The sequence below is a fragment of the Sphingomonas phyllosphaerae 5.2 genome (assembly GCF_000419605.1).
GTDB classification, from domain to species: domain Bacteria; phylum Pseudomonadota; class Alphaproteobacteria; order Sphingomonadales; family Sphingomonadaceae; genus Sphingomonas; species Sphingomonas phyllosphaerae_B.
On the sequence record NZ_ATTI01000001.1, the window covers coordinates 303,426 to 360,938 of the forward strand.

Sequence of the window (57,513 nt, forward strand, 5' to 3'; positions counted from 1 at the left end):
TTGGCGTGCGTGGACGAGCGGGTGACGATCGCTGCGGGCGGCGACCCGCCGGGCCCGGTCGACGACGCATATGGCGAGGGCGTGCTGCGGTGGTTCGGTGGCGGGAACACCGGGTTGACGAGCGCGATCGAGCGGTCGGTGGGGGCGGTGCTGACGCTACGCGCGCCGCCGGTGTTCGCCGTCGCTGCGGGAACGTTGGTCGAGGTGAGCGAGGGATGCGACCGGCGGCTGGCGACGTGCGCGACGCGATTCGGCAACGTCGCGAACTTTCGTGGCGAGCCGTTCCTGCCCGGCATCGACCTGCTGACGCGCTACCCCGGCGGATGACCGCGGGTGAGCGGGTGCTCGCCGCGGCACGCGCGCTCGTCGGGGTGCGGTTCCGCCCGCAGGGGCGCGACCCGGCGTTCGGGCTCGATTGCGTCGGGCTGGCCGCGGTCGCGCTGGCGCGGGCGGGCGCGGTCGTGACGATGCCGCGCGACTATGGGCTGACGCGCGGGGTGCTGCCGACCGACGCGGTGCCGGCGGCGATGGTGCGCTGTGGCGGCGAGGCGGCGGGCGACGTGCTGGTGTGCCGCGTGTCGGCGACGCAGCTGCACCTGGCGATCCGCGCGGCGGACGGGATCGTCCACGCGGACATGGCCGCACGACGAGTGGTGGAGCGCGGCGGGCCGGTGCCGTGGCCGATCGAGGCGGCATGGCGCTGGACGCCGGAAGGAGACTGACATGGCGACATTGGTGCTGACGGCGGTCGGCAGCGCGATCGGCGGGCCGATCGGGGGCGCGATCGGCGGGGTGTTGGGGCAGGCGCTCGACCGCAACGTGCTGCTGGCGCCACGAGCGCGACAGGGGCCGCGGCTGAGCGACCTGAAGGTGCAGACCTCCTCGTACGGCACGCAAATTCCGAAGGTGTTCGGGACGATGCGTGTCGCGGGCTGCGTGATCTGGGCGACCGAGTTGATCGAGACGCGCAGCACGACCCGCGGCGGCAAGGGGCGGCCAGGCGTGTCGGGGTACAATTACGCCGCGTCGTTCGCGGTGGCGCTGTCGGCCCGGCCGATCGCATCGGTCGGGCGGATCTGGGCGGAGGGCAAGCTGCTGCGCGGTGCGGCAGGCGACTGGAAGACGCCGACCGGGTTCCGGTTGTATCCGGGCAGCGAGGAGCAGCAGGCCGATCCGCTGATCGCGTCGCTGACGCCCGATACGCCGGCCTATCGCGGCATCGCCTATGCGGTGTTCGAGGCCCTGCCGCTTGGCGACTTCGGTAACCGTATCCCGTCGCTCAGCTTCGAAGTGGTCGCGGACGCGGCGGCGCCGTCGATCGGCAGCGTGGCGCGCGAACTGGGCGGCGGTGCGATCGTCGGAGCGGGTCCGGCGTTGCCGTTGCCGGGCTATGCGGCGAGCGGGGAGAGCGTCGCCGGCGCGCTGGACGCGCTCGCGACGATCGCGGGCGCGTGGTGGACGCCGGCCGGCGCGGGGCTGCGGCTGGCGGACGGCGTCGATGCTGTGGTGGCGATCGACCCGGATGCGTCGGTCAGCGAGGTGCGTCGCTCGATCGAAACCGTACCGGCGCGGGTGAGCGTGTCCTGCTACGACCCGGCACGCGACTATCAGATCGGCGTGCAGCAGGCGCAACGCCCCGGTGGCGGGTGGCGCGACGCGACCAACGACGTGCCGGCGGCACTGGACGCCGCGACCGCACGCGGGCTGGCGCAGGCGCTGGTGAAGCGGGCGGAGCGCGCGCGTGTGACGCGGCGCGTGACGCTGGATGCGACAGCGATCGGCATCGCGCCGGGTGATGCCGTCCGCTTGCCCGATGCGGGCGAGCCGTGGCGCGTGACTCGCACGGAGGTGGCAGGGCGGGGGGTGACGCTGGACCTCACGCCATCGGGATCGGCGACGATCGTGCTGGCCGCCGATCCGGGCCGGGTGGTGGCGGCACCGGACCGGCGCGTCGCGGCGACGATACTGGTCGCCGCCGAACTGCCGCCGTTGGACGATGCGCGCGTAGATACGCTGCGGATTGCCGTACTGGCGGGCGGCGATGCTTCGGGTTGGCGAAGCGCCGCGCTGCTGGTGAGCGGCGACGGTGGGGCGAACTGGGAAGCTGCGGGCGCGACTGCCGCGCCCGCGCTGGTCGGGCGACTGGCTCAGCCGGCCCCCGCCGGTTCGGCGTGGCTGGTCGATCGTGCAACGGCGATCGAGGTTGACCTGACGCACGAGGCGCTGACGCTGATGTCGGTGGACGATGCGGCACTCGATCGCGGCGGGAACCTGGCGGTGTTGGGCGAGGAGCTCTTCCAGTTCCGCGACGCGGTGCAAGTCGCACCGCAGCGGTGGCGGCTGTCTACGCTGTTGCGGGCGCGACGCGGCAGCGTCGTGCGGGCGTGGCCGAAGGGGACGGCCTTCGCGCTGATCGAGGAGGCGTGTGTTGCAACGGTCGCGGTGCCGCACTCGCGGGCAGGCGAGACGATCCGGCTGATGGCGAGCGGCCACGGCGATCCGACCCCGGTGGCCGTGGCGGTGACGCTGAGCGGGATGTCCGTCGCGCCGCCCTCGCCGGTGCGGTTGCGCGCGTCCCGGCGCGGCGATGGCAGTGGCGAAGTGCGCTGGGTGCGGCGCAGCCGGCTCGGCTGGCGCTGGAGCGACGGCATGGAAGTGCCGCTCGGAGAGGAACGCGAGCTTTATGCCGTCACGGTCGGCGCGCGGCAGTTGACCAGCGAGGCGCCGCAACTGGCGCTGCCCGCGGGTTCGCTGCCGCCAGGCGTGGTGCCGGTAACGGTGCGCCAGCAGGGGACGCTGGCGCCGTCCGCAGCGATCGAGGGCGTAATGGAGGGAGACGGACGATGACCGACGAGGATAGCGCGCGGCTGGTACTGCCGCTGCTGGCGCCGGGGCAGGCGCAGAAGGAGTTGTGGCACAACGAGGCGCTCGCGTTGCTCGACATCGCGGTGCAGGCGACGGTGGAGGAGATCGGGCGCGATGTACCGCCTGCCGCGCCGGAGCCGGGGCGTTGCTGGATCGTCGGGGCGGCGCCGACCGGCGCCTGGATCGGGCATGCAGGGTCGATCGCCGGGTGGACGGCGGGCGGCTGGCGCTTCGTCGCGCCGCGTGTGGGTCTGGCGGCGCGGCACGTGCCGAGCGGGCACGAAGCGGTGCACGACGGCACGCGGTGGCGGACCGGCGATCTGCGCGGTGTACGGCTGCTGATCGACGGCCAGCAGGTGATCGGCCCGCGCACGCCCGCGATCACCGTGCCGATCGGCGGTTCCACGATTGATGCCGAACTTCGCACTTGCGTGGGAACCATCCTTAATAGCCTGCGAAACCATGGACTTATCGAAGCATAGCGACCCGCAGCACCTGAATTTTTGTGTGACAATCGTGTCACAGTCGCAGGTATTTGTCAGCTTGTTCGGCAACCAACGTTTCGGTAGTGAGTTTGCGCTGTCCGTAGTGACACCATGGAAAGGGGATTATGATGCGTAAGCTTGCCATAGTCATGGCGCTTGCCTCCACCGCCCTCGCAACGCCGGCGCTTGCGCGCGACAAGGCGTGGTATGTAGGCGTTGAAGGCGGTGCGATGATCGTCGAGGACATCGACTGGAGCGTGACCGGCGCCGGCACCGGAGCGGCTAGCCGCAACGGCACGGCAACTGTCGATCACGACTACGGTTGGGATGTCGACGGTATCGTTGGGTATGACTTCGGTGCGTTCCGCCTGGAGACCGAGGTCGGCTATCGCCGTGCTTCGATCGACAGCCTTCGCACCACTGCCGGGCTTCCGATCAGCGCCACGGCGCAGGCGAACCCGGGGACTTTTGATGCAGTCGGTGGCCGTACGTCGGCGCTGAGCTTCATGGTCAACGGCTTGCTCGACTTCGGTGAAGACGACGGCCTGCAGGGCTTCGTCGGCGGCGGTGCGGGCGTCGCCCGCGTCCAGGCGCGGATCGACTCGAGCTCGAACTATCGCCTGCTCGACGACTCGGACACCGTCTTCGCCTGGCAGGCGCTGGCCGGTATCCGTGCACCGCTGAGCGAGAACGTCGACGTTTCGCTGAAGTACCGCTTCTTCAACGCCGACAACGTCAACCTGTTCGACGCACGCGGCAGCGCGTACGATGGCCGGTTCCGCTCGCACAGCCTGCTGGGTGGCGTGACGTACAACTTCGGCGCTCCGGAGGAGGCTGCTCCGCCGCCGCCGCCGCCGCCGCCGCCGCCTCCCCCCCCGCCCCCGCCGCCGCCGCCGCCGCCGGAAGTGGTCTGCTCGCCGGGTCCGTTCATCGTGTTCTTCGAGTGGAACAAGTCGGACGTCACCCCGGAAGCAGGGTCGATCCTCGACAACGCGGTTACCCAGTATCAGAGCTGCAACAATGCGCAGGTCATGCTGGCGGGCTACACCGACACCTCGGGTGCGGCGAAGTACAACGTGGGCCTCTCGCAGCGTCGTGCAGACGCGGTGAAGGCGTACATGGCGTCGAAGGGTATCCCGGACGGCGTGATGACGACCGAAGCGTTCGGCGAGACCCGCCTGCGCGTCGAAACCGCCGACGGTGTGCGCGAAGTGCAGAACCGTCGCGTGGAGATCACCTACGGTCCGGGTTCGGGCCAGTAAGGTCGATCACTTCGGTGACGAAAAGAGGGGAGGTCGGCGCAAGCCGGCCTCCCTTTTTCTTGTGCGGTACGTAGGTTTCGAGGCGCGAGCACGTGGTGCCGCTTCCCTCATGCTGGTGGAAGCCTGCAGCGGCTCCGCACGGGTCTGACCTGGGGCCTGCCACGTCGGTGGTGGCGGGCACCGGCGCTGCCAGCCGCCGTCAGGGCGCGTCGGCCTCGCGTACGTTCGTTGCGACACCGCCCCGGCAATGTCGGAGTAATCGGCGGCGTCAAGAAAGATACGCGATGGCGGATCAGGCGGACGTCGTCTCCGCGCCACTGCCGAGCGCCGTCGCCAGCCAGGCGGGCACGCGTGCCTCACCAAGAGCATCGACACGCCGAAGGGTGACCATGATGCCTAGCTCGGGGTAGATCGCCCGTCGGCGCGTGTCCCCCTCGTCGATCGGCGCGACCACCAAACGGCGGCGGACCTTGTCGCGATGGTGCATCCGGGCGGTGTTCTCCTGTCCGACGTAGCAACCCTTGACGAAGCTGACGCCGGCCAACTCGCGTGCATTCGCCTCCAGCCACAGCGTTTCGCCTGCACCCAGTTCCACGACACCTTCCGTGACGCCGAGCGACAGGCGATGCGCGTGCCAGCCGTCGGCCGGGGAACCCGGAGCGGCCAGCCAGCGCGCGCCCAGCGCCGGGAGCCGCGGGTCCGGCGCACGATCCGGCGTCTCGTGCGCCCAGTGCACAGCGAGCGCGTCGTCCGGCGCGATCGTAATCGCGCGTCGCAGCCGGTACATCGCGAGCCGCCGCGCGATCGCGTCGATCTGCGAGCGCTCGACATCGAGCAGCACGTCCGCGCCGTCCCCCCACACGATCATGTCGAACAAGGCCTTGCCCTGCGGCGTCAACAACCCGGCCCAGACCGGCAGCTCATCGGCGACGTCATTGGTCAGCAATCCTTGCAGGAAGCCGCGTACATCGTCGCCGGACAGCCGCAGCAACGCTCGGTCGGCGAGCATCGTCGCCGGGGTGGTATCGTTCATGGCGCCAAGGTAGGGAGAGCGACGACCCCGCGAAAGAGCCAGAAAGGGCTGACGATGGCGACCTACGACCTCCTGCTGACCGGCGGCACCGTGCACACGCCGGGTGGCCCCGTCGCCGCCGACGTCGGGGTGCGCGACGGTCGGATCGTCGCGGTCGGCGCGCGCGGCGACGCCGGGCGGACAATCGACTGCACCGGCCTCGACGTGCTGCCGGGAGTGATCGACACCCAGGTGCATTTCCGCGAGCCCGGGCTGATCCACAAGGAAGACCTGGCGACGGGTAGCGAAGCGGCGGTGATGGGCGGCGTGGTTGCCGTGTTCGAGATGCCGAACACCAAGCCGAACACCGACTCCGCAGAATCGATCGCCGACAAGCTGGCACGTGCCGACGGGCGGATGTGGTGCGACCACGCCTTCTATGTCGGCGCCACGAACCACAATGCGCGCGACCTCGCGGAGCTGGAGCGGTTGCCGGGGACGGCCGGCGTCAAGATCTTCATGGGCGCCTCGACGGGCGACCTGCTGGTCAGCGAGGACGCGCGGCTTGCCGAGGTGTTGGCAAGCGGGCAGCGACGGGTGGCGATCCATGCCGAGGACGAGGATCGCATGAACGCGCGCGGTGGCGAGCGCATCGACGGCGATCCCTCGTCGCATCCGGTGTGGCGCGACGATGAGAGCGCATTGCTGGCGACGACGCGCATCCTGCGCCTCGCGCGCGCGGCGCGGCGGCGGATCCACGTTCTGCACGTCACCACCCCGGCCGAGCTGGAACTGCTCGGCCAGAACAAGGACATCGCGACGTGCGAAGTGACGCCGCAGCACCTGACGCTGGCGGGCGAGGAGGCATATCCGCGGCTCGGCACGCTGGCGCAGATGAACCCGCCGATCCGCTCGGGCGCGCACCGTGACGGGCTGTGGTACTGGCTCAATCAGGGCGTGCCCGACGTGATCGGTTCCGACCACGCGCCGCACACGCTGGAGGAGAAGGCCAAGCCCTATCCCGCGAGCCCGAGCGGGATGCCGGGCGTGCAGACGTTGTTGCCGCTGCTGCTGGATCACGTGGCGCACGGCAGGCTGACGCTCCAGCGCGTGATCGAGTTGACCAGCGCGGGTGCGCAGCGGATCTTCGGGCTGAACGGCAAGGGGCGGATCGTGGCGGGCTATGACGCCGATTTCACGATCGTCGACCTGAAGAAGCGCTGGACGATCGAGGAGCGCTGGTTGCGCTCGCGCGCGGGCTGGTCGCCGTTCACCGGCATGGAACTTACCGGCAAGCCGATCGGGACGATCGTGCGCGGGCAGGTCGCCATGTGGGAGGATACGCTGGGTGATGCGGCGCGCGGTGCGCCGATCCGCTTCGAGTCCGCGGATTTTCCCGGCAGCCGGTGAGACGACCGCCGGGTGGACGTCGGGCGTCCCCGGTTCGGCCGGGAACGCCCGCCGATCAGGTCAGAACGGCAGCCACTTCGAGGTTTCAGTGAACTTCATGTAGCCGACGTTGACGCCGGCACGCCAACCGACGCCGAGCCGCACGGGAATCAGCACGACATTGCCCTTGCGCAGATAGGTCGCCGCGAAGCCGCCAACGAAATACAAGCGCCCCTCTGCCCCCGGGAAGCGCGCGAACAGGTCATGCGTGTCGTAGAGGTTATAGACGAGCACGAACACCTTGTTCGCGTCGCCGCCGACGTCGAAGCCCACCGACGGCCCGGTCCAGTAAACCGGTCGCTGGCCCTCCACCTTGTGGGTCATCACGCCGGAGCCGTAACGCACGCCGACGATGAAGGCGCCCGACGCCTCGCGTCCGGCGATATAGGCGTTGGGCTCGCCCTGGTCCTTCAGGATCTTCTCGATGATCTGCCCGAAGCCTTCGGCGCCCTTGCCGAACACGCCCTCGCCTGCGGCGATCAGGTCGTCGCGCTTGTAGGTGGAGGCTGCCGACGTCGTCGCGTCCGCGCGCACCTCCGGCCCGGTCGGGGGAGGGACCGTCTGCGACGGCGGGGCCGGAGTAGGATCCTGAACCGGTGCCGGGTCGCGGGCTGGCGCTGGCGCACGTGGCGTGCGAACCGGCGGCGGATCATTCGCGACGTCGCCATCGATCGCCGCGTTGGGATCGATCGTCCGCACCTGCGCGACCGCGCCAGGCGACGCGGCGATCATCACCGCGGCCAGCATCGCCGACCAAGTGCTGCGCTGTGCCGTCCGCATCGTTTATACCCCCTCGATCATGGCTGCGGTATAGGCCGGACCGTGCTGTCGCGGCAATGAACGGCACGATAACCGGAGTCCGCCACGCGATGTGCGGAAATCGCGCACTTGCCATTGATCGCCGCCGCAGCCCTCGCTATAGCCGCGCCTCACGCCGGACCCGGAGACGTGGGTGAGTGGCTGAAACCAACGCTTTGCTAAAGCGTCGTACGGGAAACCGTACCGAGGGTTCGAATCCCTCCGTCTCCGCCACTGTGCCGCAGAAATCCTAGGGATTTCCGGCCATAAGGGTTTCTGCCCTACAATCTGCCCTAACAAGCCAGCGATCATACGCAGCGCTGGATTCTCTTAAGTAGCCACTCGGCGTCGGCGCCTTCACGCGGGCTGGCTCTGTTCTAGCCGGCGCTGGATGCTCGCCTATCGGTCAAATTGTTCCGGCGATAAGGGCGCTGCTGGATCGGCGACGACATCCTCTGGATGTTGACGCGGTTCGAACGCGACAACCCATTGCGGATAACCGTTCGGCGACATGACGATGTCGGCATGCCCGACCGGGTCATTGCCAGTTTCGACCCACCCAGCCCCGTGGCAATAATCGCAGCTGGCGCGTTTGCACCGAAAGCTCACCAGATCGATCTCGGTGTTCCACTGGCCGTGCCCCTTACAGATCGAGCATTCCGCATCGAGGGTGCCGTTCCGCGGCTGAAGCGGGATGATGTCGAAGGCGTGAGGGCTGTTCGGCCCATCACATTGAACGACGTTGCTAGCGTGGGCGATCGGTCTTCTCCTTGGCGCCGTACGAACGACCGGACGATCGATGCGGTTGCCGCGTTAGGCAACATCTGCGTCATCGTTTGGGCTTCACGTCACCGTCGTCCTTGCGGATAAAGCTGATTTTGCCCTGCGTCTCCAGGATCGCCCAAGTGACCTGGTGCATATGGGCGATCCCCGCCAGCCGCATCTCCGCTTCGACCTCTAAGCGTGTGATACGATCGCGGCGAAGGTTCGCTTCGATTAGAGCACCGTCCCGAATGATGACCTGTGGCCGGTCGTTGAGCAGCACCTCCAGCCTAAGTGACAGGTACGTGGCCCAGCTGAAGGTGGCGATCTCGAGGATCGAACCCGTCAGACCGAAGTTGTCGACCCATCCAAATCGGTGCTCCCTGCCGCAGGAGCCAAGCTGATCACGCTGGACGCTTATGTTGGAAGGAAGAAAGATACGCCGAAACCGAAAGAAAGATGCGAGATGAAGTCAGACATAAAAGATAACATTTCCAGCAGCTTTAACGAGCGCTTAACCATTTGACTCAGCTTCATGACTAAACCACGCAGTCGGGCGAACCAAGCGTAGAAGCGGGCGGGGGGATGCTTGCGGTTCGTGAACAGTGGGAGACTTAGGATGAAATAGGCGCTAATCGCGGCTGGTCTGATGGCCGGTGCTGCATCCATCGTACCTATCCAAGCTTCGGCCGCAACAATCTTCGGCGTCGACGAGAATAATCGGCTGGTAACGTTCGACAGCGCTTCGCCTTCCACCATGCTATCCAGCATCCAGATCACCGGCTCCTCGAGCAGCTTTCAAGCGCTCGACTTCCGTCCGGTCAACAACGCGTTGTATGGGCTGAGCACCAACCGCCAGGTCTTCACGATCAACACTGCTACCGGCGTCGCAACGGCTGTTGGCAGCACATTGGCACTCGGTGGAAACTCGTTCGGGTTCGACTTCAATCCGACGATCGATCGCGTTCGCATCGTCAGCAACACCGATCGAAACTACGTTTTCAATCCGGAAAATGGCTCGGTTGTTGGCGCGCCGACCGCTGCGCCACTGGCCTTCGCTGCGGGTGATCCTAACCAAGGCGCTAACCCAGGCGTCACCGCCGCTGCGTACACGTCATCGACGTTCGGCGCGGCAGCCGGCACTACCCAGCTCTACGTGCTGGATACCGACCTCGATGTGCTTGCACGTCAGAACAACAACGGCGGGGTGCTGACCACCGTGGGTGGCTTCGGCGCCGATCTAGGTTCGCGCACCAGCTTCGACATCTCCGGTACTGACGCTTTCGCCTTCAACGGCTCGACGCTGTACCGCGTCGATCTGAACAGCGGCGCGCTCACGTCGCTTGGCAACACCGATCGTGGCTTGTTCGGCATCGCAATCGCCGCACCGGCGGTTCCGGAGCCGGCGACCTGGGCGATGATGATGCTCGGTTTCGGCGCGGTCGGCTACGCAATGCGGCGCCGCCCGAAGATGCGCTACCAACAAGCGATCTGACGCTCAAGGCGGGCGGCGATCGGCCGCCGCCCGCTAGCGAGTGCTTCAGAGTAAAAGCGAGCTCATGCCTCGAACCTCTGGTTGCGACCTCACCGCTGCATCTTGTCGTAATGTCATCAATTGTGACGGGAATGGCTTCGCAAGCGCAACTGCGTCGTCGAACGGGCGCGTAAGCCAGCGATCTTCATCTTCTTCGTCGAGCAACACCGGCATGGCCTTCGGGTGGATCGGCGCCACCAGCGGGTTCGGATCGGTCGTCAGGAAGGCGAACACCGCGCTGCCCTCTAACGGCCGCCACACTCCCGCGAAGCTGACGATCGGGCGGCTGGGCACGTCGAACCAGTGGAGCGGCAGCTTTCCGTCCGCGCCTCGCTGCTGCCCATACTCGCTGAAGCTGGTGAACGGCACCAGGCAGCGGCGCTCCGGGTTCATGAGCGCCGATCGCCAGAACGGCGAGGTGTAGTTGCGGACGTTCGTCACGCGCTTGTCGAGCAGCACGGGCTTGCCAGTCGCCTTGTCGATTCGCTTGCCCGGCACCTTGTGCGGGAAGCCCCACGCCATGACGTCGAGCGCGCGGGCGCCGTTCTCCTGACGAACGACGTACGCCGGTTTGTCCGGGAACAGCTCAGGCGGCGGGATCGTGAGATCGGGCGGGAAAGGGGAGGCGACGCCGTAGCGTTGCGCCAGCGCAGCCTGCGCCTCGGTCATCCGATACCTGTTGCACATGGGCCGATGATGTCACGTGATTTGCCCGACGCCAATATGGCCCAGCCCCAGCCAAATCTCTCACACAGCTCGTTTCAGCGGTGCCGGCCTTTTATGATCGGAGAGCGTCGTCACCAGACGCTCGATCACCGGCGCCGCGTTCGAGGGCTTTCGCGGGATCGTGGCGCGAGCCGCCGCTGTTCGCATCCAGCCACCACCTGCCATCGTACCTGCGGTGCTTCGCGCGATTGCAGCCGAGCAGGAGAGACATGATGAAGAACACCATCCGTATGGCTGTCGCGGCATTGGCGCTGGTCGGTGTCGCCCCCGTGGTGTCGGCGCAGGCTAATCCGAAAGTCGGTGGCGCGGCCATGTACCCCACCAAGACCATCGTTGAGAATGCCATCCAGTCGAAGGACCACACCACCCTGGTCGCCGCGGTCAAGGCGGCTGGCTTGGTGGAGACGCTGTCGGGTCCGGGGCCGTTCACCGTCTTCGCGCCGACCAACGCCGCCTTCGCCAAGCTGCCGGCGGGCACCGTCGATACGCTGCTCAAGCCCGAGAACAAGGCGACGCTAACCAGCGTGCTGACCTACCATGTCGTGTCGGGCACCATGACCTCGAAGCAGATTGCCGCGGCGATAAAGGCAGGCGATGGCAAGGCTGCGCTGACCACGGTCCAGGGCGAAACGCTGACCGCCATGATGCACGGCGGCAAGCTGATGCTGACGGACGCGAAGGGTGGCACGTCGATGGTGACGATCAAGGATGTGCGGCAGTCGAACGGCGTGATCCACGTCGTGGACACCGTGTTGATGCCCTAACCACCTTTGGCCGGCAGCATTCGCTGCCGGCCTCCTGCATCGCTCGTGCTGCTGGTTGGCGTCCTTGAAACGCGCGGCAGGTCTGAATGAAGGGTGTAGTTCGAATATGCGGCGGGTGCGGGTGGCAGTCGCTCACAACGTGCTTAGAGCGGGAGAATATACGTGCTGTTTCACACGATGGTCGGCTCCAATGACATTGAGCGGTCAAAACGCTTTTACGACACCCTTCTCGGCACGCTCGGCATTGGGGAAGCGATCCTGAACATGGCCGACAGTGGCCATACACGTCTCATATATCGCGGTGAGGACGGAACAGCATTCATTGTCAGTCAACCGATCGATGACAAGCCGGCTACTGTTTCAAACGGCAGCACGGTCGCCTTCCAGTGCGGCTCCCCGGAGCAAGTGCAGCAATTCCATGACGTTGCTGTCGCGGCTGGAGGGACATCGATTGAAGCTCCGCCTGGCCCCCGTCACACGGCATCCATGGGCACCCTCGAGCTTGCCTATGTTCGCGACCCGGACGGCAACAAGCTTTGTGGCATTCACCGTTCCGGATGAATAGACATGGAGTAGGCGCGCTACGAATAATGGTGGCAAGCCTACTCCGGGCTTAAAGGCGATTTTCCTCTTCGACGTCAGCGCCCTGTTCAATCAACCGTTGCGCGCTCCAGCGATAGGCCAGATGGCAGCCCGCCCATGGATGCCGGAGCTCGGCAGTCGCAGCCGTCCATATTTTAGTCAGCAGCCGCTGCTCGCGCACAAACAGGCGCAGGACGTGCAGGGCAAGGCGCGCCTTGATCGTTGCCCACTACGATATGCGGCCCTCAGGCGGCGGCGAGCGCGATCTGCGGCTAGGACATGCGGTTCTCGGTTGCACATGGCGCGATCGAAGCAACCGAGGACCTAAACTTCAAAGCCTTGTTCCCGATTAAAGCCGCGGTCTGCCGGCGTCCGCCGGAGCTCTCCACTACACTCGTATAGTACGGGATCCTGCCCAAGCAGTAGCTGCGCATATTTACAATGAAGATGTCATTTTTCACAATACATCGTCCTAATCCAATTGGAGTATTGCTATTGAGTGGGGTCCATCACAAGAAGGTTATCGCGGGCGCTGAAGGCTTCAAGCATCTACTGTTTCATTAGTAGGTTTTGGGAGAGGGCACATGCGGAAATTCATTCTTGCTTGCGGTGTTGCGGCGATTTTTACATCGGTCCAATCGTCCGCGGCTACCTACATGATCGGGGACAATGATGGCTTTGGCGTCGGCGTTTCGGATAATGCAGACCACCCTTTTACGGGCCTCCCCCCATACGACAACCGGAGCGCAGCCGAAAAGGCTGCAATGAACGGGGCGCAATACACCGACACTTATAGCACGACACAGCCGGGCTACAGTCCGCAGGCGGGCGCAATCGCCACCTTTATTTTCACCAACCTGGGAAGCGGCTGGACACAGGGGGCGATGACCTTCGATTTGGCCGACTTTCAAGCCAGCACCTTTGGCGCGACAGTCGTTACATACAACGGTTTCGTTCAGAACTGGGCCTTCAACGACGGGTATCCTAAAACAGCGATCCACTCTTTCGATCTACAACAGAACGTTCTCAACTCTATAAATTCGTTGGGGAGCTTGACTGTCAAAATCGACCGCTCTGCTTCCACTGACTTCTACGGCTTCGACTATGCTATGCTAACGGATTACAACATAGTCACCCCCATGCCCGCTGTTCCGGAGCCGGCGACTTGGGCGATGATGATCCTCGGTTTCGGTGTGGTGGGGCACTTACTTCGTCGCGGTAAGTCGCACGTGCGAACCGCCATTCGCTTCACCTAAGCACTCGCAAACTGGGCTCGATAGAAGACCGTCGCTTGCGCGAGCGACGGTCTTTCTAAGCCCGTAATCGGGCGGAGGCAGTTCTCATCGAAACTCCGCCCACACCGGATGCCCTCGCTTCTCCAGCTCAGCGACAAGCCAGCGGTGCGCCTGCTGTGCGCCGCCCCACGGCTTGCCGACGCTCTCCCGGGCCGCGGTCCAGAACGTCGTCAGCAGTTCGGAACTAGCAAGGCATGGACGCAGCACACGCAGTGCGAGGCGCACAGCCGGGGTGCAGACGTCCTCCCGCACCGCGCGCTGAGCGGCGTCCTTCAGCACAAGCAGCGCCAGGTTCATCACCAGCGTCCTGGCACGCTGCTCTCGTAGCTCGCGATCGTCTCGGCCGAACGGCACTGCGTCGACCTTCACGTCGTGCCCGGCGCCCACGTCGCAGCGCTGGCAGACAAACGCGCGCCGTGCAGTCGGCCAATCCATCGTCTGCCGGTGGAAGCTGCGTGATTTAATCACCGCCTCCAGATCGTGCACCTTCACCGTCTTGCAAACGCGGCACGTGACCCGGAGCGATGCCTCTATCTTCCGCAGGTCGTACAGGGTTTTGGGATCACCAACCATACCGCCTAAATCCCGGAACATTGCAGGAACAAAAAGGCTGGAAAGCGCAGCCAAGAGGGTGCATCTGATAGCTAGAACCGCCCGCCAGCGAGTCGATGCGGGTGGACGCAGGTCGATCGAGGATCACGGACATGATGCAGATTGAAGGGTTGCCGCCCGCCCGGTCACTGTCGTTTGGAGAATGGGTGCTCTCGCAGAAAGACCGTGGCGGGTTGATCGGCTCGCTCGCAACTGGCGCAGCCGCTGATCGCGCCTTCCCGAAGCAGGGCAACCCTGAAGACGTACGCGCTCGCCTCCGCACACTTCAGGCCGAAGGCGATATGTTCGAGGCGGTCGACGATGCCGAACTTGATTGGGCAGCCTACTAGCCGGTGGCGAATGATCGCGCCGCGCCACCAGGCATCGGGCACAATGGAGGTGGCTGCCGGCTGTGCGAAAGCGAAGACCGCAATGCGCTGATCGAGCACGTCGCGCAGGCGCTATGGCAAAGCCGCGAACCGGACGGCGGATGGTCGTGGGAGACAGCGGGCGACCACTGGCGCCGGATTTTTCGTCAGCTCGCCGAGACGGCGCTGGACGCGATGCGGTCTTCTTAGCAAGAAAATCGGCGGACACCGGCGCTCCGATGCGGCTGGCACATAGGGCTAGCGCGTCGTAGCGAGCCGCATGTTTAGCCGTTACCTACCTTCCGCTGCCATTTTTGTCACCACGGCAGCATGCACGCGCCTGGTGCTCCAGCATACGATAGACACGCGGTATCAGATCCTTGCCTTCTGGCTTTTCGGGGCCGTGCTGGAGGCCGCCATGTTTGCCTTGAGAAAGGATCATGATCTCCGCCGTCTGCTGATCAACGGGTGCGCCGCAACCGTGGCGATGGTCGTCGTGCGGCTCATACTTGAAGGCGTGCCCGAGAAGGTGGCGCATTTGCTTTAGCGCGCATCTGTGGGGCGGTTAGCTAGGATGCGCCTCGCTGTCTTTTTCCGCGTCTCCGCCTTCCGTCGGCTGCTCAGCAGCGACGAAGGATGCGCTCTCGTCACCACCGGAGTTGTCGCTCCGGTTCATCGTTTCCTGGAAATCGCTGGGCTTCGGCTCATTGGGCTTGTGATCCGACATATGTCTCTCCTGGGCTGCCGTCTGAACGCTCAAACGCGGAGAGCGAGCCGACAAACCACGCTTACCTAAAGCAACCTCTCGGATGATGCGGCTGCGGCCACTTATCTGTCACGTCGTTCGCGTCCGTGACGGGGATGGGCCGTTGTGGTGCCAATCAGGCAAGCTATCCGGGTTGCTGGGCTGCAGGCGCCGAACATCGAGAACGCAGCCCCTTGTCGTCGGCCAGCATGCCAGCGGCAGGCCTATGTCTGCGACGATCCCGCCACGAGTATCGTCGCTCCCCTCGCTGAGCAAGGCTAAACCCAAAACCCTATCGCGTACTGCCTGCCGCCCGCGGGCTGGGGCTAACAGGACTTTCGTACGCCTGCCGGCGCCGAAACTCTTAAGGAGAGCTGCCCGTCCGCTTACGCGCGCAGAGAACCGCAGAGCGGCGGTTACGGTCAGGACCCATTGATGTGAGCGCCGCGATCTGATTCAGGCCCCGTGAGGAGAGCGTGGATGAGCGACCTGTACTGGTTGACGGATGAGCAGATGGCGCGCCTGCAGCCGTACTTCCCCAAGAGCCATGGCAAGCCGCGGGTCGATGACCGACGGGTGCTGAGTGGCATCGTCTTCGTCAATCGCAACGGACTGCGCTGGTGTGATGCACCGAGCGCGTATGGTCCGCACAAGACGCTGTACAACCGGTGGAAGCGCTGGGGTGAACGGGGCGTTTTCCTGCGCATGATGGAGGGTCTGGCGTCAGCGGAGGCCGTGCCGAAAACAGTCATGATCGACGCGACTTACCTGAAGGCACACCGCACGGCATCGAGCCTGCGGGTTAAAAAGGGGATCTCGGCCGCCTGATCGGCCGCACGAAAGGCGGTATGAACACCAAGTTGCATGCCGTCAGCGATGCGGATGGGCGGCCCTTGAGCTTCTTCATGACCGCCGGGCAGGTCAGCGACTACACCGGCGCGGCAGCTCTGCTCGACGATCTGCCAAAGGCGCAATGGCTGCTTGGTGATCGCGGTTATGATGCGGATTGGTTCAGGGACGCCCTGGAAGCCAAGGGCATCCAGCCCTGCATCCCGGGCCGTAGATCGCGCAACGAGCCGGTCAGGTACGACAAGCGGCGCTACCGGCGCCGCAGCCGCATCGAGATCATGTTCGGCCGCCTGAAAGATTGGCGCCGCGTCGCCACACGCTACGACCGATGCCCAACGGTCTTCCTCTCCGCCGTCGCCCTCGCGGCCACAGTCATCTTCTGGCTATGACCAATGAGTCCTGACCCTAGATACCCTCCGTCTCCGCCATAATCGCGTGCAAGGGCTCCGAGGTCCTGCATTCGATGACTTCGCGCTATAGTTCTCATCGCCCTGCCCAGGCCGGTCGCCACCCCGCATCGTGGCCAACGCTGTCGGTCTACATTGGCGTCCTGAGAAGGAAGTCATTCCGGATCGAGCGGTCAGTGGGGCGAACCCCAGCGATGGCATCGAAGCGCCCGCTGACCGATACCGCATCAGCTTCCTGCTGTGCTGAAGTGGCGCCGCACATGATGGGCCGGCGCGGTTCCTGCATCAGGCGCATCTCCGGCGCCTGCGATAAGGCTGCGGACTGCGCTTACGGCGGGCCGCCACGGCAATATTCCACCACGCCTCCCTTGCCCATTCATCGTATAAATTCCGGCATTTACCGCAAAATTATTGCCGCCATGCAGGTGAGCCGCTCCCTTTGAAGGGCAAGGAGGCCGGCACAGGAACGCTCAAAAGGGCGGGTTCGACCTTCTCGCGACGAACGAAGATGAAATCGGGAGAGGAACATGAGGTCGTGGTGGATTCTGGCCGCTCTGGGCGCCAGCTGCTCGTTGCCATCGATGACGTTGGCGCAGGTCGCGGCGGAGGCCCCGGCCGTCCCCACCGACGCTCAAGGCCCCGGGGCTCTGGCCTTGCCCGGGCAGGCATCCGCCGCGCCGCAGGATCAGGCCGCGCCGACCGCCGATGCGGGCGCCGCAGCCGACATCGTCGTCACCGGTATCCGCGCCAGCCTCAGTTCGTCGGCGCAGGTAAAGCGTGACGCCAACCAGATCGTCGATTCGATCACCGCGGTCGACGTCGGCAAGTTCCCCGATGCCAATATCGCCGAATCGCTGCAGCGTATCACCGGCGTCGCCATCGACCGGTCGGGCGGCGAGGGGCAGTTCATCACGGTCCGCGGGCTCGGGCCGGAGTTCAACACCGTGCTGGTCAACGGCCGGGTGATGGCGACGGACAATGCCGGGCGCGAATTCTCGTTCGACGTGCTGTCGTCGAACATGATCCAGCGCACCGACGTGTATAAATCGCCGGTGCCGGAGTTGCAGGAAGGCGGGATCGGCGCGACCGTCAACATCGTCACCGCCCGTCCGCTGGAGGGGCGGACAGGCTTCCACGCGGCCGCCCAGGTCGGCGGCATCTACGACACGTTGCGTGACAAGGTCTCGCCCGATTTCGCGGCCACCGCCTCCTATGCGAACCCCGACAAGACGTTCGGGGTACTGCTGGCCGGATCGTACACCAGGCGCAAGAACCAGATCGACACGATCGCCATCGACGGCTGGATCAACGGGCGTCCTGATATCGCCACCACGATCGGCGGCGTGCCGACGCTCGTGACCGGGTCGGACCCGCGCTATCCGGCGACTGGCAACGTCAACGTGCCGCAGAGCCTGTACTACCAGCGCGCGCAGGAAGAACGCGAGCGGATCAACGTCTCCGGCGCGATCCAGCTTCGCCCCACCGACAGGCTGGAGATCACGGTCGACGGCATCTATTCGCGATTCAACATCTCGGGCGAAATCCGCCGCATGGATAATTTCCTGGCGGCGCCTTATTACCAGCCGACCTTCAACGGGAACAACACCGCGACCGGGCTGAGCATGCTGGGGCGCGACTTCATCGCGCAGAACCCACAATTCCTGGCTGCCAACCCGACGCTGACCAACAACGGCGTGAACGCCAAGATCGATCACGTCTACAACCTGACCAATCGGAAGTCGGACAGCTACCAGATCGGCGGCAACGTCAAGTGGAACCCGGTCGACAACGTCGAGTTGCGGTTCGACGCGTCGGTCACCGGCGCCAACCGCACCTCCCCGAACCAGTATCTCGTGATCGGCGCGCTGCTTCCGTACACCTATCAGTTCCAGTTGGGCAGCGGGGAGGGCGTGCCGTCGATCTCCTACGACAACGCCATCATCAACAACCCCGACCTGATGCGATTGCACTACATGGCGTTCGACAACAATCGCACGCGGGATCGTGGCTCCGAATATCACCTCGACACGAAGTGGGACGTCGATGATTCGATCCTGAAGTCGGTAACACTGGGCGGCTCGTATACGGAGCGGCGCAAGATCAACCGGCAGTTCAACAACAGCGATTCCAACTGCACCTATTGCGGATACCAGGTGCCGATCGCTGCAGGGCTGCTGAAGGCCTACAACTGGACGGACCTGCTCGGCGGCGGGCGGGATATCCCGCCCTCGGTCTTCGAGTTCGATGCCGACGCCTTCGTGGCCTATCTCAACGATCCCGCGACGTTGAACATTCCCAGCAACGGACGCACGCCGGCGCAGCAGGCGGCGTTCGCGCAGCAGGTGCAGGCGCTGCCGGGCGGACCGTTCGGCGTGCGCGAGCAATTGCGCGGCACCGTCAACGTGCAGGAGCGGCTGACCGCGGGCTATATCAGCATGCAGTTCGGCAACGAGCGCTGGACCGGCAATGCCGGCGTGCGTGTGATCCGTACCGACGTGCTGTCGTCCGGCTTCAACACGCCGGTCACCAGCATCGCCAACACCCCGGGCGACGATACGCTGCAATATACGTACGGCCCCGCGACGGCGGTGTCGCTGCGCAACAGCTACGTCAACGCGCTGCCCTCCGCGAACATCAAATACAATCTGACGGACAAGCTGATCGCGCGCGCGGCGTTCTCGCAGACGATCACGCGTCCGACGCTGACCGACCTTGGCGTGAACAACGACTTCGGCGGGCGTATCGCGGTGCCGCTGTCGTCGGGGGGCAATCCCAGCCTGTTGCCGTTCCGGTCGACCAACTACGATCTGGCGCTGGAATGGTATATCTCGCGCGTCAGCTACATCAGCGTCGGCGGCTTCTACAAGGATCTGTCGGACTTCCTGGAGTTGCAGACGCTGCCGGTCGATCGCTTCGGGCGCGTCTTCCAGGATACGCGGACGCGCAACGGGCAGACCGGCAAGATCAAGGGCATCGAGGTTGGCGGTCAGTATTCGTTCGATGCGCTGGGCGGACTGATCTCCGGGTTTGGCGTCACCGGCAATTACACCTATGTGTCGAGCAGCGCGGAGCGCGACCAGACGCTTGCCGACTACCCATGCGGATATAACGGCCTGTCACCGCACTCAGCGAACGGCAGCATCTTCTACGAAAAGTACGGTATCTCGGCGCGGGCATCGTACAATTGGCGCTCCGAGTATCTGCGTAATTGCCGCGACAGCCAGTCCCGTCCGCGCAATCGCTCTTCCTACGGACAGTTGGACTTCAACGTTTCCTATGACCTCACGCCGAACTTCCAGGTTTATGTGCAGGGGGTGAATGTCACCAACCAGTATATCGACGAATGGTCGGCGATCGAGGAGCGGTTCCTTCTCCTGCAGGATACTGGCGCCCGGTACAATTTCGGTATCCGCGCGAAGTTCTAGGAATGGCGATCCGTCACCCCGGTCGTGAGCCGGGGTGACGGGTGATCGGTGGCGGTGGCAGTGGCCGGGATGTCGCGTTCGGAGCTTCGTGTCCGGTGCCGCTCGCTCGACAAACTGGCATGTTGAAACCTGGTTCGATGCGATCATGGCGTGCCGCGGCGTGCCGCTGTTCAGGAGGGCGTCCGACGGACGATGCTCGATCTTCATCGTCACGACGCGCCGGGCCGCCGTGTGGGCGCTACGGCGGCGCACCAGGCGATTGGGGCTGGCCGGCCATCACGCCAGCCGATAGTCACCCAGGTGTGAGGATCGCGATCATCGACACCAGCACCACGCGCGCCGCGATCATCTCGGACGGGCTGCGCGAGGCCGGGCTGACCGATCTGGTGGTGATCGATCCCGCCGGGCCGCTGGTCGCGCAGGTCGAGGTATGTGCGCCAGAGGTCGTGCTCATCAATCTCGAGAATCCCAGTCGCGATGCGCTGGAGGATTTCTTCGCGATGTCGCGCGCGCTGGCGCGGCCGATCGCGATGTTCGTCGACCAGTCGGATGCGCAGACCACGATGGCGGCGGTCGATGCCGGCGTGTCGGCCTATGTCGTTGACGGGCTGGCGAAACAGCGGATCAAGCCGGTGCTCGACCTCGCGATCCGCCGCTTCGAGGCGTTCTCGCGTTTGCAGACCGAATTGGCCGAGGCGAAGTCGGCGCTGGCCGATCGCCAAACGATCGATCGCGCGAAGGCGATCATGATGAAGCGCCGCGGGCTGGACGAGCCCGCCGCGTACGCGCTGCTACGCGGTCATGCGATGAAATCGAACCGCCGCATCGCCGAGGTGGCGGAAGCGATCGTGACCAGCGAGGCGCTGATGGGAGATCTGCCATGAGCGCCGAAACCTTCCGCATCGGCTTCGTGCCGCTGGTCGATGCCGCGCTGCCGATCTTGGCGCACGAACTGGGCTTCGCCGCGGCGGAGGGGGTGCGGATCGAGCTGGTCCGCGACGTCACCTGGGCGACGGTGCGCGACCGGTTGCTCTACGGCCATACCGATGCGGCGCACATGGTCGCGCCGCTTGCGATCGCCACCGCGCTGGGCCGCGATCGGCCTGCCGTGCCGATCGCGGTGCCGTTCGTGCTGGGGCTGAACGGCAATGCGATCACCTTCTCGACCGCGCTGGGCGAGGAATGCGGGTTGGGCGACGCGCTCGGCGATCCGGTCGCGCTCGGTGCGACGCTGAAGGCCGTCGCGACGCGCCGCCGTGCCGCGGGCAGGCCGCTTCGGTTCGGGGTCGTCCATCGGTATTCCAGCCACAATTACATGCTGCGCTACTGGCTGGCAGGCGTGGGCATCCGCCCGGACAGCGACGTTGCGATCACCGTCACCAGCCCGACCTTCGCCGCCGATGCACTGGCGGCGGGCGAGGTCGACGGCATCTGCGTCGGTGAGCCGTGGAACGCGATCGCGGTCGATCGCGGCGTCGGGCGGATCGCACTGGCGACCGCGCAGGTGTGGCGGCGCGGGGTCGAGAAGGTGCTGGCGCTGAAGTCGGACACCGCGGCGGCGCGCCCGGAGGCGCTGGCCGCGCTGGTCCGCGCACTTCATGCCGCAGCGGTGCATTTCGTGCGCCCCGATACCGTGGCAGACAGCGCGGCTCTGCTCGCCCGACCGGAATATCTGGACGCGCCGATCGATGCGATCCTGCGCGCGATCACGGATCGCATCCGCGTCGTGCCCGGCAGCGTCCCCGTTCATTATCCCGACTTCATGTTCCAGCATCGCGAAGCCGCCAACTTCCCGTGGCGCAGCCAGGCCGCGTGGCTTTATGCGCAAATGGTGCGGTGGGACGGGATCGGCTTTTCGCCGGACGACGCGGCGGTAGCGCAGTCGGTGTTCCGCCCCGATCTCTACCGCGCTGCGCTGGCGGGATCGAGCGCACCGTTGCCCAACGCCAGCTCCAAGCTGGAGGGCGCCCTGGATGCGCCGATCGGTGCCGGAGCGTCGCAGGGGCGGCTGATCCTGAGCGAGGATCGTTTTTTCGACGGGCGCGCGTTCGATCCCGATGACATCGCAGGATATCTCGCGACGCTCCCGTGAGCGCCTGATGCTGCGCCTGCGAAAGGGGCTTGTGCAGCGCCGGCGAATCAGGCAGCTTCACCATCGTCGGGCAACGATGCCGGACACGAGATAGCAGCGACACGCCTCTCCAGCGCCGGGGAGGTTCTCCGCTGGCGGAGCCGGGCGATGACGCCCGCAACCGCATGGAGGCAACGACGCCGCCAGAACGCATCCGCAAGGATCGCCGTTCTGGCGGCTTTTTTCTGTTTTGGAGAACGAGCGATGGCGACGGCGTTCTGGGATCGCGATACGAACGGCAGCAAGCGGACGGGCAGTTTCTGGTCGAGCGGGCACACGCCGACACTGATCGCCGCGTTCCTCTACTTCGACCTGGCGTTCATGGTGTGGGTGCTGCTCGGGCCGCTCGCACCCGATATCGCCCACGCACTGGGGCTCAGCCCGGCGCAGAAGGGGCTGATGGTCGCAGTGCCGACGCTGGCGGGCGCGGGCTTGCGCGTCGTCAACGGGCTGTTGGTCGACCGGATCGGCCCGAAGCGCTCGGGCGCGATCAGCCAGTTGATCGTCATCTTCGGTCTGCTCGCGGCCTGGACGCTCGGCGTCACGAGCTTTGCTGGTACGCTCGCGCTGGGCGTGATCCTCGGCTTCGCCGGCGCCAGCTTCGCGATCGCCTTGCCGCTCGCCAGCCGCTGGTATCCGCCCGAGCATCAGGGCAAGGCGATGGGGCTGGCGGGCATGGGCAATTCCGGCACCGTCCTGGCCGCGCTGTTCGCGCCGGCGCTGGCTGCGCTGTTCGGGTGGAACGCCGTGCTGGGGTTGGCGTGTATCCCGCTGACGATCGTGTTCGCCGTCTACATGCTGCTCGCCAAGGACCCGCCGGGCGCACCGGCGCCGAAGCGGCTTGCGGAATATCTCGCGCCGTTGAAGCAGGGCGATGCGTGGTGGTTGATGGCGTTCTACGCCGTCACGTTCGGCGGGTTCGTCGGGCTTGCGGCCAGCCTGCCGATCTACTTTACCGATCGCTTCGCACTCAGCCCGATCCACGCCGGCTACGCCACCGCGGCGTGCGTGTTCGCGGGCTCGCTGGTGCGCCCGATGGGCGGTGCGCTCGCCGACGCGATCGGCGGGGTGCGCGCGTTGACCGCGGTGTTCATGCTCTCCGCGCTGGCGCTGGTCGGCGTCAGCCTTGCCGCGACCTTCCCGGCGGCGCTCGCCTGTTTCGTCGCGGCGATGCTGGCGCTCGGCGTCGGCAACGGCGCGGTGTTCCAGCTGGTGCCGCAGCGGTTCGCCGCCGAGATCGGTGTGATGACGGGGCTGGTCGGCATGGCGGGCGGCGTCGGCGGTTTCTATCTCGCCTCGTCGCTCGGCCTGGCCAAGCAATGGACCGGCAGCTTCGCGCCCGGCTTCCTGATCTTCGCCGCGCTCGCGCTCGTCGCGCTCGCCGGCCTCACGATCGTCAAGCGCAGTTGGCGCGCCCGCTGGGGCACGGCCGACGGCGTGCGGATCTGATCGCCCGAACACGGACAGGACCCATCATGAAGCATGAACCCATCCGCATCGCAGCGGCCGACACCCGGCCGCACCTGATCGTCATCGGCAACGGCATGGCCGGTTGCCGCGCCGTCGAGGAACTGCTCGCCCGCGATCCGGCCCGTTACCGCGTGACCATCGTCGGTGCCGAGCAGCACGTGAACTACAACCGCATCATGCTGTCGCCCGTGCTGGCGGGCGAGAAGACCTTCGAAGAGATCGTGCTCAACGGTCGCGACTGGTACGACGACAATGGCGTCACGCTGCTGGCCGGCGACCCGGTGATCGCGATCGATCGCGCGGCGCGCAGCCTGACCACGCGCGGCGGGATCGTGTTGCATTACGACCGGCTGCTGATCGCGACCGGCTCCGACCCGTTCATCATTCCCGTACCGGGCAAGGACTTGCCCGGCGTGATCGGCTTCCGTGACATGAATGACGTCGGCGCGATGCTCGCCGCCGCCGAGAAGGGCGGCAGTGCGGTGGTGATCGGTGGCGGTCTGCTCGGCCTGGAGGCCGCGCACGGCCTCGCGTTGCGCGGCATGACCGTCACCGTCCTGCACCTGATGCCGACGTTGCTGGAACGGCAGCTGGACGAGGCGGCGGCGTGGTTGCTTCGCACGGCTTTGGAGGCACGCGGGCAGACGATCCTGACGGGCGCGGACACCGCCGCGATCCTGGGCGACGGCCGCGTGGAGGCGGTACGGCTGAAGGACGGGACCGAGATCCCGGCCGATCTGGTGGTGATGGCGGTCGGCATCCGCCCGTCGGTTGCGCTGGCGCGCGAAGCCGGCCTGGACGTCGGGCGCGGGATCAGGGTCGACGACCATATGGTCACGTCCGACCCGCATGTTCTGGCGGTCGGCGAATGCGTCGAGCACGACGGGCAGGTCTACGGCCTCGTCGCGCCGCTCTGGGATATGTGCCGCGCGCTGGCGGACGGGCTGGTCGAGGCGCCCAGTGGTTACAAGCCCGCACCGACCGCGACCAAGCTGAAGGTCGCCGGGCTCGACGTTTTCTCCGCCGGTGATTTTTCCGGCGGCGACGGCGCGGAGGACATCGTGCTGCGCGACGCGAGCCGCGGCATCTACAAGCGCGTCGTCGTCAAGGACGACCGGATCGTCGGCGCGGTGCTCTACGGCGACACCGCCGACGGCAATTGGTATTTCGACCTGCTCAGGCGAGGCGAGAGTGTCGCGGACATCCGCGACATGCTGATCTTCGGCCAGGCGTTCGCCTCGGGAGGGGGGCACGCGGACCCTAGGTCGGCCGTTGCGGCGCTTTCCGACGAAGCGGAAATCTGCGGCTGCAACGGCGTCACCAAGGGCAAGGTGCTGGCATGCATCGATGGCGGGGCGCACAGCCTCGACGCGGTGCGTGGCGGGTGCAAGGCGTCGGCGAGCTGCGGCTCGTGCACCGGGATCGTGGAGAGCCTGCTGGCGCTCCGGCTCGGCGGCGAGGTCGAGGCCGGACCCAGGACGATGTGCAAATGCACCAGCTTCGGCCACGATGACGTTCGGCGTGAGATCGTCGCGCAAGGGATGCGTGCGATCCCGGAAGTGATGCAGAAGCTGCACTGGTCGACGCCCGACGGCTGTTCGTCGTGCCGCCCGGCGCTGAATTACTATCTGCTGTGCGCGCTGCCGGGCGACTATGTCGATGACCAGCAGAGCCGCTTCGTCAACGAACGGATGCACGCCAACATCCAGAAGGACGGCACCTATTCGGTCGTTCCGCGGATGTGGGGCGGGCTGACCAGCCCGAAGGAGCTGCGCGCGATCGCCGACGTGGTCGAGAAGTTCAACGCGCCGATGGTCAAGGTGACCGGCGGTCAGCGGCTCGACATCTTCGGGATTAAAAAGGAGGATCTGCCCGCGGTCTGGGCGGACCTGAACGCGGCGGGGATGGTCAGCGGCCATGCCTATGGCAAGAGCCTGCGCACGGTGAAAACCTGCGTCGGCAGCGAATGGTGCCGCTTCGGTACGCAGGATTCGACCGGGCTGGGCGTGAAGATCGAGCGCGCCACCTGGGGGTCGTGGATGCCGCACAAGTTCAAGATCGCGGTCAGCGGTTGCCCGCGCAACTGCGCCGAGGCGACGATCAAGGACTTCGGCATCGTCTGCGTGGACAGCGGCTACGAACTGCACGTCGGCGGCAACGGCGGGATCAAGGTGCGTGCCACCGACCTGCTCGGCAAGGTCGCGACCGAGGCCGAGGCGATGGAGATGTGCGCCGCCTTCATCCAGCTGTACCGCGAGGAGGCACGCTATCTCGAGCGCACCGCCCCGTGGATCGAGCGTGTCGGACTGGCCTACGTCCAGTCGCGGCTGCTGCCCGATGCGGAGGCGCGCGCCGAACTCGCCCGACGCTTCGTCTTCTCGCAGCAATTCATGCAGGACGACCCGTGGGCGGCGCGCGTCGCCGGGGCCGAGCGCGAGATCCATGCGCCGATGGCGCGCTTCCAGCCGCAGGAGGAATTGGCATGACCCGTGGTGCTTTGGCGGGCGAATGGCTCGATATCGGGTGGGTCGATGAAATCCCGCTGCGCGGCAGCCGCACCGTGCAGGTCGAGGGCGGCGACGACATCGCCGTCTTCCGCACCGGCGAGAACAGCGTCTTCGCGCTGCTCGATCGATGCCCGCACAAGCACGGGCGATTGTCGCAGGGCATCGTGCACGGCGGCGCGGTCGCATGTCCGCTGCACAATTGGCGGATCAGCCTGTCGACGGGCGAGGCACTGGGTGAGGACCGCGGCTGTACGCCGACGGTGCCGGTCAAGATCAGCGGCGGCCGCGTGCTGATCTGCCGCGCAAGCACGCTGAAGGCGGCGGCCTGAGATGGACACCGCGATCCGCACCACCTGCGCCTATTGTGGTGTCGGCTGCGGCATCCGCGCGACCGTCACCGGCGAACGGCAGGTACGGATCGAGGGTGACCCGGACCATCCCGCCAACCACGGCCGGCTGTGCTCGAAGGGCACGCACCTCGGCGAGACGGTCGGGCTGGACGGTCGTTTGCTCCATCCGATGATCGGCAATCGCCGCGCGACATGGGACAAGGCGGTCGATCACGTGGCGCGGCGCTTTCGTGAGACGATCGCGCGGCACGGCCCGGGCAGCGTCGCCTTCTACGTCTCGGGGCAGTTGCTGACCGAGGATTATTACGTCGCCAACAAGCTGATGAAGGGCTTCATCGGCACCGCCAACATCGACACCAACTCGCGGCTGTGCATGTCGAGCGCGGTCGCCGGGCATGTCCGTGCCTTCGGCGAGGACGTGGTGCCGGCCAGCTACGACGATCTCGACGGCGCCGACCTGATCGTGCTGGTCGGATCGAACACCGCATGGTGCCACCCGGTCGTCTACCAGCGGGTCCGCGCGCGCTGCGCCGCCGGTGCGAAGCTGGTGGTGATCGACCCGCGCCGCACCGAAACCGCGGAGGAGGCCGACCTGCACCTCGCGATCCGCCCGGGCAGCGACGTGGCGCTGATGAACGGCGCGCTGGAATGGTGTCGCGCGGCGGGGGTGCTGGACGACGCCTTCCTTGCCGCGCATGTCGCGACGCCGGACGGCTTCTGGGACGCGCTGGGCGCGGGGAACGATCTGTGGTCGGTCGCGCGCAGCTGCGACGTGCCCGCCGCCGACCTGCGCCGCTTCTACGAATTGTTCGCCGCTACGCCACGCACCGTCACGATGTTCAGCCAGGGGATCAACCAGGCGCTGGCCGGCACCGATCAGGTCAATGCGATCATCAACCTCCACCTCGCCACCGGGCGGATCGGCAAGCCGGGAGCCGCGCCCTTTTCGATCACCGGACAGCCCAATGCGATGGGGGGGCGCGAGGTCGGCGGACTCGCTACGACACTGGCGGCGCACATGGATTTCGCGCCCGAGAACCGCGCATTGGTGCAGCGCTTCTGGGCCTCGCCGACGATCGCGGAAAAGCCGGGGCTGAAGGCGGTCGACCTGTTCCGCGCGGTCGGCGAAGGGCGGATCAAGGCGCTGTGGATCATGGCGACCAATCCGGCGGTGTCGATGCCGGATGCGGCGCGCGTGCGTGAGGCGCTGGCGGCATGTCCGTTCGTGGTCGTCTCCGACGTGGTTGCGGACACCGATACCGGCGCCTTCGCGCACGTGCGGCTGCCCGCGGCGGCATGGGGCGAAAAGGACGGCACCGTCACCAATTCGGAACGGACCGTCAGTCGCCAGCGCGCGCTGTTCCCGCTGCCGGGCGAGGCGCGGCCGGACTGGTGGATCATGGCGCAGGTCGCGCAGCGGATGGGCTGGAAATCCGCCTTCGACTACGATCGCCCGGCCGACATCTGGCGCGAGCATGTCCGCCTGTCGCAGTACGGCAATGGTGGACAGCGGATGTTCGCATTGCCGGGACAGGGCGGCGGCGGCAACGCCGGCTACGACGAGCTGGCGCCGTTCCGCTGGGGCGGGACGCCGTTCGCGGACGGCCGCTTCGCGACGCCGGACGGGCGGGCGCGGCTGGTGGCGGTGACGCAGAAGCCGTTGCCAGCGGCGTTGCCGAAATGGCCGATGACGCTCAACACCGGACGTTACCGCGATCACTGGCACACGATGACCCGCACCGGGCTCAGCCCGAAACTGGCACGTCACCGCGCCGAGCCGCTGGTGGCGGTGCATCCCGACGACGCCGCGCGGCTGGGGATCGACGACGGCGGGCTGGCGCGCGTCGCCACGCCGCAGGGTGACAGCGTCTACCGCGTCGCCGTCGACGATGCGCAGCGCCCCGGCGAGCTGTTCGTGCCGATCCACTGGACCGACCAGACGTCGAGCGGCGGGCGGACCGGGTTGCTGCCCCGCCCGCTCGCCGATCCGCTTTCGGGGCAACCCGGCTTCAAGGCGACGCCGGCGGCGATCGCGCCCGTGACCACGCGCTGGCGCGGCTTCGCCTTGTTCGCGGGCGAGCCGGCGAAACGGCCCGATTGCGTGTGGGCGACGCGCGTCGCGGTGCCGTCCGGCAGCTTGTGGGAACTGGCCGGCGACGCTGGCATCGACGCGCTCCTGCCGTCGGGCGAGCGGATCGAGGCGGTGGATCGCGCGCGGGGGACGCAGCGGATCGCAGTCCTGCGCGACGGACGGCTGATCGCGGCGCTGTTCCTCACCGAAACCGGCGAGTTGCCCGGACGCGACTGGCTGATCGCACAACTGGCCGAGGCGCAGGCCGCCCCGACCCTGCTGGCGGGCCGCGCACCCGGCGCGGCTGTCGAACGCGGCGCGATCGTCTGCGCCTGTTTCGATATCGGGGTGCGGACCATCGTTGCGGCGATCCGCGATCAGCGTCTGGCCGACGTTGCCGCGATCGGTGCAGCGCTCGGCGCCGGCACCAATTGCGGATCGTGCCGTCCCGCACTCGCCAAGCTCATCGCCGAGGAGACGATCCATGCCGCATGACGATTTCCCGCCCGCCAGCGTGTGGCTGGTCGGCGCCGGCCCCGGTGATCCGGAACTGCTGACGCGCAAGGCGGCTCGGCTGATCGCAGCGGCGGAAGTGATCTTCTACGACGCGCTGGTCGGGGCGGGGGTGCTCGATCTCGCCTCGCCGGCTGCCGAGCGGGTCAGCGTCGGCAAGCGATCGGGACGCCATTCGAAGGACCAGGCGACGATCGATGCGTTGATCGTCGCGGCGGCGCGCGACGGCAAGCGCGTGGTGCGGCTGAAGGGCGGCGATCCGGCGATCTTCGGCCGGACCGTGGAGGAAGCCGCCGCCTGTGCCGCTGCCGGGGTTCCGGTGCGGATCTGTCCCGGCATCACCGCCGCGAGCGCCGCCGCCGCCGCCGCCGGTACGTCGCTCACGTCGCGCGGCGTCGCACGCCGGCTCTCCTTCGTGACTGCCCACGCGCGTGCCGGCGAGCCGCTCGATCTCGACTGGCAGGCACTCGCGGCACCCGATGCGACGCTCGCGATCTACATGGGACGTGCCGCAGCGGCGACGGTGGCGCAGCGGTTGATCGCGGCGGGACGCGGTGCGGACACGCCGGTGATGGTCGTGGTCAACGCCTCCTTGCCTGGCGAGCGGATCATCCGCGGACGACTGTCGTCGCTCGCCTTCCTTGTCGACACGATAAGCGACCACGACCCGACCTTGCTGTTGGTCGGCGATGCGGTGCGTTCGCCAGCGCCGGTGGCCTGCGCTCCCGTGCACGTGATGGCGCAGTCGTGAACCGCGCGTTCGGCGCGCCGTCGTGCGGCTGGCCGCGTTTTCTGTTTTATGCGGTCCTGTGCTGCACCATCTGCGTATTTTTGCGCTAGTTCATGCAACGTGGCGCGCCATTCGGCGCATGGCTTCGGTCACTTCGCGATGCAGGACCGGCTTCGGGTAGAATTCCGAACGGACCGGCAGATCGAGATCGGCCCTGGCGAAGCTGGCCGAGGTGAGCACGATCTCGATCGGCGGCCAGCGGTCGCGGATCGCGGCCGCGATCTCGATCCCACGCACGCCGCGCGGCATGTCGAGGTCCATGTAGACGATGCGGATGTCGGCGCGGCGCTCCAGGATGCGGATCGCGTCCTCGACGCTGGTCGAGGTGACGGCCTCGAACCCGGCATGCTCGACCATGTCGATCGCGTCCAGGCGCAGGATCGGCTCGTCCTCGACGATAAGCACGGGAAGGCGCGTGATCGGTTCTTGCTGCGGCATTGTGGTTCGTTCGATGTCCTCAGGCCTGCTGCACCTGGCGAACCGGCGCTGTCATCTCGACGGTCAGGCCGTCACTAGCATAGTGCAGCTTAACGTCTCCCGACCCGGTTAGACCCATGTTGATGATCCGCGAGCCGAATCCGCGCCGCGTCGGCGCGATCGCGGGCGGGCCGCCGCGTTCGACCCAACGCATTTCGAGTTGCCCTTCATTGATCGCCCAATCGATCAGGACATGCCCCGCGGGCACGCTGAGGGCACCGTGCTTGACGGCGTTGGTGGCCAGTTCGTGGATCAGCAGCGACAGCGACATCGCGGTGCGCGCACCGATCGGCAGTTCGGGGCCATTCACGCGCACACGGTCGGCGGGGAAGGAGGCCAGTGTCGCCTGCACGACATCTGCGATCTCCGCGGCCGCCCAGCTTCGCGTCAGCAGTACGTCGTGCGCCGCCGCCAGCGCCTTCAATCGGTTGCCGAACGCTTCCATCGAGCCGCGGTCGATCTGGCTGGACAGCGTCTGCATCGCGATCGCCTGCACCACGCTCAGCGTGTTTTTCACCCGGTGTGACAGTTCGCCATTCAGTATTTCCTGACGCTCGGCCGCCCGCAGCCGCTCGACCGCGGCGCGCAGGCGATGCGCGACGTCGCGGAGGAACTGCACCTCCTCCGCGCTCCAGTCGCGGGGGGCCGCGCTGCTGACGTGGAGCAGCGCGACGAGCGTTCCGCGCTCGACGACCGGCATCACCACGAACGGGGCCATGCCATCGCGCTTCATGATCGCGCGGCCGGCGCGCAGATCCTCGACGAACGGCGTCAGGACCATGCCGCCGATCGCGACCGACGCTGCGCCGGCCTCGATGTCGTCGTAATCCACGACCGGCACTTCGAATGAATCGGCCAGGATCGTGGCGGTGGCCGCCACCATGTCGTCGACGGAGGCCAGCGCCTGCAATCGGTCACCCAGCGTGATGATCGCCGACTGCCGCTGCTCGCGGCGGACGCGGTCGGTCACCTCGGTGAACAGCACCGTGAAATAGTCGCCACCAGCTGCCTTGGCGACCCCGTCGTACCAGCGGCCAAGCGAACCGACCTGCCGGGTGAAGCGCACCGGCTCGCCGGCTTCGACGACGGAGGCGAACTCCAATACCCATTCGTCCTCGATCCCCGGAAAAACTTCGCGGATCGTGCGCCCGATCGCGCCGCCGCGTGCAATCCCGACGAGGTCGTACCACGCGTCGTTCACCTCTTCGTAGCGCCAGTCGATAATCCGGCCCGCATCGTCGCGGAGCACTGCGCCCAGAATGAAGCCTTCCTCCATCGTCTCGAACAGGCGACGCCACTGGCCCTCGCTGCGCCGCAGTTCGGCGATGGCCTTGTCGCGTTCCTGTTCGGCGATCACGCGCCCGGTCGTTTCCGTCGTGACGTTCAGCAGCCCCGCCACCGCTCCGCGATCGTCGCGTACCGGCGAGTAGGAGAAGCTCCACCACGTCTGCTCGGGAAAACCGTTGCGGGTCATCGTCAGCGGCATGTCATGAAAGGTCGCCGTCTCGCCCGCGAAGGTGCGCGCGACCAGCGGCCCGATCTCCGACCACACGTCCGACCATATCTCCTCGAGGCGCATGCCGAACGCCGCCGGATGCCGCGCGCCCAGCACTGCGGCGTACGCGTCGTTGTAGAGCAACGTCCGCTCCGGTCCCGAGGCGAGGCACATCGCGTGGCCGGACGCCATCATCAGGTCCACCGTCGTGCGCAGGCTGAATGGCCAGTCGGCACGTGCACCGAGCGGGGTGGCGCTCCAATCGTACCGGCGCAGCAAGTCGATCATGCCCGGCATTACCGTTCCAGGATCATCATCCTCCGCCGCATCCATGCCCCGCCATCGCCCCGTCACATCCGGCATCGCGCAGCCGGACTATGATCCACATCTATACCACGCGATCGATTGCGCAAAGGCGCAGGGCACGGAAGCGGCGGGATTACCGGGCAAAAATGTGCCTGAGTTGATCTGGATCATAATCAATTGCCGGCGATGCAGTCAGCCGCCGCGAGCAGCGTTGCGGGTGCGCGCCGCAACCTCGCCACACAATGCGGGTAGGGCGCCGCCATGCCGATCATCGCTCCGAGCCGTCGCCGCTGGACCATCCGGCGCGCCCGCGCACTGCTGCGTTCGCGTGGACCGACATCGCTGATGTTCCGGCGCCGGGTGGCGGTGGTGGCGGGTGCGGTGGCGATCGGTGTCATCGCGGTGCTGTTTGCGGCCGCTGCGGACACGGCGGGGGAATGGTTCGAGCGATTTTCGCGCAGCTGGTGCCGCATAACGCTCGTAACGACGCCGCTCGGCTTCATGGCGCTGGTCTGGTTGACGCGGCGTGTCGCGCCCGCGGCGCGTGGCTCCGGAATCCCGCAGGTGATCGCGGCGCGCACGCTGCCCGACCTGGGCGTCGCGACGCTGCTGACGATGCGCACCGCGATCGTGAAGGTCGGGCTGACGCTCGTCGCGATCCTGACGGGGGCGAGCGTCGGGCGTGAAGGCCCGACCGTGCAGCTTGCCGCGGCGACGATGGCGCTCAGCCATCGTTGGCTGCGCGTGCCGATGCGCGCGTCGGTGGTCATCGCAAGTGGTGCGGCGGGGGTGGCCGCAGCCTTCAACACGCCGCTCGCCGGCATCCTGTTCGCGATCGAGGAACTCGCCGCGGCGTATGAGCAACGGGTGACGCTGCTCGTCCTGTCGCTGATCGTGATTGCGGGCATGGTCGCGCAGAGCCTGGTCGGCGATTACGTCTATTTCGGTGCGATCGGCGCGACGATCCCGCTCAAGAGCGCCGTGCTGATCGCCCCGGTGGCGGGCATCGTCGGCGGCGCGGCAGGCGGGCTGTTCTCGCGACTGACGCTCGCCGTGGCACTCGCCGATCATCCGGTATCGCGGTTCGCGCGCCGGCGTCCGCTGGCGTTCGCCGGGAGCTGTGGGTTGGTCGTCGCGGTGCTGGGCGTGGTGACCGGATTGACATGGGGCACCGGCTATACCGCCGCGCACGCGATGATCGTCGGAATCGACGCGCCGCTGTGGTTCGGCCCCGCCAAGTTCGCCAGTACATTGGCGACCGCGGTCGCGGGATTGCCGGGCGGCATATTCGCGCCGAGCCTGGCGGTCGGCGCAGGCGTCGGCAATCTGCTGCGCGCGGCGTTCCCGGACGGCCCGGCGAGCGCGATCGTGATCCTGGGGATGGTCGCCTATTTCGCGGGCGTCGTCCGCGCCCCGCTGACCGCCGTCATCATCCTCGCCGAGACGACCGGCAGCCGCGGATTGATGTTGCCGATGTTCGCATCGGCGTTCGTGGCGGATTGGGCGAGCACGCAGGTGTGCCGCGAGAAACTGTACCACGGCCTGTCGCGCACGTTCGCACCGGCGCGGTGAGCGGGCGGCGGCGCATCGCCGCCGCCCGCCGCGCGATCAGAACGAGAAGCGCACGCCCGCGTCGTAGCGCGGACCAAAGTTCTGGTACGACAGCAGCTGGTTGTCGAAGCGCCCGGTGGTGAAATACTTCGAGTTGAACAGGTTGGTGCCCTCCACGAACACCTGCACCGCAGGGGTCACGTTGACCGCGACGCTGCCGTCGAACTGCCCGTAATCGCGCACGAAGATCGGTTCGTTGCCCGAACCGCCCGCCAGCTGACGCAGGAAGCGTTCGCGGCGGTTGTAGGCGATCCGCGCCGAGACGCCGTATTTCTCGTAGAACACCGTGCCGTTCTGCGAATTGCCGATGCCTTCCGCTGCGAACGACTGCCCGATCTGGTCGACGTCGAATTCGCGGTTGGTGCTGACGAAGGTGGCGTTCGCCTGCACGCCGAAGCCGCTCAGCACGCCGGGCAGCCAATCGAGCGTGTGCACCACGTTCAATTCGAGCCCCTTGATCTCCAGCGACTGCGCGTTGCGCGGACGCCGCACGCTGAACTCGCCGAAGAACTGTCCGCCGGTCTGGGTGATCAGCCCGCCGGCCGGCAGCCGCACGCCCTGCGCGTTGCCCGCGTTCAGGATCGGAAGTCGCTCGTCACCGAAGCTCTGGATGATGAAGTCGTCGACCTTCTTGTAGAAGACCGCCGCCGACAGCGTCGTCGTCGAGGTCGGATACCATTCCACCGACAGATCGGCGTTGTTGGCGCGGTACGGCTTCAACTCGGGATTGCCGCCGCTGGCGCTCAGCGTCGCCGGGCGGAGCGTGTCGGTGTTGAAGGTGGGTGCCAGATCGCCGATCGCGGGGCGGGTCAGCGTCTGGTAGGCCGCGACGCGCACCTGCAGCTTCGGCGTCAGGTTCAGCCGGACGTTCGCGGTCGGCAGGAAGTTGCTGTACGACGACTTGCGCGTGATCGATACGCCGGCCGGGCTGTTGAACACCCCGACATAGATCGTCGGATCGGTCGGCGGATTGCCGCCGGTCGGCGTCAGATCGACCAGCTGGCGCTGCTGACCGAACGAACTGAGTTCGGTATATTCGTAGCGCGCGCCGACGTTGACGAACAACGGCATGCTGCCGATGGTCGATTCGAAATCCATGTCGGCATAGCTGGCATAGACCGTCTCCTTGACCCGCGCCGACGGCTGCGGCGTCGTCGCATAGCCGTTGACCGCGGCATAGCGCGCGGCGGTCGTCCCGGGCGCCAGCTTCTGCGCGCTGTCCAGCGCCGACGTGGCGGCCGGGCTGGTCAGGAAATCGAGGTAGCGGCGCGGATCGAAGGTAAGGAAGGTCAGCGGCACCGAACCGCTCTTCGCCCCCAGCCCGTTCATCGTGAACGGCGTCAGCAGCGACGGATCGGCGAAGGTCGGATAGCCGCAATAGACGCAGCCGACGTCGTCGGCGGACGTGATCGGCACGTTGTTCTTGTCACGCGAGGTGCGTGCCAGCCCGAAGCGGAACGCCTTCAGGACGCCGTCGTCCGGCTTGAATTCGTTGTTCCAGCGATATTCCTGCACTTCTTCGGTGATATCGTTGCCGTTCACGCCCGCGATGTGCGTCTTGCCCAGCGCCGGATCGCTCAGCACGCCGGGGCCATAGCCGGAGGTGGAGCCGATCCCGCCGTCCACGGCCTGATTGAAGGTATAGGGCGAGGCCGAGCCGATGACCGCGAAATAGGACTTGCCGCCGCCCGCGTTCTTGGCGCGCGACCACGTCGCATCCAGCACCATCTTGAACTGGTCGCTGGGGTTCCACTCGACGTTGCCGCCGGCTTCCCACGTCGTCGTCTCGCGGATCGCGCCCGACGAGATGAAGTCGGCGTTGCCGCTGGTGGTCAGCGAGGTGATCGTGCGGTTGTCGTCGATCGTCGCCGCCGTATATTGCGACGGCTCGAACCAGCTGCCCAGCGCCCGCGTCGTCGAATCGCTCTTGAACTTGTTGTACAGCCCGTCGACCGTGAAGGTCAGCGTATCGCTGGCCTCGTATTGCCCGACCAGCGTCGCGCCCAGCCGGGTACGAACGTCACGCGCGTTGCCGACGTCCTGGTTGCGCGGCGCATAGACGTTTTCGAACAGCCGCGCGCCTTCGCGACCGACCGCCGTCCGCGGCAGGTATCCGCCGTTGGTGACGGAATCGATCGACGCGATACGCTTCTGGTACGACAGCGACGCCAGCAACCCGAGCCGACCGTCGGCGAACGTGTCGCTCAGCAACCCGAACAGCTGCGGCGTGAATTTTTCGCTGTTCTTCTCGTACAGTGCCTTGGCGCTGACGATGCCCTTGAATTCCTTGAGCGCGAGCGGACGCGGCGTCTGGATGTTGATCGTCGCGCCGATGCCGCCGCCCTGCAGCGACGCCTGCGCGCTCTTGTAGACCTGCGCACCGCTGATCAGTTCGGCCGGGATCAGGTCGAACGAGAAGGAGCGATTGAAGTTGTCGCTGGCGAAGCTGCGGCCGTTGAACAGCACGGTGTTGAACTGCGGCCCCAGCCCGCGGACGGTGACCGACTGGCCCTCGCCGTTGCTGCGGTCGATCGCGACGCCCGGGATACGCTGGAGCGATTCCGCGACATTGGCGTCGGGGAACTTGCCGAGATCCTCCGACGAGATCGCATCGAGGATGCCCGACGCGGTACGCTTCTGCGCGGCGGAGGATTCGATGCTGGCACGAATGCCGGTGACGACGATGTCGCCCGCGGCGCTGTCGGTCGAGGTCTGGCCGGGGGCTGCGATGCCGGCGGCTTCCGGCGACGTGCCGTCCTGCGCCAGTGCCGGCGTTGCCACGATCAAGGCGCCGATGGCGCACCCCATGCCCGCTGTGATACGCTGCCACGTGCGCGCGTGCCGGAATGGTGACGTCATGCCTTGATCTCCCTTTTGTGCCCCGCTTTGATGTCCGCAGGGTCTGCAATCGTTCTAGTAAGACAATTGGATATGATCAATATTATAAAGGTGTGGTGGCAAACATCGCGCCTGAGGCTGGGGGAGGGTTGAATGAGCGAGCCGCACGAAGACGCGGAACGGCCGGTGCGCCACGTCGTGGTGGTCGGTGGCGGCTCCGCCGGGTGGATCGCGGCGGCGCGGCTTGCGGCGGCGGTGCGACGTAGCGGCGCGGAGGTAGCGGTGACGCTGGTGGAATCGGCGCAGGTGCCGACGATCGGTGTCGGCGAGGGCACCTGGCCGACGATGCGCAACACGCTGGCCAAGATCGGCATCTCCGAAACCGAATTCGTGCGGCGTTGCGATGCGGCGTTCAAGCAGGGCGCGCGGTTCGTCGGCTGGGCGGACGGCACACCCGGCGACGGTTATTACCATCCGCTCAACCTGCCGGCGGGCGCGACCGAGCTGGACCTCGCGCCATACTGGCCCGGCGGCACGGGTGACGCGGACTTCGCGTCGTGGGTCGATTTTCAGGCGACCCTGTGCGACGCCGGGCGGGCGCCGAAGGCGATCACGATGCCCGAATATGCCGGGCAGGCGAACTACGCCTACCATCTCGACGCCGGCAAATTCGCCGGACTGCTCCACGAACATGCCACCACCAAGCTGGGCGTGACGCATGTCGTGGGCGACATCGTGCGCGCCGAGATGGCCGCCAATGGCGACGTCGCGGGCATCGTCCTGGCCGATGGACGCACGATCGCCGGCGACCTGTTCGTCGATTGCTCGGGGTTCGCCGCGCTGCTGATCGGCGGCGTGTACGACGTTCCGTTTCGATCGTGCCGGGACGTGATGTTCGCCGACCGGGCGATCGCGATACAGGTGCCGTACGCCGACCCCGACGACCCCGTCACCTGCCACACCGTCGCCACGGCGCAGGATTCCGGATGGATCTGGGATATCGGGCTATGGACGCGCCGCGGCACCGGGCACGTCTACAGCAGCGCGCACATCAGCGACGATGCCGCAGAGGCGACGCTGCGCCGCTACATCGGCCCCGCGGCGGAGGGGCTGTCGGCGCGGATGCTGCGCATCGACGCCGGCCATCGCGAGCGCTTCTGGCAGAACAATTGCGTCGCGGTGGGGCTGTCGGCTGGGTTCGTCGAGCCGCTGGAGGCGTCGGCGCTGATGCTGATCGAGGCGTCGATGGATGCGATCGCCGACCGCCTGCCGCGCACGCGCGGGGCGATCGACACCGCCGCGCGGCAGTTCAACGCCGCGTTCACGCATCACTGGGCGCGGATCATCGAGTTCCTGAAGCTGCATTATGCGATCACGCGGCGTACCGACACGCCGTTCTGGCGCGACCATGCCGATCCCGCGACATGGCCGGACGGGCTGGCCGAGCGGCTCGCCATGTGGCGCGACCACCCGCCGGCCGCGGTCGATTTCGATCATGCGCGCGAGGTGTTCGGCTGGCCCAGCTATCAATATGTGCTGCACGGCATGAACTATCCCACCCGCTATGCGCGCCGCGACGCCGCCCCCGAGGCGGCGCTGGCGAAGCGCTGGATCGCGCGCACCGAACGGATGCGCGCCGAGGCGATGCAGCGGATGCCGATGCATCGCGACCTCCTGCGCGCGGTTCGGGAACATGGACTGCAGGCGGTATGACGCGGCTGCGCGCGCTCGATCCGACGCGGCATGGCGGGTTGTCGATCGACCGGACGCGCGGCGGTGCGCAGCGCCGGCTGGTGCCGCTTGGCCGCGGCGAGATCGCGCTCGCCGCGGCCGACATGCCGCTGTGCATGGCCAAGGACGCGCAGACCGGGCGGTTCGAGCTGGTCGCGCTGACCGGGCTGGTGGAACCCGTCAATCTGTTCGTCTCGCCGGCCGGCTATCATGCCACGTACCAACCGCGCGCCGCCGGGCTTTCGGCGCTCCGGCTTGATCCGGGCGGTGCGGGGGGCGTTGCGGTCGACGAAGAGGATGCGTCGGTCGGCGGGTCGGGCGAGCCGTTGTTCGACGACGGGCGCGCCGATCGGTGGCGCGAGGCGCTGGACGCGGTGCTGGCGGGCGTCGCGGCCGGGCGCGCCCTCGCCGACGCTTACGCGCGGCGGTCGCTGCTGCGCGCGTTGACGGTGGTGCTGAAGCTGGCGGACGGGCGTGAGCACGTGCTGGACGGGCTGTATGCGGTGGCGGAGCCGGCGCTCGCCGCCCTCGACGATGCGGCGGTGGTGGCGATGCACCGCGCCGACGAACTCGCGCCGGCCGCGGTGCTCGGCGCATCGCTGGCGCAGGTCGAGCGACTGCGGCAACTCCACAATGCGCGCTTCGACGACGCCATTTCCGCGGTCCGGCTGACGACGCGCGACTGAACACCGCTCGGGAGATGACGGACCGTTGAGGTGATAGCCGGGCGGGGCGCCTAGAGCCGGCGCCTGAAGGTACCGAAGATCTGGCGCGGCGATCCGGCCTGTAGGGTGTTGTTCAACGACGCGGCGGTGTCGAAGAACTGCCCGGAGCCGAGCGCGGCGACATACCGTTCGTCCGTCAGGTTGACGGCGTTGATCTGGAGCTCGACGCCGGCAAGCACGCCGTTTGCCGGGAAGCGATATTCGATGGTGGCATCGAACAGCGTGTAACCCTCCACCGTCACGTCGCCGGTGTAGGTGGTATTGCGACGCGACGTGTACGCGCCGGCAAGATCGCCGAAGAAGCGCCCATCGTCGTAGTTGATCTCGCCCTTGCCGAGATGGGCGGGAGTGTCGACGGTGCGCACGCCTTTGGTCCGGACGAAGGCCGCGCCATTGGCGGTGTCGTCGTCGTAGCTGCGGTCATTGTACGAATAGGAGGCGATCAGCGCGGGCGGGCGGGCGACAGGCGCGTGCCGAGTTCGTACGAAGCGAACGGGTCTGAGCTCTGCAGCGCCACGCCAGGCAGCCGCGCCACCGCCTTCAGCGGCGAACTTCCCGGCGGCAGGATGTCGATCGCCTTGCGTGAGATCGTCTGTTTTTGGCGGACCTTGCCGCGGCCATAGACCACGATCTCTGCGCCTGCATCCCGGGTTTCGACCGTCGCCGCCTGCTCCCCCGGTGTGGCGCGCGCGTGCGCGGTGCCGGAGATGGCGAACAGCGCGCTTGCCAAGGCGAGCAGCAGCGTCTTGCGGATCATGAACTTCCCACTTTGTAAGGTGCCTGCGGAGATCGCCGCTGATCAGCGAGCGTTACGGCGCGGGTACGATCACCTCGGGTCGCTTCCGGTGCTTTCCCGCGACGGATTCATGACGTCCGGTCGTCGGCGGGTCGCCGATCCGCCGACGCGTGCGCATGATCTCGCTGCACGGAAGCGGGGAATCGCCGTTGTGCAGGGGGCAAGCCTTTGCCCTGCGACTTCGCCTTTGTGAGGAGCTCGACCCCCGTCAACCGCCGCTTGGCTTCTGCTACGGCGGCTCACTGGGGCCGGTGCCGCAAGGCGTTGCGCTACGGCATCAATAAAGAAGTCTATGCTGCTCCTTTCGAGCACCCATCGCTCGCGCTTTTGCCAGCGCCTGCGACCCCTTTTCACTGATGATGACAGCGTTGTACGATATCATATAGTGAAGATTTTCGCGATCATCGCGCGTATCGGTCCCGAAGTGCCGTGATGTATCATGGTGCTGCGCCAGCTGCTGGCAGCATTGTCCATCAACGAAATAATAGCCCGAGCCTGGCTGGTTTGGAGTGGAGAAATGTTCGGGAGAAGGGCGAAAGCCTCCCTGTGTGATACCGGTAAGTCGCATATAGAAGTTCACCTGGTTTAGCGGCCCTTCTACCTTGGCATCGAAATCATTATTCGATGTCGGTCCGCTAAACATCTTGTTGCGTACCTCGAAATACACGAACCCCCGTGTCCTTGAAAGATCGTGTACGTAGGCGTTGACGCGCTCCGACGGGCTTGAACGCTCCAGGTGGAAGTGATCGGCGATCTGATCGAGGCTGCCGGTTCCCATCACGGGAACGAAGTGGAGACCTTGCGTCTCTGCGAGGAGATTTCGAGGTGATACCAGCGTGCTACTGAATTTCAGGATCGAACGGTCTTGCAGGCCCATGCGCCTGATCATCGACGCGGTCTTGCCGATTGCGGAGGACGTCTTGATATCAAACATGTAGACGAGATTGCGATTGCCGATGTCAACGTCGCGCATCATATTCTCAAGTCTTTGGAACGATAGCGCGAGACATTTCCCAAGGGATCCCGCAGCCGCAATTTCTCAAGCGTTGCATCGCGCAACTTGCTGATTTCAGGATTGCTCTGGGTGTTTCGCTCGGAGCGGACGTATGGGTCGAACAGATGCCCGTTTGCGGCGAAATTGGTTGTCCGGCCCACGCGGGTGTCGTGGATGGGCCACTATGTTCCATCAGCGGATTCCCTGACGTCGATCTCGACGGCTTCGATACCGGCATTGCCCGTGGCATTGATCGCGCAAATGGAATTCTCCGGACAGTCCTGTGAAAAATTCCCACGATGTTCGACAATGATGCGAAGGTTGTGGTTGTTTGCCTTCATGCCTTCTATGACCTTGGCCGGCGAGTAATTCTGCTTCGCGGCTGCCGGGGTGCTTAGCGTCACCATCGCTACGATAAGCGCGCCTAGAAATCTTCTCGGTATCACGGTCGATACTCCTGCTTTGGGGCCCAAAGGTGGGCACGACAACCTGGCGTCGGTTATCGAGGACGCTGAAGGTATTGGGTGAAATGCAGATCGCCGCGGTCATCGGCTTCGATCTCGATCGAACCTGCCGGCACCAGGCCCGCGCGCGCGTACGCCGGGGCGAGGCGCCCAGCGACCAGTTGGGCGACCGCCGACTGTTGATCCCCGAACGACTGTAACCGGCCTTCGACGGCGCAGAGCCTGTCGGCGCAGCGGGCGGATTGTACGGCCAGTCCGCGCATCGCTCCTGCAAGCTGTCGTGTCAGTTCGCTTTCCGTGTGGCGTGCCCAGACAGGCTCCCGGCTGCGCCCGTCGAGCATCGCCGCGCGCTCGTTGACGGAAAGCGGCTCCAGATCGGGCAGCGCCGTTTCCGGTCCGCCGCCCGGCGGGACCCAGGCCGGTTTCGACACCGGCGAAGGATGCGCCACGGCCGCCTCACCACCCGCCGGCACGATCCGAATGTGTCCGTCATCGACGGCAGGCGGATCACGGTGCCCGCGCCAGAGGAGCCAGCCCGCGCACAGCAGGATGGCGAGCACCCCCGTGCCGAGCAACCCGCGCATCATGATCGCGGCCGTGGCTGGCCCGGTCTGGTCGCGACGGACGGAGACGATGGTGGTGGAGCGACAGGATCGCGCAAGGCACCGGAATCGGCGTCATAGCGGAATGTCTCGACGATCTCGTCGGTAGCGACGGTCAAGATACCCGCGTCCCGATCGTCCGTGACGGTGATCCGTCGATCGGGTCGGCCCGCACAGGCGACGATCGCACCCCCGGCAAAGCTCGTTCCCTGCAGCGGGCGGATCAGGCAAGCCGATCCCGCCGCGCTACCGATTTCGAGCCAGCCCTGCTCCGTGATGCGGTGCGTGTAGACGGGACGTCCATCCGGGGCGACAGTGACGAACCGTTCCCCGCGGGCATAGCGGCGATCGGGTGCGGTCGACCCTTTTATCCCGACCACGTTGTGAGACAACAATCCCCCGCTCGTCAGGTAATAATGGCCGATCTGCGTGCCGGCGTCGCCGGGCCAGCGCAGGTGCATGTGGACGTGCGGTGGTGCGTCGATATGGCCATGCGGGGCATTGGTATCGAAACCCATGATCTGGATGGCGCCCGATCCGTTCCGGGCAACTTCCTCGCCGATACCGAGCGTGCGCACGACGTCGCGCTGCGCAAATTCCAGTACGTCGGCAGCCCGGCGCTCCATGACCGGGAAACGCCCGGTGGCATAGGCGCCCGCCCTGCGCGCGGGATCGGCATGCTCGAAACGCAGCACCATGCCGGGCTCGACGATATGCGTCGCCACTTCGGCCGCGGTCACCATATCGAAGGAGAGCGGCGGCAACGGCACGACGATCCGCTCGTGCCCGGCGCGAAACGGTATGTCGCCTCCCTCCAGCAGCACGCGCCGCAGCGCATCGGGCTTGCCCAGGAACCCGAGTTCCAGGCTCCGCCGGTAGGGCACGGTGATCGCCACCACGGTCTCGCGCGGATTGTCCGCGTTGAAGAGCGGGTCGGCGACCGGTTCGCACGCAGGGCAGGACGCCGGATCGAAGCGAACCACCGGACCGGAGGCGGCTGCACGCTTGACGAATTTCAGGACGACCCTGACCGTGTCGGTCTCCGCTGCGGCGGCGGGCACGGAAACCATCCCCGCCGCAAGGACCGATGCCGCCAACAGCGAGCGCCTCATCATGGCTTCCACGACAGACCGAGCCAGAACGTGCGGCCGACCGGGAAGTAGTAGTTGAGATACTCACCTCCCGTACCTTGCCGGACGACAAACGGTTCCTTGCTCAGGTTCTGCACCTGCGCGACCAGTTCCAGCCCGTCGTACACGGCGTACCGTGCCTGCACGTCGACCTGCTGGCGCGGCTGCTGATAGAGATCGCGCGTCGGCGTATCGCCGTCGGCCGATTGCATCGCGCGGCCGATGCGATTGTACGAGGCGCGCAACTCGACCGGGCCGATACCGTAGAAAGCGGTCAGGTTGGCGATATAGTCCGGCTGCTGGATCAGCCCGGTCGTCCCGCGCGTCGCGGGAAGTCCCGAGGCGATACCCGCTGCACTGACGGGCTGACGATATGATCCGTCGAGCAAGGTGAAGTTCGCGTTGACGCCCAGCCCCGGGATCGCCGCGATGCGATCGACCGAATAGCCCAGCTCCATACCCTTGATCTTGGCGCTGCTCGCATTGCGCGGCGTGTTGACGAACACCGTCTGGTAACTGACCGCCTGGAACGTCGTGGGCGGCCCTTGCTGGCTGCTGGTGAATATCTCGTTCCTGATGTCTTTCGCAAAGGCAGCGACCGAGATCATGCCGGCGCCCATGTACCATTCGTAGGACAGGTCGTAATTCCACGCCTCGCGCGGCTTCAGGTCGGGGTTGCCGGTATTGACGGTCAGCGTTCCGTCGGTGCCGATCCCGAACGAGGTGCGCGCGGCATATTGGCTGTAATCCGGGCGGCCGATGGTCTTGGATACGCCTGCGCGGATCCGCATGCCGTCGCCCAGCTGGTACGTGGCAAGGGCAGAGGGGAGCCAATAGGCATAGTCGGTCGTACGCCGCGTCGCTTCGTAGCGGGTCGCGCCCCGCATCGTCGGTGCCCGGTTGGTATCGACGACCAGTGTCGTCGCGTCGTAACGGACGCCCGCCTGCACGTCGAACCGGTCTGCGCGGAACAGCAGCTGCGCATAGCCGGCCTTCGTCGTTTCGAGATCGCGGAAGTCGTCGGCGGCATTGTTGGCACGCTGGTCGGTGGCGACGAACGCGCTGCGGTTCGCCTCGAAACGCCGCCATGCCGCCGGCCGGTCGATCAGCAGATAGGGTACGGCCGGCGTGAGATAGGCGCCGGGCCGTTGATCGTGCAGGATGCCGCGCATCGTCCCGATCGTCGCCAGTCCGGCAGCGTTGGCGGAAACATGTTCGGTGTAGCGCTGATCGTAGGACAGATCGGTACGCGTCACTGCCGCGCCGATGTTCGCACCGAACCCGCGGTCGTCGCCGGTCGCGTTGACGCCGAGGTTGATCCTGGCGAAATCGACGGTGGAATCGAGATCGCGGTTGATGCTGCGATAGTAGAGCGCCCGATAGCGGTCGGGGTTACCCGCTGCCGCGGTATCGTTCAGGGTCAGCCGTGGCCGACCGCCATCGATGATATAGCCATAGCCGAACGCAGGCAGAAAACCCGCCTGGGCCGTGCCCGCGCGCGGGCTGGTGTCGTATTTGATCATCTCGCGCAGTTCGCGATATTCCGCTTTCGAGCGCGCCAATGTCGTATCCAGCACGACGCCGCTTCCGAAATCGTGTCGCCCCTTCGCATCGATCAGCCAGGTGTCGCGGGTGACGGGCTGATAGGTCAGCCCCTGTTGCAGATCGCCCTGCGCGAAGGCGCCGCTCGTCGCGGTGACGGCAGTGGGCGCGCCGGTGGGCAGGGTCAGTATCTCGTACCGGGTCTCGGTATCCTTGTCGTGATAATAGCCGCCGAACAGCGACAGCTCGGTCGCGTCGTCGGGGCGCCATTCCAGCTTCAGGTTGCCGCTGAGCCGGGTGCGCAGGTTCTCGAAGAAATAATCCTGATTGCGCACCGGGACGAGCAGGCCGCTCGACCGGTTCGGGAACGGCGTGCGCGCGCCGGCCGCGGTGAAGTAGGACCAGCCCGCACCGTTGCTGTCGCCCGGCAGTTCCGCGCGCGCCGTCGACGGCAGTCGCTGGTATTCGACCGACGCCACGATCCCGAACGTCCGGTCGGCGCCGAAACGCGCCGCGCCTGTGGCGTCCGCGCGGATCGCCGGGCCGCCGCGCCGGATCAGCTTGCCGGCGGTGTCGTTATGGCCGCCATTGGCGTTGACGACGAAGAACCGGTCGTCGCGCCCGTCGAAGGCGCTTTTCGACACGATGTTGATCTGGCCGCCCAGTGCATGCGGATCATATTGCGCGGTGACGCTCTTGATCGCCTCGATCCGCGACACGAGCGAGGCCGGCAGCATGTCGAGCCGCGCGCCTCGGAACACCCAGTCCGGCGAAGCGAGCGGAACGCCGTCGATGGTCACGAGGCTGTATTTCGGGTCGAGCCCGCGGATCGTCGCGCGCTGATAGATGTCGCGGTTCTTGGTCGGATCGGCACCACCGACGACCGAAACGCCGGTGATCCGGCGGCTGGCCTCCACGATATTCAGGTCGGGCAAGCGGCCGACATCATCCTGCGACACGGCATCCAGGATGACGGTCGAATCCCGTTTCGCCTTGACGGCCGAACGTTGCGACGAACGGAAGCCCGTCACGACGATGTCCTCGCGCGCACCCTCGCCCGCACCTTCGTCGGAAACTGTCGGCGGCGCCTGCGGAGCTGCTGGTGCGGAAAAAGGCGTTTGCTGCTGCGCCAGCGCGGGCGTGCCCGCAAGGATCGTGCTCGCCAGCAAGCCGCACATCCAACCCGTTCCGTACGCCATATCGAATCACCCCCAAAAACCAGGAGCAATATATATCACAATGTATGTTATTTATTTGACAGTTGTAGGGAGATGACGGAAACGTAGCCGGGTGAGCAGCTTAGCTGGCCGGGGAAGGACTTGGATGGGTGCCATCGTCATCAGTGCACGGGCACGCACGGTCCTTGCGACGATCAGACGTCACGGGGCGGCGTCCCGCGCGGCGTTGATCCGCGAGAGCGGACTGTCCGGAACAGCGATCTTCAGGGCGACCGAGGAACTGGAAGCGGCCGGGCTGGTGCGTACCGGTGATCCCGTGGCAAGTGGACGCGGGCAACCCAGCCACCTCATCCACATCGTTCCCGACGCTGCCTTCGCGCTGGGCCTGTCCGTGATGACGGACCGCGCCGATGTCGTGCTGCTCGATCTGGCTGGTCGTGTGCGGGCGCAGCGCGAGATCACCGTCGCGGGCATGCCCCGGGCGGCGCTGCTCGATGCTGCGGTCGCATTCGGGACTGCGGCGTTGCAGCCGCTCGGGATACCGCCGGGCAGATTGAAGGGGATGGGGATCGCGGTTGCCGGCTATTTCGTCGCACCCGGGACGGTCAACCCCGGTGAGGAGCTGAATGACTGGGCGCTGGTCGACCTGCACGCGGCCGCCGCGCGCCAGCTTGCCCTGCCGGTCGCGATCGAGAACATCGCCAGTGCCGCCGCGCTGGGCGAGCGACTGCTCGGCAGCGGCGCGCGCTATGCCAGTTCCTGTTACGTCAACGTCGCGGGCGGGTTCGGTGCCGGCGTGATCGTCGACGGCGTGCTGCTTCGTGGATACCATGGCAATGCCGGCGAGGTTGCGGGACTGTTCCCGCTCGCCGGGCGCGTCACGCCCAATCTGGCCACCTTGCGGCATTGTCTGGACGATCATGGTGTCGCGACTGCCGGTATCGCCGACATGATCGCCCGTTTCGATCCGGCATGGCCGGGGATCGAAACCTGGCTGGAGCAGCATCAGCCGAGCTTTTCCTATCTATTTGGAGCGCTCCGCTACACGCTGGATTGCGAGGCGATCATCCTGGGCGGGCGGCTGCCGCGTGTTCTCGCGCAGCGGATCGTCGCCGCGGTCGACTGGCCCGAAGCGCAGTTGCCCGCCCGCCGCGAGCGGCGCGCGCCTATGACGAAGCTGGACGTCGCGGTGCTGGAGCCCGAGCTTGCCGGCCCGCTGGGCGCGGCGGCGCTGGTTTTCCATCGGACCCTGTTTGACTGACGGCAAAGGCCAGCGCGAGCGCGGTCGACGCAATGGCAAGAAGGGCGAGCGGCATCAACAGCGACGGCGGCGACCCGGGATCGACGAGTGTCACGCGGTACGGGGAGCGCGCCATGACCCGGCCGATCAACAGCATCGCCGCGGCTTGCGCCAACTTCGACACGCACGTGAACGTACCGACATAGCCGGTCGCGCCGCCTGCGGCAGCGTGGGTCATCATCGCGGTCCAGAGCGCGAGCCACAGCCAACCCGTGGCGATACCGAACCCCAGCCCTGCGAGACCGCTGCCGAGCGGCGACGGCCATGCCAGTCCGAGCGAGGCGAGCGTCGAGACCAGCGCAGCAAGGACCAGCATGCCCGCGGCAGACACCCGGCGCCGGCCCGCGAACCACAGGAACTGGCTGGCCAGCCCTCCGGTCGCCGCCCAGACCATGATGCCCATGCCCCGCCCGGCGAACGTCGCCTGATAGGGCTCCAGGGTCCGGAACGTCGCACCGGCGGCCATCATCACCGCCAGAGCCGCCAGTACACCCCCGAACGACAATGACGGGATGGGAGCGATCTCGGCAGGCGTATCCCCCGTCTCGTCGGGCCTGCAGGTCCGCGCAAGCCACCATGCCGAGCCGCAGGCGAGCACCGCGAGGCACGTCGCCCACGTGAGCCACGCGACGGGTCCTTCCCCCCGTACCAGCAACGGGGCCGCGATCCCGCCGACTGCGAGACCGGCAATCCCGGACGCGATGTTGCGTTTGGCAAGCAACGCCTGGCGAGTTTCGACGGAGAACCCGGCAAGGGCGACGACAGCGTTTTGCGGCACGTCGAGAAACGGATAGCTTGCGCGGAAACCCAGGAGCATGAACAGCGCCCAGCCAAGCCGCTGATCGTGCGCGATCAACGGCGTCGCGCAGACCAGCAGGAAGAACAGACAGGTCACCGGCGCCCCCCATGCCTGACGTCGCATGGCATCGACGGTGCTGACCACCAATGTCCGCCAGCGCCGCCCGATCCCGGCATCGACCGCGCCGTTGAGCACCAGCGAGGCGGCCATGATCAGGCTCATCTCCGCCATGCTCAATCCGCACGCTTCGGTCAGAAAGAAGCCGAACAGCAACGTGCTGGCGTGCCAGAGCTGGCTTTTGGCGAAATGCGCGAAAAGGTAGGACGACATAGCCGTTAGATCTCGCCGTCCCCGTCGCCCTGCCTGAATGAAGGCGGTCGTGCCTTCCTTTACGGAAATTGCGCTCACCCGACCATCAGGATGGACGCTAGCCGAAATTTGTGTGCCTTTTATGTACGCGGATGGAAGGTTGCGGTGATCCTGCCGCGATGAAGGCCATCCGAGCCGGCGGCCTCTATTTTCCGAGGAATTTCGCCCGACGGTTCGCCTGTCCGTCGCGTTCCAATGCGCGTCGGGGACGTCGCCGCGTTCGACGGCGGGTATGCGGAACACCCTTCCTGCAACGGCCGGGCGGCGTTCCGCCAGCGCAGATGTTGCATTTCCCATGCTTGCCAAGCGGCGCGGGCGACCGCACTCGTTAGTTCCTGATATACCACGACATGGACAAACCGCCTCATGGACACGCCCCGATCGGCATCGATTCCCCGAAAAAGAGAAGAAAGCCTGCTTGAACGAACATATAAATGCGGTACTGATATTTCATAAGCGCATGGAGCGCGATTGCACGGGGGGGATAATGAAGGCTCGAGTAGCACTTTTGCGCGGCGCGGCGTTCGTCGCACTTTTGAGTTCCGAAGCAGCTTATGCCAAAGCTGGGCCTGAGACGACGCAAGCCGGCACCGCAGGCGCCGCGTCCGAGGGCGTTCAAGTTGGTGTGCCGGCGGCCGGTGCGCAGGCGCCGGATACGCGTGCATCCGATGCGACCGATTCTCCGGGAGCGGATATTATCGTCACCGGATTGCGCGCGAGCCAGCAAGCTTCGATCGAACTGAAGCGCCAGGCCGTCAACCAGGTGGACTCGATCACCACCCAGGACATCGGCAAGTTACCCGAGCAGAACGTCGCGGAATCGCTGCAGCGCATTCCCGGCGTGACGATCAGTCGCAACGGGGGCGACGGTCAGTTCGTGTCGGTGCGCGGCCTCGGCCCGCAGTTCAACGTGGTGACGCTGAACGGTCGCGTGCTCGCCACCGACAACATCGGACGCGAGTTCAGCTTTGACATCCTGCCCTCCGAGCTGATCGCCGGGGCCGATGTGTTCAAAAGCCCGAATGCGCGCATCAACGGTGCCAGCATCGGTGCGACCATCGACGTGCGCACGTTGCGGCCCCTTACCCAGAAGGCCTTCGTCCTCGCCGGGTCGTTCGACATGCAGTACGACGACCTGCCCGGCCAGTGGAACCCGCGTGCTTCGGGCGTGGTGAGCTGGCACAATGACGACAACACCATCGGCGCCTCGCTGGTCGCATCCTACCAGAAGCGCAACGTACGGATCGACTCGTTCGATATCGGCGCCGGCTGGGTTCGGCACAGCAACAACGACAGCTATTATGCCGGGCGTGTGGCGCCGTCGCTGGGGTCGTTCACGAACGTCGTGATGCCTTCCAACATCTCGCCGACCGTCAGCTTCTCCGACCGCGAGCGCATCGGGCTGAGCGGCACCATCCAGGCCGAGGCCAGTGAGGAACTGACGTTCACCGGCGACGGCTTCTTCTCGCATCTCCGGCAGCTCGACACGGCAAGCGGCATCGCTTTCGACTTCAGCGGCGGCACGCTGGCGGCGATGACGGTCGGCGACGACAATCGCGCGGTATTCCAGCGCTTCACCGGCGGCTTCGTCGACCAGATCGTCACCCGTTATCCGCGCAAGGCCGACACTTATCTGATCGGCGGCAACCTGGCGTGGGATCACGGCCCGATCAAGCTGGTCGCCGACCTCGCGGCGTCACGCGCCACGCGCCGTGGCAATGAAGACCAGTATTTCTCCACCATTCGCCGCACCAATTCGACGCTGGAGTGGGACAGCCGGACCGGCACGAACATCTTCGATACCAGGTTCAGCAATCCCGGTTATGCCAACGCGGCCGTCGACCGGAACAACGTCGGTGCGCATTTCGAGTTCGCGGGCGGCACGAACACCACCGACAAGACGCTTGAGGCGCATCTGGATGGCGAGTGGGCTCCGACGGATGCGGTCAAGATCTCGTTCGGCGGCGCCCGACAGAACCGCGACAAGACCGCAAGCAACGTCTCGCAGCCGGGCGCGTCGCAATGCGCGTTCTGTGGTGGCACGGTCTACTCGCCGCTGCCTGCCTCGTTGTTCTCCGCCACCCCGTCCGACTGGTTCCCCGGCTACAAGGGCGATACCGTACGCCAGTGGGTCATCTACGATCCGCGCGAAATGGCCAACACCCTGTCGGCGTTCCGCAGCAATTCACCGGGCTTTGCCGGCTATCAGCGTCCCGTGGCGGATCCCGCACAAAGCTCGATCGTCAAGGAGCGTGTCTGGGTCGGCTATCTGATGTTCGACGTAAAGACCGATCTGGGTGACATGCCGCTGGCGATCAACACCGGCGTCCGCTTCGAGGACACCAGCTTCACCTCGGACGGCGCGGCGCAGACGATCCTCAGCGCGCGCTCGAACGGCCAGGGGCAGAATATCATCGCCCTCTCGCCGGTCGTGCCGATCGGCTTCGAGGGGCATTATTCGGACCTGCTGCCGTCGTTCAACGCCCGCCTCGATGTGACCGATACGCTCGTCGTCCGCGCCGATGCCTCGCGGGTGATGAGTCGCCCGACGCTGACCGATCTGTCTCCGGCGCAGAACATCCTCTCGAATCCGGGTAACGAGCAGATCACGCGCGGCAACCCGAACCTGTTGCCGTTCCGCGCGTCGCAGATCGGTGCGGCGCTCGAATGGTACATCGACCGCTACTCGCTGCTGTCGGGTGCACTGTTCTACAAGAGCATCGACAGCTTCGTCGCGCGCACGACCACGGCGCAGACCGTTGATCAGGTCACCTTCCAGGTCACCACCCCGACCAACGGCAAGGGTGCGACCGTCAAGGGCTTCGAGGTCAATTACCGTCAGGCGTTCCGCAACCTGCCGTCGCCGCTCGACGGTCTGGGCATTCAGGCCAACTACACCTACACGGCAAGCAACGCCAATTACGCCAATCAGGTCACCGGAACGAGCTATGGCCTGGAGGGACTTTCGAAGAATTCCTATAGTCTGGTAGGATTCTACGAGAAGTATGGCGTGCAGGCGCGCGTCGCCTACAGCTGGCGTGACCGCTACCTGATCCAGGCCAGCGGGCGCAACGGGCTTCCGCTCTACTCGAACAGCTACGGGCAGGTCGACGCCAGTCTGATGTACGAAATAAACCCGCACCTCACGTTGAGCGTCAACGCTCTAAACCTCAACAATGCGAAGGAGTTCACCTACTCCGACGTACCCGAACAGGTGTTCAGCTACCGTTTGACCGGTCGGCGATACCTGGTTGGTATCCGGGCGAAGTTCTGATCCTGGGCGGGCGCGATCCGAGCAGGAGGTCGGCGGATACCTTCCGGCCTCCGATCGCGCCCGTGTGGCGCAGCCCCGACTTCTACCATGACGTTGTTCCGGTGTAATTCCGGGAAGCGCTGGCGGACGAAGGACTTGCGCGTGCCGGCATGCCGCTGTCGGACGCACCGCCATTGTCGATCCGGCAATGGCGGTGCGTCGAGCGCAGTTCGATCTATCCGGGCATCGAAGCCGCCCTCCGGGTGGCCGAGGCCGGCCGTGAAGACGCAGTTCTGCGACAGGCATAGCCCACGATCCCGAAACCGGCCAGCATCAGTAGCCATGTTGCCGGCTCGGGCACGGCGGCTGCCGACCGAATGGTCATCTCGCCGCGGCCCATGGCGTCACCGATGTTGGTGGAGAACGTCATAGCCATGCCCTCTCCAGGGTTCATGCGCCCGCCTGCGGACAGCAGCGAAGTTCCGTAGCCCGACAAAAGCATGTCGCCGAACTGCATCGCAATCCCGCCGCCCTGAAGTTCCGAAAAGAAGGAGACGGTTGGCGCTGCCAAGTCGATGCGCTGCCCACCTAACCTGTATTCAAATGAGGATACGACGACGGGACTATGTACGAGCGCATCGTCAACGGTGAAGTCGAAAGAAAAACTGCTGTCGGGCGAGGTCGCCGCACTCGCCATTGTGTCGCGGTCCCAGGCCCCCGAACCGATAACCTGCATCAGGGCGGCTTGTGCAGTGGCCGGCCAGCACAGCGACATCGCAGCCGCCAGCGTCAATCCCAAACGCGGAACCTTCATAAATCCCCTCCTGTGTCTCTCAACCGTTGGCACGCGCTGATCGAGTGCGTGTCCGGCCTGATTCTGATATTCCAGATATCTGTTTACAGCAAGAAACAATGGACATAGTAATTTCACGTCAACGATGCCTGTTCACAAAGTGCGTAATGTTGATATAATTGGCAGAGGATGTTGAAGAACATGGGAAAACTCGCAATCCGCGGCGCCTTGACGCTGCTGGCGTCAACTTGTTTGGCCGGCGTGGCCCAGGCATCCACCAATTATTACGTCGACCCTGCCAACGGCAGCGATCAGGCGTCCGGGGCAAGCGTTGACGCTGCCTTCCGGACTCTCGCCCGTGCAAAGCAGGCGGTGCGTTCCGTCAACGCCACGATGAAGGACGACATCGTCGTGAACCTGCGCGGCGGCACGTATAGCCTCACGACCCCGCTGGTGCTGGACACGGCGGATTCCGGCATGAACGGCCACACCGTGATCTGGAAGGCCTATGCATCGGAAACGCCGCTCATCACGAGCGCGCGGCGGGTGACCGGATGGCGCTCGGTCGGGAACGGTCAGTACAAGGCCGCGGTCGGCGCGATGAACTTTCGTCAGATGTTCGTAAACGGCGTCCGGGCGACACGCTCCCGCCATCCGGAGGTGGGCAGCTTCGGGCAGTTGCTGAAAGGAGATCGCGCTGCCGAGACACTCACGACGTCGAGCGTCCTGGTCGGGAATTGGGCCAATCTGCCCCGCGTCGAGATGAGTCTGCTGATGCAATGGGCGGAATCCTATCTTCGCCTGGCGAGCATCACGCCGCAAGGCGATCGCGCGGACATTCGCATCCAGAAGTACGAAAGCGATATCTTCTTCCAGCGGCCCTTTCCGTTGCTGAAGGAGAACTCACCGTTATTCTTCCAGAACGCGCGCGAGTTCCTGAATACGCCGGGTGAGTTCTACGTCGATACCGATGAGCGCGCGGTCTATTATATGCCACGCAACGGCGAGACGTTGAGCGCCGCATCCGTGATCGTTCCCACGCTGGAGACGCTGGTCCAGATCAAGGGAAGCAGTTTGGATGCACCCGCGCACGACATCCGCTTTTCGGGCATAACGTTCGCGGACACGACGTGGCTATATCCCAATAGCCGTGGTCATATGAACGAGCAGGGAGGCATGTACAGCCTGGCGGCCAACATGCAGAACGAGCAATATGTCGGGCGTCCGCCCGCCGCGGTCTCCGCCGCATGGGCCGATCGTCTGCAATTCGACGGCAATACCTTCACCCGTGCCGGTGCCTCCGCACTCGATCTTCATAACGGCGTCCATCAGAGCGCCATCGTCGGCAACGTGGTGTATGACATCTCCGGCAATGGCATCGTCGTCGGCAAGTTCAGCGATCCGGACTACGAGGATCATCTGGTGTACAATCCGCCCATCACTCCGGCGGGTGAAGATCCGCGCGAAGTGACGCGCGACGTCGACGTGCTGAACAATCTGGTGACCAGGATCGGGCAGGACTATTTCGGCACCGCGGCGATCAACGCCGGCTTCGTCAACACGGTCAACATCCGGAACAACGAAGTGACTGCAGTGCCGTGGGCCGGCATCTCGCTGGGCTGGGGCTGGCAAAAGGCGGCGAATGCACTCGGCAACAATCATGTCGACCGGAACGAGGTGGCCGCCGCTGTCGGCATGTTGTGCGATACGGCCGCAGTGTATCACCTGTCGAACGATCCGGGCACCACGATCGACGCGAACTATTTCCACGACATCACCCGCAGCCCGTCGGCATGTCCGCACTACGTCGGCGGCTTCTACCTCGACGAGGGAACCAGCAACGTTTTCGTTCGCGACAACGTGATGCAGACCGTTGAAAACCCCAAAATCTTCAACTTCACCGGCCCCAACAACGTCGTGCAGAACAATGAGGGGCAATCGTCGGCGACGATCAAGGCGGCCGGCCTCGAAGCGCCCTACCGGTCTCTGCGGAACCGCGTGAACCTTGCCTATAATCGTCCGACATCGTCGTCCTCGGTCTATGCGGCGCCGTTCGCCGCCGGGCGGGCGAACGACGGAAACGTCGGCAGCGGCTGGTCGCCGACCGCCAGCGACACCGCCGCATGGTGGCAGGTCGATCTCGGCCAGCCGTATCAGCTGGGCAGCTTCAGCATCGTCACCCGGCAGGATATGGATCAGCCGGATTCCCGCACCAATTTCGAGGTGCAGGCATCGAACGATCCCAACTTCGCCGACTTTACCGTCATCGGCCGGCAAGATCGCTGGACGCGAATCCCGTTCAGCGGCACGCTGACGCGGCAGGTCGTGGATAATGGCGCATACCGCTACGTCCGCGTAGCGAAGACCGACACGAACTATCTGTTCATCAGCGAGTTCAGTGTCGGCGCAGGTGGTGGCGAGGCGGTCAGCTATCCCGCACCCGATTTCGATCCGGCGCGCTATTACACGATCAAGAACGTGAACAGCGGCAAGCTCCTCGACGTGTCCGGCGAGAAAACGGAGCCGGGGACCCGACTGCAACAATGGGCGGCCACCGGCGCGAAGAACCAGCAGTTCCAGATCGTCAAGGTATCGGGCAACCTTTTCAAGATTGTGGCGCGACACAGCGGGCTGGTGCTGGATGTCAAGGACGGCAGCAGTTACCCGGGTGCCGGGATCAACCAATATGCGTTCGAGGGCACGAACCACCAATTGTGGTACTTCCAGCCCGCCGCCGACGGCACCTGGGTGATCCGCAGCTTCCGCAGCGATCTGGCGCTGGAGATCGGTGGAGAGTCGGTGGCGGACGGTGCCGCTGCCGCACAGTGGACTTACTACACCCAGAACAATCAACGCTGGACGATCGAATAGGCGGTGACGGTCCGCGGCGAACGTGCATCGCCGCGGACCATCGAGCCTTTTCTTCCTCAAAGATCGAAATGCGGGACATGACGACAGCGTCAGCAACATCGAAACACAGGGCAGCGCGATGCTGCGGGGTAATGACGGCGGCGGCAAGCGCCCTGGCGACGCTTCGGGCGCAGGCGCAATCGTATGACGATCCCGCAGGATCGGGTGCGATCGTCGGCGCGGTCAGCTGGTTGCAGGGCACGCTGCTCGGCACGGTCGCGACGGTAGTGGCGGTGATCGCGGTGGCATCGGTGGGATTCATGATGCTGACCGGGCGGATGAACTGGCGGTATGGCGCGACGGTGATCCTGGGCTGTTTCATCCTGTTCGGCGCGGCGGGGATCGTCGGCGGCATCCGATCGACGTCGGGGTCGGAATATGGCGGAAACTAGCGTCGGCACGCTCGACCGTGACACGCTGTTCGTCGCGTTGGCGCGGCCGCAGATGTTCGCCGGCGTGACGTACAGCTTCTTCGTGCTGAACGCGGTGGTCACGACCGAAGTGTTTCTGCTGTCGAGGTCGGTCTGGGTGCTGGTACTGGCGCTGGCGGTCCACGCCGGCGGCTGGATCGCGTGCCGGTACGAGCCGCGCATCTTCGACATGATGCTCAAGCGCTCGGTGCATTGCCCGCGCGTGCGCAACCATCGCTTCTGGCGCTGCAACAGCTACCGCGCATGACGACCGAGGCGCTGTTCTGGGCGCGGGAAAAGGCGGCCGGCCTGCGGTTGCCGTATGTGGCGATGGTGGACCCGTACACGCTGTTGTTGCGGGACGGGCGGCTGGCACAGTTCGTCCGTCTTGACGGTTTCCTGTTCGAAACCGCCGAGACGGACGAGATCAACTACCGCAAGCAATTGCGCGACGCGATGTTGCAGGCGGTGGGGACGTCGCGCATCGCGCTCTACCATCATGTGGTGCGCCGCGCCGCGCCGGCACCCGCGGCAGGCGCGTTCCCCGATGCGTTCAGCGCACGGCTGGACCGGACATGGACCGACCGGCTCGCGTCGCGGCGATTGTTCGTGAACGAAATCGTGCTGACGATCGTGCGCGGTCGTCCGCGGGGGCGCGGCGACGCGCTGCAACGCCTGTTCTCCCGTGTCGGCCGCGGCGGCGGCCGGCAGGCCCGGCTCGACACGCTGATGGCGGAGGTGCGCGCGCTGGATGCCGCGCGTGAGGCGATCACCGCCAATCTGTCGGCTTATGGTCCGCGCCTGCTGGGAGAGTATGACCGCGGCGGCGGGCGATGCTCGGAGCCGCTCGCATTCCTGTCTGACCTCTATAACGGTCGGCCCGGCCGCGTGCTGTTGCCGGAGGACGATGTCGGCGATTACCTGCCGCGCCGCCGCATATCGTTCGGCACCGACGTGGCGGAACTGTCTGCGATGGCGGGCGCCGACCGCAGTTACGTCGCGATGGTCGGCGTGAAGGATTACCCCGGGCACACGCTGCCCGGGATGCTGGACGAGGTGTTGCGCCTGCCCCTGCAAATGGTGGTGACGCAAAGCTTCGGGTTCGCCGACCGGCAAGCCAGTCTGGGCCGGATCAACCTGGTGCTGCGCCGGATGCGGGCGGCTGACGACGAGGCGGTCAGCCTGCGTGGCGACCTGATGCAGGCGCGCGACGATCTGGCGGCGGGGCGTGCGGTCTTTGGTCAGCATCATCTGACCTTCGCCATCCGCGCCGACACGCCGGCCGAACTGGACCGTGGCGTGGCCGAGGTGCAGGCGCTGCTGGCCGATCTTGGCATCGCCGCGGTGCGGGAGGATCTGGCGCTGGAACCGGCCTTCTGGTCGCAATTTCCCGGCAACGAAGCGCTTATTCCGCGCCCGGCGCTGATTGCCGGCCGCAACTTCGCCAGTCTCGCCTCGTCGCACAACTTCCCGCACGGGACCGCGACCGGCAATCATTGGGGCGACGCGGTCACCGTGCTGGAGACAAGCGCGGCCGGACCGTATCATTTCAACTTCCACCAGGGCGATCTGGGCAATTTCACGATCATCGGCCCGTCCGGTTCGGGCAAGACGGTGGTGCTGAACTTCCTGCTGGCGCAGGCGCGGCGCTACGATCCGCGCATCGTCTTCTTCGACAAGGATCGTGGCGCGGAACTCTTCCTGCGCGCGGTCGGCGGGCGCTACGACGTGCTGCGCCCCGGCCAGCCCTCCGGCCTGAACCCGCTGCAACTGCCCGACACGCCGGAGAACCGGCGATTTCTGGCCGACTGGATCGCGCAACTGGTATCGTCGTCGGGCGCGCCGGGACCGGAAGAGGCGGCGCAGATCGATGATGCGATCGCGGCGAACATGCTCGCGCCGCCCGAGTTCCGGCAGCTTCGCCATCTCGCCAGCCTGTTCCGGGGTGGCGAGCGCCCCCATGCCGGCGACATCCACGCGCGGCTCGCGCCGTGGTGGGGCAATGGCGAGCGCGCCTGGCTGTTCGACAATGCGGAGGA

The 57,513-nt window shown here is 66.0% G+C and carries 50 protein-coding genes and 1 tRNA gene (2 of these 51 running past the window's edge); 33 read left to right on the plus strand and 18 right to left on the minus strand.

Annotated elements, in window-relative coordinates; translation table 11 throughout:
• From SPHPHY_RS0101555 to SPHPHY_RS0101575, 5 genes are all read left to right on the plus strand, one after another.
• Positions 1-327, plus strand: partial view of a DUF2163 domain-containing protein gene (locus SPHPHY_RS0101555; protein WP_022684958.1) — the 3' end only. Its footprint begins 489 nt before the window's first position; the window shows 327 of its 816 coding nt (coding positions 490-816); its start codon lies off the left edge, out of view; it ends in the stop codon at positions 325-327.
• Positions 324-722 (plus strand): hypothetical protein, encoded by a 399-nt coding sequence (locus SPHPHY_RS0101560; RefSeq protein ID WP_022684959.1) that lies wholly within the window; start codon positions 324-326, stop codon positions 720-722. Before SPHPHY_RS0101555 ends, SPHPHY_RS0101560 begins: the two co-directional genes overlap by 4 nt.
• Position 723: 1 nt before the next feature.
• Positions 724-2,847: a phage tail protein gene (locus tag SPHPHY_RS0101565; protein WP_022684960.1), complete on the plus strand. Its 2,124-nt coding sequence runs from the start codon at positions 724-726 to the stop codon at positions 2,845-2,847.
• Positions 2,844-3,347, plus strand: a complete 504-nt coding sequence (locus tag SPHPHY_RS0101570; protein ID WP_022684961.1) for a DUF2793 domain-containing protein — start codon at positions 2,844-2,846, stop codon at positions 3,345-3,347. Before SPHPHY_RS0101565 ends, SPHPHY_RS0101570 begins: the two co-directional genes overlap by 4 nt.
• A 131-nt stretch (positions 3,348-3,478) precedes the next feature.
• Positions 3,479-4,612: an OmpA family protein gene (locus SPHPHY_RS0101575; RefSeq protein ID WP_028056362.1), complete on the plus strand. Its 1,134-nt coding sequence runs from the start codon at positions 3,479-3,481 to the stop codon at positions 4,610-4,612.
• A 292-nt stretch (positions 4,613-4,904) separates the two neighbouring features.
• On the opposite strand, the gene SPHPHY_RS0101580 is transcribed toward SPHPHY_RS0101575, so the two are convergent.
• Positions 4,905-5,645: a YgfZ/GcvT domain-containing protein gene (locus tag SPHPHY_RS0101580; protein ID WP_022684963.1), complete on the minus strand. Its 741-nt coding sequence runs from the start codon at positions 5,643-5,645 to the stop codon at positions 4,905-4,907.
• 54 nt (positions 5,646-5,699) lie between these two features.
• Between SPHPHY_RS0101580 and SPHPHY_RS0101585 the strand changes: the two genes are divergently transcribed.
• Entirely contained in the window at positions 5,700-7,034 is a 1,335-nt protein-coding gene (locus tag SPHPHY_RS0101585; protein ID WP_022684964.1) for a dihydroorotase, read from the plus strand.
• A 60-nt stretch (positions 7,035-7,094) separates the two neighbouring features.
• Here SPHPHY_RS0101585 and SPHPHY_RS0101590 read toward each other — a convergent pair whose 3' ends face one another.
• Entirely contained in the window at positions 7,095-7,853 is a 759-nt protein-coding gene (locus tag SPHPHY_RS0101590) for a DUF1134 domain-containing protein (RefSeq protein WP_022684965.1), read from the minus strand.
• A gap of 162 nt (positions 7,854-8,015) precedes the next feature.
• Between SPHPHY_RS0101590 and SPHPHY_RS0101595 the strand changes: the two genes are divergently transcribed.
• Positions 8,016-8,105, plus strand: a tRNA-Ser gene (locus SPHPHY_RS0101595).
• 595 nt (positions 8,106-8,700) lie between these two features.
• On the opposite strand, the gene SPHPHY_RS22395 is transcribed toward SPHPHY_RS0101595, so the two are convergent.
• Positions 8,701-8,916 carry a YetF domain-containing protein gene (locus SPHPHY_RS22395; protein ID WP_051148248.1) on the minus strand — a complete coding sequence of 72 codons (216 nt, stop codon included), beginning with the start codon at positions 8,914-8,916 and terminating at the stop codon, positions 8,701-8,703.
• Between the two features lie 366 nt (positions 8,917-9,282).
• Here SPHPHY_RS22395 and SPHPHY_RS22400 point away from each other — a divergent pair, with 366 nt between their 5' ends.
• Positions 9,283-10,128, plus strand: coding sequence for a DUF4394 domain-containing protein (locus SPHPHY_RS22400; RefSeq protein WP_081645194.1), 846 nt, complete (start codon positions 9,283-9,285; stop codon positions 10,126-10,128).
• 45 nt (positions 10,129-10,173) lie between these two features.
• Here SPHPHY_RS22400 and SPHPHY_RS18840 read toward each other — a convergent pair whose 3' ends face one another.
• A complete protein-coding gene (locus SPHPHY_RS18840) occupies positions 10,174-10,854 on the minus strand; it encodes an SOS response-associated peptidase (RefSeq protein ID WP_081645195.1) in 681 nt (226 codons plus the stop codon).
• A gap of 251 nt (positions 10,855-11,105) precedes the next feature.
• Here SPHPHY_RS18840 and SPHPHY_RS0101620 point away from each other — a divergent pair, with 251 nt between their 5' ends.
• The 3 genes from SPHPHY_RS0101620 (at position 11,106) to SPHPHY_RS0101625 (ending at position 13,495) form a co-directional block, all read left to right on the plus strand.
• The gene (locus SPHPHY_RS0101620; RefSeq protein ID WP_043130237.1) at positions 11,106-11,657 is read left to right on the plus strand and encodes a fasciclin domain-containing protein; all 552 of its coding nucleotides are present in this window, start codon (positions 11,106-11,108) and stop codon (positions 11,655-11,657) included.
• 162 nt (positions 11,658-11,819) lie between these two features.
• Positions 11,820-12,218 carry a VOC family protein gene (locus SPHPHY_RS21135; protein ID WP_081645196.1) on the plus strand — a complete coding sequence of 133 codons (399 nt, stop codon included), beginning with the start codon at positions 11,820-11,822 and terminating at the stop codon, positions 12,216-12,218.
• A 605-nt stretch (positions 12,219-12,823) separates the two neighbouring features.
• Entirely contained in the window at positions 12,824-13,495 is a 672-nt protein-coding gene (locus SPHPHY_RS0101625; RefSeq protein WP_022684970.1) for a PEPxxWA-CTERM sorting domain-containing protein, read from the plus strand.
• Positions 13,496-13,579: 84 nt separating this feature from the next.
• Here the strand turns inward: SPHPHY_RS0101625 and SPHPHY_RS0101630 are convergent, their stop codons facing one another.
• Positions 13,580-14,161, minus strand: coding sequence for a hypothetical protein (locus SPHPHY_RS0101630; protein WP_156024959.1), 582 nt, complete (start codon positions 14,159-14,161; stop codon positions 13,580-13,582).
• 77 nt (positions 14,162-14,238) lie between these two features.
• On the opposite strand from SPHPHY_RS0101630, the gene SPHPHY_RS0101635 reads away from it, so the two are divergent.
• The 3 genes from SPHPHY_RS0101635 (at position 14,239) to SPHPHY_RS0101645 (ending at position 15,040) form a co-directional block, all read left to right on the plus strand.
• A complete protein-coding gene (locus SPHPHY_RS0101635; RefSeq protein ID WP_022684972.1) occupies positions 14,239-14,475 on the plus strand; it encodes a hypothetical protein in 237 nt (78 codons plus the stop codon).
• A gap of 3 nt (positions 14,476-14,478) precedes the next feature.
• Positions 14,479-14,703, plus strand: a complete 225-nt coding sequence (locus tag SPHPHY_RS0101640; protein ID WP_022684973.1) for a hypothetical protein — start codon at positions 14,479-14,481, stop codon at positions 14,701-14,703.
• 70 nt (positions 14,704-14,773) lie between these two features.
• Complete coding sequence (locus SPHPHY_RS0101645) at positions 14,774-15,040, plus strand: hypothetical protein (RefSeq protein WP_156024960.1); 267 nt, start codon at positions 14,774-14,776, stop codon at positions 15,038-15,040.
• An 18-nt stretch (positions 15,041-15,058) separates the two neighbouring features.
• On the opposite strand, the gene SPHPHY_RS21650 is transcribed toward SPHPHY_RS0101645, so the two are convergent.
• Positions 15,059-15,220: a hypothetical protein gene (locus tag SPHPHY_RS21650; RefSeq protein ID WP_022684975.1), complete on the minus strand. Its 162-nt coding sequence runs from the start codon at positions 15,218-15,220 to the stop codon at positions 15,059-15,061.
• 498 nt (positions 15,221-15,718) lie between these two features.
• Here SPHPHY_RS21650 and SPHPHY_RS21140 point away from each other — a divergent pair.
• The 10 genes from SPHPHY_RS21140 to cobA all read left to right on the plus strand — a co-directional run bounded on the left by SPHPHY_RS21140 (position 15,719) and on the right by cobA (position 29,712).
• Positions 15,719-16,476 (plus strand): IS5 family transposase gene (locus SPHPHY_RS21140; RefSeq protein ID WP_156024961.1). Its coding sequence is split into 2 segments (ribosomal slippage): positions 15,719-16,052 and positions 16,052-16,476, totalling 759 coding nucleotides; the frame shifts between segments, so codons are not numbered across the junction.
• Positions 16,477-16,688: 212 nt separating this feature from the next.
• Positions 16,689-16,937: a hypothetical protein gene (locus SPHPHY_RS22405; protein ID WP_156024962.1), complete on the plus strand. Its 249-nt coding sequence runs from the start codon at positions 16,689-16,691 to the stop codon at positions 16,935-16,937.
• Positions 16,938-17,021: 84 nt separating this feature from the next.
• Positions 17,022-19,919, plus strand: coding sequence for a TonB-dependent receptor (locus tag SPHPHY_RS0101670; RefSeq protein WP_081645197.1), 2,898 nt, complete (start codon positions 17,022-17,024; stop codon positions 19,917-19,919).
• A 302-nt stretch (positions 19,920-20,221) separates the two neighbouring features.
• Positions 20,222-20,803, plus strand: coding sequence for an ANTAR domain-containing response regulator (locus SPHPHY_RS0101675; protein ID WP_022684980.1), 582 nt, complete (start codon positions 20,222-20,224; stop codon positions 20,801-20,803).
• Positions 20,800-22,011, plus strand: coding sequence for a CmpA/NrtA family ABC transporter substrate-binding protein (locus tag SPHPHY_RS0101680; protein ID WP_022684981.1), 1,212 nt, complete (start codon positions 20,800-20,802; stop codon positions 22,009-22,011). Before SPHPHY_RS0101675 ends, SPHPHY_RS0101680 begins: the two co-directional genes overlap by 4 nt.
• 243 nt (positions 22,012-22,254) lie before the next feature.
• Positions 22,255-23,499, plus strand: a complete 1,245-nt coding sequence (locus tag SPHPHY_RS0101685) for a nitrate/nitrite transporter (RefSeq protein ID WP_022684982.1) — start codon at positions 22,255-22,257, stop codon at positions 23,497-23,499.
• A gap of 26 nt (positions 23,500-23,525) precedes the next feature.
• Positions 23,526-26,006, plus strand: coding sequence for a nitrite reductase large subunit NirB (nirB, locus tag SPHPHY_RS0101690; RefSeq protein ID WP_022684983.1), 2,481 nt, complete (start codon positions 23,526-23,528; stop codon positions 26,004-26,006).
• Positions 26,003-26,356: a nitrite reductase small subunit NirD gene (nirD, locus tag SPHPHY_RS0101695; protein ID WP_022684984.1), complete on the plus strand. Its 354-nt coding sequence runs from the start codon at positions 26,003-26,005 to the stop codon at positions 26,354-26,356. The genes nirB and nirD overlap by 4 nt, the downstream gene beginning before the upstream one ends.
• Position 26,357: 1 nt before the next feature.
• On the plus strand, positions 26,358-28,943 hold the full coding sequence (locus SPHPHY_RS0101700; protein WP_022684985.1) for a nitrate reductase: 2,586 nt from the start codon (positions 26,358-26,360) through the stop codon (positions 28,941-28,943).
• Entirely contained in the window at positions 28,933-29,712 is a 780-nt protein-coding gene (gene cobA, locus SPHPHY_RS0101705; RefSeq protein WP_022684986.1) for a uroporphyrinogen-III C-methyltransferase, read from the plus strand. The genes SPHPHY_RS0101700 and cobA overlap by 11 nt, the downstream gene beginning before the upstream one ends.
• A gap of 90 nt (positions 29,713-29,802) precedes the next feature.
• On the opposite strand, the gene SPHPHY_RS0101710 is transcribed toward cobA, so the two are convergent.
• Both SPHPHY_RS0101710 and SPHPHY_RS18845 read right to left on the minus strand, forming a co-directional pair.
• Positions 29,803-30,189 (minus strand): response regulator, encoded by a 387-nt coding sequence (locus SPHPHY_RS0101710; protein ID WP_022684987.1) that lies wholly within the window; start codon positions 30,187-30,189, stop codon positions 29,803-29,805.
• Between the two features lie 19 nt (positions 30,190-30,208).
• Positions 30,209-32,011, minus strand: coding sequence for a PAS domain-containing sensor histidine kinase (locus tag SPHPHY_RS18845; protein ID WP_196802096.1), 1,803 nt, complete (start codon positions 32,009-32,011; stop codon positions 30,209-30,211).
• A gap of 279 nt (positions 32,012-32,290) precedes the next feature.
• Between SPHPHY_RS18845 and SPHPHY_RS0101720 the strand changes: the two genes are divergently transcribed.
• Positions 32,291-33,601, plus strand: coding sequence for a chloride channel protein (locus SPHPHY_RS0101720; protein WP_022684989.1), 1,311 nt, complete (start codon positions 32,291-32,293; stop codon positions 33,599-33,601).
• A gap of 36 nt (positions 33,602-33,637) precedes the next feature.
• Here SPHPHY_RS0101720 and SPHPHY_RS0101725 read toward each other — a convergent pair whose 3' ends face one another.
• Positions 33,638-36,499 (minus strand): TonB-dependent receptor, encoded by a 2,862-nt coding sequence (locus SPHPHY_RS0101725; protein ID WP_028056367.1) that lies wholly within the window; start codon positions 36,497-36,499, stop codon positions 33,638-33,640.
• Between the two features lie 132 nt (positions 36,500-36,631).
• Here SPHPHY_RS0101725 and SPHPHY_RS0101730 point away from each other — a divergent pair, with 132 nt between their 5' ends.
• Both SPHPHY_RS0101730 and SPHPHY_RS0101735 read left to right on the plus strand, forming a co-directional pair.
• Positions 36,632-38,191 carry a tryptophan halogenase family protein gene (locus SPHPHY_RS0101730; RefSeq protein ID WP_022684991.1) on the plus strand — a complete coding sequence of 520 codons (1,560 nt, stop codon included), beginning with the start codon at positions 36,632-36,634 and terminating at the stop codon, positions 38,189-38,191.
• Positions 38,188-38,895 carry a SapC family protein gene (locus SPHPHY_RS0101735; protein WP_022684992.1) on the plus strand — a complete coding sequence of 236 codons (708 nt, stop codon included), beginning with the start codon at positions 38,188-38,190 and terminating at the stop codon, positions 38,893-38,895. Before SPHPHY_RS0101730 ends, SPHPHY_RS0101735 begins: the two co-directional genes overlap by 4 nt.
• Positions 38,896-38,945: 50 nt before the next feature.
• On the opposite strand, the gene SPHPHY_RS22410 is transcribed toward SPHPHY_RS0101735, so the two are convergent.
• From SPHPHY_RS22410 to SPHPHY_RS0101775, 7 genes are all read right to left on the minus strand, one after another.
• Positions 38,946-39,380 carry a TonB-dependent receptor domain-containing protein gene (locus tag SPHPHY_RS22410; RefSeq protein ID WP_331271026.1) on the minus strand — a complete coding sequence of 145 codons (435 nt, stop codon included), beginning with the start codon at positions 39,378-39,380 and terminating at the stop codon, positions 38,946-38,948.
• Positions 39,377-39,691, minus strand: a complete 315-nt coding sequence (locus SPHPHY_RS22415; protein WP_022684994.1) for a hypothetical protein — start codon at positions 39,689-39,691, stop codon at positions 39,377-39,379. The genes SPHPHY_RS22410 and SPHPHY_RS22415 overlap by 4 nt, the downstream gene beginning before the upstream one ends.
• A 316-nt stretch (positions 39,692-40,007) precedes the next feature.
• Complete coding sequence (locus tag SPHPHY_RS0101755) at positions 40,008-40,706, minus strand: hypothetical protein (protein ID WP_022684995.1); 699 nt, start codon at positions 40,704-40,706, stop codon at positions 40,008-40,010.
• 200 nt (positions 40,707-40,906) lie between these two features.
• Complete coding sequence (locus SPHPHY_RS0101760) at positions 40,907-41,128, minus strand: hypothetical protein (RefSeq protein WP_156024963.1); 222 nt, start codon at positions 41,126-41,128, stop codon at positions 40,907-40,909.
• A 95-nt stretch (positions 41,129-41,223) separates the two neighbouring features.
• A complete protein-coding gene (locus tag SPHPHY_RS0101765; RefSeq protein WP_156024964.1) occupies positions 41,224-41,775 on the minus strand; it encodes a hypothetical protein in 552 nt (183 codons plus the stop codon).
• Complete coding sequence (locus SPHPHY_RS18850; RefSeq protein WP_022684998.1) at positions 41,772-42,902, minus strand: hypothetical protein; 1,131 nt, start codon at positions 42,900-42,902, stop codon at positions 41,772-41,774. The genes SPHPHY_RS0101765 and SPHPHY_RS18850 overlap by 4 nt, the downstream gene beginning before the upstream one ends.
• Positions 42,902-45,640, minus strand: coding sequence for a TonB-dependent receptor (locus SPHPHY_RS0101775; protein ID WP_022684999.1), 2,739 nt, complete (start codon positions 45,638-45,640; stop codon positions 42,902-42,904). The genes SPHPHY_RS18850 and SPHPHY_RS0101775 overlap by 1 nt, the downstream gene beginning before the upstream one ends.
• Before the next feature lie 145 nt (positions 45,641-45,785).
• On the opposite strand from SPHPHY_RS0101775, the gene SPHPHY_RS18855 reads away from it, so the two are divergent.
• Positions 45,786-46,901: an ROK family transcriptional regulator gene (locus SPHPHY_RS18855; RefSeq protein ID WP_022685000.1), complete on the plus strand. Its 1,116-nt coding sequence runs from the start codon at positions 45,786-45,788 to the stop codon at positions 46,899-46,901.
• On the opposite strand, the gene SPHPHY_RS0101785 is transcribed toward SPHPHY_RS18855, so the two are convergent.
• Positions 46,807-48,012, minus strand: a complete 1,206-nt coding sequence (locus tag SPHPHY_RS0101785; RefSeq protein WP_156024965.1) for an MFS transporter — start codon at positions 48,010-48,012, stop codon at positions 46,807-46,809. The genes SPHPHY_RS18855 and SPHPHY_RS0101785 overlap by 95 nt on opposite strands.
• A 583-nt stretch (positions 48,013-48,595) precedes the next feature.
• On the opposite strand from SPHPHY_RS0101785, the gene SPHPHY_RS0101790 reads away from it, so the two are divergent.
• Positions 48,596-51,382 (plus strand): TonB-dependent receptor, encoded by a 2,787-nt coding sequence (locus tag SPHPHY_RS0101790; protein WP_028056369.1) that lies wholly within the window; start codon positions 48,596-48,598, stop codon positions 51,380-51,382.
• Positions 51,383-51,596: 214 nt separating this feature from the next.
• Here the strand turns inward: SPHPHY_RS0101790 and SPHPHY_RS0101795 are convergent, their stop codons facing one another.
• Positions 51,597-52,175, minus strand: coding sequence for a PEPxxWA-CTERM sorting domain-containing protein (locus SPHPHY_RS0101795; protein ID WP_081645198.1), 579 nt, complete (start codon positions 52,173-52,175; stop codon positions 51,597-51,599).
• A gap of 240 nt (positions 52,176-52,415) precedes the next feature.
• On the opposite strand from SPHPHY_RS0101795, the gene SPHPHY_RS0101800 reads away from it, so the two are divergent.
• From SPHPHY_RS0101800 to SPHPHY_RS0101815, 4 genes are all read left to right on the plus strand, one after another.
• On the plus strand, positions 52,416-55,025 hold the full coding sequence (locus SPHPHY_RS0101800) for an RICIN domain-containing protein (RefSeq protein WP_196802098.1): 2,610 nt from the start codon (positions 52,416-52,418) through the stop codon (positions 55,023-55,025).
• 77 nt (positions 55,026-55,102) lie between these two features.
• On the plus strand, positions 55,103-55,456 hold the full coding sequence (locus SPHPHY_RS0101805) for a TrbC/VirB2 family protein (RefSeq protein WP_331271011.1): 354 nt from the start codon (positions 55,103-55,105) through the stop codon (positions 55,454-55,456).
• The gene (locus SPHPHY_RS0101810; protein WP_022685006.1) at positions 55,443-55,742 is read left to right on the plus strand and encodes a type IV secretion system protein VirB3; all 300 of its coding nucleotides are present in this window, start codon (positions 55,443-55,445) and stop codon (positions 55,740-55,742) included. The genes SPHPHY_RS0101805 and SPHPHY_RS0101810 overlap by 14 nt, the downstream gene beginning before the upstream one ends.
• On the plus strand, positions 55,739-57,513 hold the 5' portion of the coding sequence (locus SPHPHY_RS0101815) for a VirB4 family type IV secretion/conjugal transfer ATPase (protein ID WP_022685007.1). Its footprint extends 598 nt past the window's final position; 1,775 of the gene's 2,373 nt are visible here — the first part of the coding sequence; the start codon lies at positions 55,739-55,741; its stop codon lies beyond the right edge, outside the window. Before SPHPHY_RS0101810 ends, SPHPHY_RS0101815 begins: the two co-directional genes overlap by 4 nt.

Bases quoted from the DNA above. Each gene is read 5' to 3' on its own strand.
- SPHPHY_RS22405 (WP_156024962.1), top strand. From the start codon at position 16,689: ATGGCATCGAAGCGCCCGCTGACCGATACCGCATCAGCTTCCTGCTGT.
- SPHPHY_RS0101585 (WP_022684964.1), top strand. From the start codon at position 5,700: ATGGCGACCTACGACCTCCTGCTGACCGGCGGCACCGTGCACACGCCG.
- SPHPHY_RS0101670 (WP_081645197.1), top strand. From the start codon at position 17,022: ATGAGGTCGTGGTGGATTCTGGCCGCTCTGGGCGCCAGCTGCTCGTTG.
- SPHPHY_RS18845 (WP_196802096.1), bottom strand. From the start codon at position 32,011: ATGATCGACTTGCTGCGCCGGTACGATTGGAGCGCCACCCCGCTCGGT.
- SPHPHY_RS18850 (WP_022684998.1), bottom strand. From the start codon at position 42,902: ATGAGGCGCTCGCTGTTGGCGGCATCGGTCCTTGCGGCGGGGATGGTT.
- SPHPHY_RS0101635 (WP_022684972.1), top strand. From the start codon at position 14,239: ATGATGCAGATTGAAGGGTTGCCGCCCGCCCGGTCACTGTCGTTTGGA.
- SPHPHY_RS0101735 (WP_022684992.1), top strand. From the start codon at position 38,188: ATGACGCGGCTGCGCGCGCTCGATCCGACGCGGCATGGCGGGTTGTCG.
- SPHPHY_RS0101805 (WP_331271011.1), top strand. From the start codon at position 55,103: ATGACGACAGCGTCAGCAACATCGAAACACAGGGCAGCGCGATGCTGC.
- SPHPHY_RS0101795 (WP_081645198.1), bottom strand. From the start codon at position 52,175: ATGAAGGTTCCGCGTTTGGGATTGACGCTGGCGGCTGCGATGTCGCTG.
- SPHPHY_RS0101620 (WP_043130237.1), top strand. From the start codon at position 11,106: ATGAAGAACACCATCCGTATGGCTGTCGCGGCATTGGCGCTGGTCGGT.
- SPHPHY_RS0101720 (WP_022684989.1), top strand. From the start codon at position 32,291: ATGCCGATCATCGCTCCGAGCCGTCGCCGCTGGACCATCCGGCGCGCC.
- nirD (WP_022684984.1), top strand. From the start codon at position 26,003: ATGACCCGTGGTGCTTTGGCGGGCGAATGGCTCGATATCGGGTGGGTC.
- SPHPHY_RS0101565 (WP_022684960.1), top strand. From the start codon at position 724: ATGGCGACATTGGTGCTGACGGCGGTCGGCAGCGCGATCGGCGGGCCG.
- nirB (WP_022684983.1), top strand. From the start codon at position 23,526: ATGAAGCATGAACCCATCCGCATCGCAGCGGCCGACACCCGGCCGCAC.
- SPHPHY_RS0101730 (WP_022684991.1), top strand. From the start codon at position 36,632: ATGAGCGAGCCGCACGAAGACGCGGAACGGCCGGTGCGCCACGTCGTG.
- SPHPHY_RS22400 (WP_081645194.1), top strand. From the start codon at position 9,283: ATGGCCGGTGCTGCATCCATCGTACCTATCCAAGCTTCGGCCGCAACA.
- SPHPHY_RS0101765 (WP_156024964.1), bottom strand. From the start codon at position 41,775: ATGATGCGCGGGTTGCTCGGCACGGGGGTGCTCGCCATCCTGCTGTGC.
- SPHPHY_RS21650 (WP_022684975.1), bottom strand. From the start codon at position 15,220: ATGTCGGATCACAAGCCCAATGAGCCGAAGCCCAGCGATTTCCAGGAA.
- SPHPHY_RS0101685 (WP_022684982.1), top strand. From the start codon at position 22,255: ATGGCGACGGCGTTCTGGGATCGCGATACGAACGGCAGCAAGCGGACG.
- SPHPHY_RS0101575 (WP_028056362.1), top strand. From the start codon at position 3,479: ATGCGTAAGCTTGCCATAGTCATGGCGCTTGCCTCCACCGCCCTCGCA.
- SPHPHY_RS0101725 (WP_028056367.1), bottom strand. From the start codon at position 36,499: ATGACGTCACCATTCCGGCACGCGCGCACGTGGCAGCGTATCACAGCG.
- SPHPHY_RS0101755 (WP_022684995.1), bottom strand. From the start codon at position 40,706: ATGATGCGCGACGTTGACATCGGCAATCGCAATCTCGTCTACATGTTT.
- SPHPHY_RS0101590 (WP_022684965.1), bottom strand. From the start codon at position 7,853: ATGCGGACGGCACAGCGCAGCACTTGGTCGGCGATGCTGGCCGCGGTG.
- SPHPHY_RS0101810 (WP_022685006.1), top strand. From the start codon at position 55,443: ATGGCGGAAACTAGCGTCGGCACGCTCGACCGTGACACGCTGTTCGTC.
- SPHPHY_RS18855 (WP_022685000.1), top strand. From the start codon at position 45,786: ATGGGTGCCATCGTCATCAGTGCACGGGCACGCACGGTCCTTGCGACG.
- SPHPHY_RS0101570 (WP_022684961.1), top strand. From the start codon at position 2,844: ATGACCGACGAGGATAGCGCGCGGCTGGTACTGCCGCTGCTGGCGCCG.
- cobA (WP_022684986.1), top strand. From the start codon at position 28,933: ATGCCGCATGACGATTTCCCGCCCGCCAGCGTGTGGCTGGTCGGCGCC.
- SPHPHY_RS0101580 (WP_022684963.1), bottom strand. From the start codon at position 5,645: ATGAACGATACCACCCCGGCGACGATGCTCGCCGACCGAGCGTTGCTG.
- SPHPHY_RS0101625 (WP_022684970.1), top strand. From the start codon at position 12,824: ATGCGGAAATTCATTCTTGCTTGCGGTGTTGCGGCGATTTTTACATCG.
- SPHPHY_RS0101680 (WP_022684981.1), top strand. From the start codon at position 20,800: ATGAGCGCCGAAACCTTCCGCATCGGCTTCGTGCCGCTGGTCGATGCC.
- SPHPHY_RS0101700 (WP_022684985.1), top strand. From the start codon at position 26,358: ATGGACACCGCGATCCGCACCACCTGCGCCTATTGTGGTGTCGGCTGC.
- SPHPHY_RS0101560 (WP_022684959.1), top strand. From the start codon at position 324: ATGACCGCGGGTGAGCGGGTGCTCGCCGCGGCACGCGCGCTCGTCGGG.
- SPHPHY_RS0101710 (WP_022684987.1), bottom strand. From the start codon at position 30,189: ATGCCGCAGCAAGAACCGATCACGCGCCTTCCCGTGCTTATCGTCGAG.
- SPHPHY_RS0101790 (WP_028056369.1), top strand. From the start codon at position 48,596: ATGAAGGCTCGAGTAGCACTTTTGCGCGGCGCGGCGTTCGTCGCACTT.
- SPHPHY_RS0101645 (WP_156024960.1), top strand. From the start codon at position 14,774: ATGTTTAGCCGTTACCTACCTTCCGCTGCCATTTTTGTCACCACGGCA.
- SPHPHY_RS0101775 (WP_022684999.1), bottom strand. From the start codon at position 45,640: ATGTGCGGCTTGCTGGCGAGCACGATCCTTGCGGGCACGCCCGCGCTG.
- SPHPHY_RS18840 (WP_081645195.1), bottom strand. From the start codon at position 10,854: ATGTGCAACAGGTATCGGATGACCGAGGCGCAGGCTGCGCTGGCGCAA.
- SPHPHY_RS22415 (WP_022684994.1), bottom strand. From the start codon at position 39,691: ATGATCCGCAAGACGCTGCTGCTCGCCTTGGCAAGCGCGCTGTTCGCC.